The organism is Pseudomonas sp. H1h, from assembly GCF_000633255.1.
Taxonomy (GTDB): Bacteria; Pseudomonadota; Gammaproteobacteria; order Pseudomonadales; family Pseudomonadaceae; genus Aquipseudomonas.
The window spans coordinates 1-56,114 of record NZ_AYMJ01000018.1 but is presented as its reverse complement, the minus strand read 5'-3'; the positions used below and the strand labels follow the sequence as shown (position 1 = coordinate 56,114).

At 61.1% G+C, this 56,114-nt stretch carries 54 protein-coding genes and 1 pseudogene (1 of these 55 running past the window's edge); 33 read left to right on the top strand and 22 right to left on the bottom strand.

Going from position 1 to position 56,114, the window contains the following annotated elements:
• Window positions 1–835, top strand: the 3' portion of a protein-coding gene (locus U862_RS0115890; protein WP_025111293.1) for a CAP domain-containing protein. The gene continues 32 nt to the left of window position 1, outside the view; the window shows 835 of its 867 coding nt (coding positions 33–867); its start codon lies off the left edge, out of view; the stop codon is at window positions 833–835.
• A 130-nt stretch (window positions 836–965) separates the two neighbouring features.
• Here U862_RS0115890 and U862_RS0115885 read toward each other — a convergent pair whose 3' ends face one another.
• Window positions 966–1,598, bottom strand: coding sequence for a PQQ-binding-like beta-propeller repeat protein (locus U862_RS0115885; protein WP_025111292.1), 633 nt, complete (start codon window positions 1,596–1,598; stop codon window positions 966–968).
• A gap of 41 nt (window positions 1,599–1,639) precedes the next feature.
• The gene (locus U862_RS0115880; protein WP_025111291.1) at window positions 1,640–2,851 is read right to left on the bottom strand and encodes a helix-turn-helix domain-containing protein; all 1,212 of its coding nucleotides are present in this window, start codon (window positions 2,849–2,851) and stop codon (window positions 1,640–1,642) included.
• Window positions 2,852–3,066: 215 nt separating this feature from the next.
• Here U862_RS0115880 and U862_RS0115875 point away from each other — a divergent pair, with 215 nt between their 5' ends.
• Window positions 3,067–3,675 (top strand): hypothetical protein, encoded by a 609-nt coding sequence (locus U862_RS0115875; protein WP_025111290.1) that lies wholly within the window; start codon window positions 3,067–3,069, stop codon window positions 3,673–3,675.
• Window positions 3,676–4,027: 352 nt separating this feature from the next.
• The gene (locus U862_RS0115865) at window positions 4,028–4,459 is read left to right on the top strand and encodes a nuclear transport factor 2 family protein (protein ID WP_025111289.1); all 432 of its coding nucleotides are present in this window, start codon (window positions 4,028–4,030) and stop codon (window positions 4,457–4,459) included.
• Window positions 4,460–4,527: 68 nt separating this feature from the next.
• Here U862_RS0115865 and mqo read toward each other — a convergent pair whose 3' ends face one another.
• The 3 genes and pseudogenes from mqo to U862_RS31500 form a co-directional block, all read right to left on the bottom strand.
• Window positions 4,528–6,174, bottom strand: a complete 1,647-nt coding sequence (mqo, locus tag U862_RS0115860) for a malate dehydrogenase (quinone) (RefSeq protein ID WP_025111288.1) — start codon at window positions 6,172–6,174, stop codon at window positions 4,528–4,530.
• A 482-nt stretch (window positions 6,175–6,656) separates the two neighbouring features.
• Complete coding sequence (locus U862_RS31505; RefSeq protein WP_371262579.1) at window positions 6,657–7,382, bottom strand: methyl-accepting chemotaxis protein; 726 nt, start codon at window positions 7,380–7,382, stop codon at window positions 6,657–6,659.
• 129 nt (window positions 7,383–7,511) lie between these two features.
• Window positions 7,512–7,799 (bottom strand): annotated as a pseudogene (locus U862_RS31500) (HAMP domain-containing protein); the annotation flags it as partial.
• Window positions 7,800–8,459: 660 nt separating this feature from the next.
• On the opposite strand from U862_RS31500, the gene U862_RS0115850 reads away from it, so the two are divergent.
• On the top strand, window positions 8,460–8,774 hold the full coding sequence (locus U862_RS0115850) for a DUF2388 domain-containing protein (protein ID WP_025111286.1): 315 nt from the start codon (window positions 8,460–8,462) through the stop codon (window positions 8,772–8,774).
• Window positions 8,775–8,842: 68 nt separating this feature from the next.
• Window positions 8,843–9,265 (top strand): hypothetical protein, encoded by a 423-nt coding sequence (locus tag U862_RS0115845; protein ID WP_049828016.1) that lies wholly within the window; start codon window positions 8,843–8,845, stop codon window positions 9,263–9,265.
• On the opposite strand, the gene ligD is transcribed toward U862_RS0115845, so the two are convergent.
• Window positions 9,266–11,866 carry a DNA ligase D gene (ligD, locus tag U862_RS0115840; RefSeq protein WP_025111284.1) on the bottom strand — a complete coding sequence of 867 codons (2,601 nt, stop codon included), beginning with the start codon at window positions 11,864–11,866 and terminating at the stop codon, window positions 9,266–9,268.
• Window positions 11,867–11,993: 127 nt separating this feature from the next.
• Window positions 11,994–12,761, bottom strand: a complete 768-nt coding sequence (locus U862_RS0115835) for a tellurite resistance TerB family protein (protein WP_025111283.1) — start codon at window positions 12,759–12,761, stop codon at window positions 11,994–11,996.
• Between the two features lie 260 nt (window positions 12,762–13,021).
• On the opposite strand from U862_RS0115835, the gene pcsA reads away from it, so the two are divergent.
• A complete protein-coding gene (gene pcsA, locus U862_RS0115830) occupies window positions 13,022–13,744 on the top strand; it encodes a phosphatidylcholine synthase (RefSeq protein ID WP_025111282.1) in 723 nt (240 codons plus the stop codon).
• Between the two features lie 139 nt (window positions 13,745–13,883).
• On the opposite strand, the gene U862_RS0115825 is transcribed toward pcsA, so the two are convergent.
• Both U862_RS0115825 and U862_RS0115820 read right to left on the bottom strand, forming a co-directional pair.
• Window positions 13,884–14,696, bottom strand: coding sequence for a class I SAM-dependent methyltransferase (locus tag U862_RS0115825; protein WP_025111281.1), 813 nt, complete (start codon window positions 14,694–14,696; stop codon window positions 13,884–13,886).
• A gap of 30 nt (window positions 14,697–14,726) precedes the next feature.
• A complete protein-coding gene (locus U862_RS0115820; RefSeq protein ID WP_025111280.1) occupies window positions 14,727–14,999 on the bottom strand; it encodes a DUF4242 domain-containing protein in 273 nt (90 codons plus the stop codon).
• Window positions 15,000–15,229: 230 nt separating this feature from the next.
• On the opposite strand from U862_RS0115820, the gene U862_RS0115815 reads away from it, so the two are divergent.
• Together U862_RS0115815 and U862_RS0115810 are read left to right on the top strand one after the other, a co-directional pair.
• Window positions 15,230–15,691 (top strand): GNAT family N-acetyltransferase, encoded by a 462-nt coding sequence (locus U862_RS0115815; RefSeq protein ID WP_025111279.1) that lies wholly within the window; start codon window positions 15,230–15,232, stop codon window positions 15,689–15,691.
• Between the two features lie 339 nt (window positions 15,692–16,030).
• Entirely contained in the window at window positions 16,031–17,077 is a 1,047-nt protein-coding gene (locus U862_RS0115810) for a class I SAM-dependent methyltransferase (protein WP_025111278.1), read from the top strand.
• A 51-nt stretch (window positions 17,078–17,128) separates the two neighbouring features.
• On the opposite strand, the gene U862_RS0115805 is transcribed toward U862_RS0115810, so the two are convergent.
• The gene (locus U862_RS0115805) at window positions 17,129–18,685 is read right to left on the bottom strand and encodes a phospholipase effector Tle1 domain-containing protein (RefSeq protein ID WP_157836072.1); all 1,557 of its coding nucleotides are present in this window, start codon (window positions 18,683–18,685) and stop codon (window positions 17,129–17,131) included.
• A gap of 86 nt (window positions 18,686–18,771) precedes the next feature.
• Here U862_RS0115805 and U862_RS0115800 point away from each other — a divergent pair, with 86 nt between their 5' ends.
• On the top strand, window positions 18,772–19,605 hold the full coding sequence (locus U862_RS0115800) for an NAD-dependent protein deacetylase (protein ID WP_025111276.1): 834 nt from the start codon (window positions 18,772–18,774) through the stop codon (window positions 19,603–19,605).
• Window positions 19,606–19,654: 49 nt separating this feature from the next.
• On the opposite strand, the gene U862_RS0115795 is transcribed toward U862_RS0115800, so the two are convergent.
• On the bottom strand, window positions 19,655–20,530 hold the full coding sequence (locus U862_RS0115795; protein ID WP_025111275.1) for a LysR family transcriptional regulator: 876 nt from the start codon (window positions 20,528–20,530) through the stop codon (window positions 19,655–19,657).
• A gap of 150 nt (window positions 20,531–20,680) precedes the next feature.
• Here U862_RS0115795 and U862_RS0115790 point away from each other — a divergent pair, with 150 nt between their 5' ends.
• The 3 genes from U862_RS0115790 to U862_RS0115780 are packed head-to-tail and all read left to right on the top strand — an operon-like array spanning window position 20,681 to window position 23,262.
• Window positions 20,681–21,379: a CoA transferase subunit A gene (locus U862_RS0115790; RefSeq protein WP_025111274.1), complete on the top strand. Its 699-nt coding sequence runs from the start codon at window positions 20,681–20,683 to the stop codon at window positions 21,377–21,379.
• 24 nt (window positions 21,380–21,403) lie between these two features.
• Window positions 21,404–22,069: a CoA transferase subunit B gene (locus U862_RS0115785; RefSeq protein ID WP_025111273.1), complete on the top strand. Its 666-nt coding sequence runs from the start codon at window positions 21,404–21,406 to the stop codon at window positions 22,067–22,069.
• Window positions 22,070–22,080: 11 nt separating this feature from the next.
• Window positions 22,081–23,262, top strand: a complete 1,182-nt coding sequence (locus U862_RS0115780) for an acetyl-CoA C-acetyltransferase (protein ID WP_025111272.1) — start codon at window positions 22,081–22,083, stop codon at window positions 23,260–23,262.
• Window positions 23,263–23,487: 225 nt separating this feature from the next.
• On the opposite strand, the gene U862_RS0115775 is transcribed toward U862_RS0115780, so the two are convergent.
• Window positions 23,488–24,807, bottom strand: a complete 1,320-nt coding sequence (locus U862_RS0115775; RefSeq protein ID WP_025111271.1) for an Nramp family divalent metal transporter — start codon at window positions 24,805–24,807, stop codon at window positions 23,488–23,490.
• 79 nt (window positions 24,808–24,886) lie between these two features.
• Window positions 24,887–25,420, bottom strand: coding sequence for a chalcone isomerase family protein (locus U862_RS0115770; protein ID WP_025111270.1), 534 nt, complete (start codon window positions 25,418–25,420; stop codon window positions 24,887–24,889).
• Window positions 25,421–25,567: 147 nt separating this feature from the next.
• On the opposite strand from U862_RS0115770, the gene U862_RS0115765 reads away from it, so the two are divergent.
• Window positions 25,568–26,362: a hypothetical protein gene (locus tag U862_RS0115765; RefSeq protein ID WP_025111269.1), complete on the top strand. Its 795-nt coding sequence runs from the start codon at window positions 25,568–25,570 to the stop codon at window positions 26,360–26,362.
• A 75-nt stretch (window positions 26,363–26,437) separates the two neighbouring features.
• Complete coding sequence (locus U862_RS0115760; RefSeq protein ID WP_025111268.1) at window positions 26,438–27,004, top strand: hypothetical protein; 567 nt, start codon at window positions 26,438–26,440, stop codon at window positions 27,002–27,004.
• A 3-nt stretch (window positions 27,005–27,007) separates the two neighbouring features.
• On the opposite strand, the gene U862_RS0115755 is transcribed toward U862_RS0115760, so the two are convergent.
• The 4 genes from U862_RS0115755 to U862_RS0115740 all read right to left on the bottom strand — a co-directional run bounded on the left by U862_RS0115755 (window position 27,008) and on the right by U862_RS0115740 (window position 30,667).
• Window positions 27,008–27,724, bottom strand: a complete 717-nt coding sequence (locus U862_RS0115755) for an alpha/beta hydrolase (protein ID WP_025111267.1) — start codon at window positions 27,722–27,724, stop codon at window positions 27,008–27,010.
• 160 nt (window positions 27,725–27,884) lie between these two features.
• Window positions 27,885–28,997 (bottom strand): succinylglutamate desuccinylase/aspartoacylase family protein, encoded by a 1,113-nt coding sequence (locus U862_RS0115750; RefSeq protein WP_025111266.1) that lies wholly within the window; start codon window positions 28,995–28,997, stop codon window positions 27,885–27,887.
• A gap of 216 nt (window positions 28,998–29,213) precedes the next feature.
• Complete coding sequence (locus U862_RS0115745) at window positions 29,214–29,993, bottom strand: ABC transporter substrate-binding protein (protein ID WP_025111265.1); 780 nt, start codon at window positions 29,991–29,993, stop codon at window positions 29,214–29,216.
• Window positions 29,994–30,238: 245 nt separating this feature from the next.
• Entirely contained in the window at window positions 30,239–30,667 is a 429-nt protein-coding gene (locus tag U862_RS0115740; RefSeq protein ID WP_025111264.1) for a rhodanese-like domain-containing protein, read from the bottom strand.
• A 101-nt stretch (window positions 30,668–30,768) separates the two neighbouring features.
• Here U862_RS0115740 and ftrA point away from each other — a divergent pair, with 101 nt between their 5' ends.
• Complete coding sequence (ftrA, locus tag U862_RS0115735; protein ID WP_025111263.1) at window positions 30,769–31,743, top strand: transcriptional regulator FtrA; 975 nt, start codon at window positions 30,769–30,771, stop codon at window positions 31,741–31,743.
• A gap of 106 nt (window positions 31,744–31,849) precedes the next feature.
• Here the strand turns inward: ftrA and cobF are convergent, their stop codons facing one another.
• Window positions 31,850–32,605 (bottom strand): precorrin-6A synthase (deacetylating), encoded by a 756-nt coding sequence (cobF, locus tag U862_RS0115730; protein WP_025111262.1) that lies wholly within the window; start codon window positions 32,603–32,605, stop codon window positions 31,850–31,852.
• Entirely contained in the window at window positions 32,605–33,195 is a 591-nt protein-coding gene (locus U862_RS0115725) for a histidine phosphatase family protein (protein ID WP_177327346.1), read from the bottom strand. Before U862_RS0115725 ends, cobF begins: the two co-directional genes overlap by 1 nt.
• A 309-nt stretch (window positions 33,196–33,504) precedes the next feature.
• On the opposite strand from U862_RS0115725, the gene U862_RS0115720 reads away from it, so the two are divergent.
• The 12 genes from U862_RS0115720 (at window position 33,505) to U862_RS30895 (ending at window position 43,966) form a co-directional block, all read left to right on the top strand.
• On the top strand, window positions 33,505–34,359 hold the full coding sequence (locus U862_RS0115720) for a MurR/RpiR family transcriptional regulator (protein ID WP_025111260.1): 855 nt from the start codon (window positions 33,505–33,507) through the stop codon (window positions 34,357–34,359).
• A gap of 2 nt (window positions 34,360–34,361) precedes the next feature.
• Entirely contained in the window at window positions 34,362–35,006 is a 645-nt protein-coding gene (locus U862_RS0115715) for an isochorismatase family cysteine hydrolase (RefSeq protein WP_025111259.1), read from the top strand.
• Window positions 35,003–36,334: a glutamine synthetase gene (locus U862_RS0115710; RefSeq protein ID WP_025111258.1), complete on the top strand. Its 1,332-nt coding sequence runs from the start codon at window positions 35,003–35,005 to the stop codon at window positions 36,332–36,334. The genes U862_RS0115715 and U862_RS0115710 overlap by 4 nt, the downstream gene beginning before the upstream one ends.
• Window positions 36,318–37,070 carry an N-formylglutamate amidohydrolase gene (locus tag U862_RS0115705; protein WP_025111257.1) on the top strand — a complete coding sequence of 251 codons (753 nt, stop codon included), beginning with the start codon at window positions 36,318–36,320 and terminating at the stop codon, window positions 37,068–37,070. The genes U862_RS0115710 and U862_RS0115705 overlap by 17 nt, the downstream gene beginning before the upstream one ends.
• A gap of 88 nt (window positions 37,071–37,158) precedes the next feature.
• Complete coding sequence (locus U862_RS0115700) at window positions 37,159–38,508, top strand: APC family permease (RefSeq protein WP_025111256.1); 1,350 nt, start codon at window positions 37,159–37,161, stop codon at window positions 38,506–38,508.
• Window positions 38,509–38,627: 119 nt separating this feature from the next.
• Window positions 38,628–39,644: an arginine N-succinyltransferase gene (locus U862_RS0115695; RefSeq protein ID WP_025111255.1), complete on the top strand. Its 1,017-nt coding sequence runs from the start codon at window positions 38,628–38,630 to the stop codon at window positions 39,642–39,644.
• Window positions 39,645–39,705: 61 nt separating this feature from the next.
• The gene (gene astA / locus U862_RS0115690; protein ID WP_025111254.1) at window positions 39,706–40,740 is read left to right on the top strand and encodes an arginine N-succinyltransferase; all 1,035 of its coding nucleotides are present in this window, start codon (window positions 39,706–39,708) and stop codon (window positions 40,738–40,740) included.
• Window positions 40,741–40,861: 121 nt separating this feature from the next.
• Entirely contained in the window at window positions 40,862–41,731 is an 870-nt protein-coding gene (locus U862_RS0115685; RefSeq protein ID WP_025111253.1) for an oxaloacetate decarboxylase, read from the top strand.
• A gap of 282 nt (window positions 41,732–42,013) precedes the next feature.
• Window positions 42,014–42,193, top strand: a complete 180-nt coding sequence (locus tag U862_RS0115680; protein WP_025111252.1) for a hypothetical protein — start codon at window positions 42,014–42,016, stop codon at window positions 42,191–42,193.
• A gap of 149 nt (window positions 42,194–42,342) precedes the next feature.
• Complete coding sequence (locus tag U862_RS0115675) at window positions 42,343–43,116, top strand: hypothetical protein (RefSeq protein WP_025111251.1); 774 nt, start codon at window positions 42,343–42,345, stop codon at window positions 43,114–43,116.
• Entirely contained in the window at window positions 43,113–43,793 is a 681-nt protein-coding gene (locus U862_RS0115670; RefSeq protein WP_025111250.1) for a hypothetical protein, read from the top strand. Before U862_RS0115675 ends, U862_RS0115670 begins: the two co-directional genes overlap by 4 nt.
• Window positions 43,790–43,966, top strand: a complete 177-nt coding sequence (locus tag U862_RS30895) for a hypothetical protein (RefSeq protein ID WP_177327345.1) — start codon at window positions 43,790–43,792, stop codon at window positions 43,964–43,966. The genes U862_RS0115670 and U862_RS30895 overlap by 4 nt, the downstream gene beginning before the upstream one ends.
• Window positions 43,967–44,165: 199 nt before the next feature.
• On the opposite strand, the gene U862_RS0115660 is transcribed toward U862_RS30895, so the two are convergent.
• Together U862_RS0115660 and U862_RS0115655 are read right to left on the bottom strand one after the other, a co-directional pair.
• Entirely contained in the window at window positions 44,166–45,401 is a 1,236-nt protein-coding gene (locus tag U862_RS0115660) for a M20/M25/M40 family metallo-hydrolase (RefSeq protein WP_025111249.1), read from the bottom strand.
• A gap of 209 nt (window positions 45,402–45,610) precedes the next feature.
• Complete coding sequence (locus U862_RS0115655; protein ID WP_025111248.1) at window positions 45,611–46,684, bottom strand: diguanylate cyclase; 1,074 nt, start codon at window positions 46,682–46,684, stop codon at window positions 45,611–45,613.
• Between the two features lie 854 nt (window positions 46,685–47,538).
• Between U862_RS0115655 and U862_RS0115650 the strand changes: the two genes are divergently transcribed.
• The 6 genes from U862_RS0115650 (at window position 47,539) to U862_RS0115625 (ending at window position 55,186) form a co-directional block, all read left to right on the top strand.
• Window positions 47,539–48,993: an NAD(P)/FAD-dependent oxidoreductase gene (locus U862_RS0115650; protein WP_025111247.1), complete on the top strand. Its 1,455-nt coding sequence runs from the start codon at window positions 47,539–47,541 to the stop codon at window positions 48,991–48,993.
• Window positions 48,994–49,014: 21 nt separating this feature from the next.
• On the top strand, window positions 49,015–49,941 hold the full coding sequence (locus U862_RS0115645; protein WP_025111246.1) for an alpha/beta fold hydrolase: 927 nt from the start codon (window positions 49,015–49,017) through the stop codon (window positions 49,939–49,941).
• Window positions 49,938–51,437, top strand: coding sequence for a glycolate oxidase subunit GlcD (gene glcD, locus U862_RS0115640; RefSeq protein WP_025111245.1), 1,500 nt, complete (start codon window positions 49,938–49,940; stop codon window positions 51,435–51,437). Before U862_RS0115645 ends, glcD begins: the two co-directional genes overlap by 4 nt.
• Window positions 51,437–52,486, top strand: a complete 1,050-nt coding sequence (glcE, locus tag U862_RS0115635; protein WP_025111244.1) for a glycolate oxidase subunit GlcE — start codon at window positions 51,437–51,439, stop codon at window positions 52,484–52,486. Before glcD ends, glcE begins: the two co-directional genes overlap by 1 nt.
• 2 nt (window positions 52,487–52,488) lie before the next feature.
• Window positions 52,489–53,709, top strand: coding sequence for a glycolate oxidase subunit GlcF (glcF, locus tag U862_RS0115630; protein ID WP_025111243.1), 1,221 nt, complete (start codon window positions 52,489–52,491; stop codon window positions 53,707–53,709).
• Between the two features lie 88 nt (window positions 53,710–53,797).
• Window positions 53,798–55,186 (top strand): VOC family protein, encoded by a 1,389-nt coding sequence (locus U862_RS0115625; protein WP_025111242.1) that lies wholly within the window; start codon window positions 53,798–53,800, stop codon window positions 55,184–55,186.
• A gap of 47 nt (window positions 55,187–55,233) precedes the next feature.
• Here U862_RS0115625 and U862_RS0115620 read toward each other — a convergent pair whose 3' ends face one another.
• Window positions 55,234–55,911, bottom strand: a complete 678-nt coding sequence (locus U862_RS0115620) for a type 1 glutamine amidotransferase domain-containing protein (RefSeq protein ID WP_025111241.1) — start codon at window positions 55,909–55,911, stop codon at window positions 55,234–55,236.
• Between the last annotated feature and the right edge of the window lie 203 nt (window positions 55,912–56,114).

The following is a 56,114-nucleotide window of genomic DNA, read 5'->3' as shown; positions in this document are numbered from 1 at the left end:
TTCGCTGTGCCTGCTGATCCTTGCCCCGCTGTTCACCGAGACCGCCCACGCCAGCGAAGAGCGGCAACTGGTGGCGGCCATCAACGACTACCGTGCTCACCCACAACGCTGCGACCGCCGTCCGGCCCAACGCCTGGCGCCACTGGCGATGAAATCAAATCTGGCGCTGCCGATCGGCTATGGCTACGGTGGTGGCTTGCGCGAGACGTTGAAGTCTGCGGGTTATTCGGCGGTGGCGGTGCGCAGCATCCGCGTTGTCGGTGCCGGGGATGCCGAGCAAGCCTTTGAACAACTGCAAGACAGCCACTGCACGGCACTGCTCGACGCCCAGTACGCCGACATCGGCGTCAGCCGCTCCCGTGGTGAATGGCAAGTGGTGCTGGCGCAACCGGTGCTCGACAACCGTGTCGGCGACAACCGCAGTGTCGGTAAAGCCTTGCTCGCCGAGGTCAACGCCGCCCGGGCACGCCCACGGATGTGCGGGCGCCAGCGTTTCGCCGCCGCCCGGCCCTTGAGCTGGAACCCGGCGCTGGGGGCCGCGGCTCAAGGGCACAGCAAGGCCATGGCCTACGGCAACTACTTCGCCCACCGTGATCCGGACGGCGACATGCCGGCGGATCGCGCCCGGGCAGCGGGTTATCGCGGGCGACAGATCGGCGAAAACATCGCCGCCGGCCAGAGTTCGCCGGGCAAGGCGATGACCGGATGGCTGGCCAGTCCCGGACATTGTGCCAACCTGATGAACCCGATTTTCACCCAGGTCGGTGCCGGGTTTGCGAGTGAGGCGCGCAGTGATGAGGGGGTTTACTGGACGATGGTGTTTGGCGCGCCTTGATTCGCTGGGGAGATTTTCAGGGAAGCTACTGGCCGCTTCGCGAGCAGGCTCGCTCCCACATTTGTCCGGTTAACGCTGAACCAATGTGGGAGCGAGCCTGCTCGCGAAGCGGCCAGCACAGACACATCAATCACTTGGGCCGCCGCACCGCCCGCACCCGCCCACTGCCCCCACCACCGCAATAAAACCGCTCACCACCGTCCGCTTCCAGCCCGGAAACGCCGATCCCTGCGGGCATCTTCAGACTTTCCAGTACCTCGCCATCCTCTGGATCAACCCGACGCAATTCACTTTCATCGCCCTCCCAGGTGCCGTGCCACAACGCGCCGTCAACCCAGGTCACCCCGGTGACAAAACGGTTCGATTCCAGCGTGCGCAGGATCTCGCCAGTGTCCGGATCAACCTGATAAATCTTGCGATCACGGTATTGGCCAATCCACAGCGAGCCCTCGGCCCAGGCCATTCCCGAATCGTTGCCAGCACCCGGTGCGGGAATCGTATTGAGGATGTGCCCGGTCGTGGGGTCGATTTTCTGGATGCGGCTGTCGGCGATCTGGAACAGATGCTTGCCGTCGAACGCGGTGCCGGCGTCGGCGCCGACCTTGATCGTGCGCACCGTTTCTCCGCTGGCCGGGTCCAGCGCATTGAGCTGGCCGTCGCTGGCGAACCACACTTGCCGGCCGTCGAAAGTGACGCCGTGGACACGTTCGACGCCTTCGAACGGGCCGTACTCACGAAGGATTTCTGCGTTTGCCTGTTTCATGATGCCTTCCTCGCTGATGGATGAGTCTGGGTGAGTCCAGCCTAGCCATTGCCCAGCGACATCGGGAGTAACAAGATCGTCGCGAAACCCGGCACCGGCGGCGTGGTCCAGCGACGCGCCCGGCCAACGCCGAAAGATTGCACCCGGTCCGTCGTTGCCAGGCTTTCCAACGCCCGTTGCACCTGGCGCTGGCTGCTGCCCAACGCCAGGGCCAGCGCCGAACTCGACCAGGCTTCGCCATCGGCGAGCAACGCCAGCAACGCAGCGTGTTTGTCCTCGACCGGCAGGGTGAGCAACGCGACGTCGGCGGCCACCAATGCAAAACCACGCGCAGTCGCGACGATCCGCGCCAGCGGCTGCAACGCCGAACGCAATCGCCCGATCTCCACCCGCAGGCGTGCGCGATGGGATTCGTCGCTCAGCTTCAAGCGAAACGCCTTGGCGATCAGCGCCTCTCGCGAGACATCTTCGGGCCACGCCTGGGCCAGCATTTGCAGCAGACTGAACAGCACCGGACGTGTCGCCAACGCCAGCGTCATCCCGGCGCCGCGCACGCTGTAGCGACAGGCATCGACCACCAGGGTGCTGGAAGCGAACAACGCCTGTACCTGCTCAAGCTTCACTGGTTGTGCTTGATCACCCCTGCTCAGTCGCGCGGCAGGGGCTTCAAGGATCTGCCCGGCGTGTTCAATCTCGGCACTCAGCGCCGCAATCCCGGCCTGCTGCGCCGCCAGCGCGGCCCGAACCAGCGCAGCCCGCGCCTTGTGCGCCTGCACCTGACGCAAGGCGATACCTGCCGTCAGCAATTCGTGGACAGCCCGCAGCGCCGGCGCCAACGGCGCGGGGTCCAGTTCAGCGAGCAACGCCTGCGCCTCATCGAGTTGACCGATCAACAACAAGCGGCGGATCTGCAAATACCGGGCGTGCGATGCATTCAGGTGATCGGCGTGATCGTGCAACACCCGTCGCGCCGCCTCCAGCGCCTGCACCGGCCAGCCCAAATCCCGCGTCGCCAGCGCCACCTCAGCCTCGGCGACCACACAGCGCGCCCGGGACAACGGCTCATTGGCGCCGAACGCCTTGACCGCCCGCTGCAGCAACGCCTTGGCCCGGGGCAAATCACCGAGCTGGGCCATGGCAATGCCGCGCAGCGCCAACGCGGGCGGGTCTTCGCGCAGGGCGACGAGCTTAAGTGCGGACAGCGGATCCCCCGCCGCAAGCGCGCGGCCGGCGGCGTTGATCAATGAGTCCATGGTGAGTTCGACATCGCAGCGCTTTCCGCTATCAGATCCTGTGGGGGAGTCTAATACCGAATGCGCTTTTAATTAGATGGCGGTGTTCTTTCGGGCCCGTGATCGAGGATCGCACCGCATTTGAGGCCCCGTGGTGGCTGAGCGGTACACCGTTGGCAATTCAGGTAATCTGCGGCAGCTGGAAAAGGAAAACAGTCAATCACGGAGTCGATTAATTGAAACGTCTTGCCTTCTATCTGCTGGTTCCTCTGGTTGCAGCCTGTAGCACAGGTCCTTACCTGAATCCGCAATCGGCTGTCGGTCAGAACGCATTGCTGATCAGAACATGCCCCGGCCCACACCAGGCCATGAGCTACAAGACCACGTCGGAGGAACTCGATTGGGTGCACCTGCTGGTTTACGCAGCGCTGCCGGGGACCCCGACGAGGCCGGACTTGCATCACAACACCGATACCGAATTACGGATGTACGCGTACCTGTATACACCACCCTATATGCGTAACCTGGACACCAAGGAAAAATGGGATGCCGCCTACAGCACTCCCCCACCGGCACTCTGGGTCAGCGCGGCCTCGCCCATGGCTACCGTGCAACTGGCCAATGGCAAATCCTATCAGGTCAGCATCGAACGCTTGAAAACCGGCTTCGACCCGCGTGAGCAATGGCTGGACCTGTATTCGCCCGGGACACCCTTGGGCAGCGGTGAGATGGACGATTTCATCCTGACGCTGCCGGAGCTCTTTTTGAATGGTGAGAAAATCCCGACAGCACCGATCCATTTCAAAAAACGTGAGGATCGTTACATGCCGGTACTCAACTGCTGATCGTCAAACCGGAGAAATTGTCGCGAGCATTCCGATCAGAATGGTCAACGCCAGAAACCCACCCAGGAAAATCGCCATCTTGTTCATGCTGCTCTCCTTATTGCTGAGCGTGCGGTGCACCGGGCGCTTCAGGATGAAGGACTGCCGCAAGTGACCGAACTGCAGGGGTATTTTGAGCGCCTGACTGAACCGGTAACAGAGGCAGATCCAACAGAAAAATACGGATCAGATGCCAAACTGATCCGCTCCCGCCATAGCACGGTATTCAGATCGCCACACACAGGTTCGTCCACGACCGCTTTGATCTAGAGTCATTGGCGTCGCGCAAACAACAACAAAAAGGAGTGAAACCATGTCCGACCTGAACCTGCACCCCAACGCCGCCGAGTCATTGAAGCGCTGGCACGAGATGATCCGCACCGGCAATCTCAAGGCCCTGTCCGAGCTGCTCGACCCCGACGCGGTGTTCCGCTCGCCCATGGCCCACACGCCTTACCCCGGCGCTCAGGTAGTGACGATGATCCTCAACACCGTGTTCGACGTGTTTGAGGACTTCAAATACCACCGCGAACTGGCAACTGCCGACGGCTTGAGTGTGGTTTTGGAGTTCAGCGCCAAAGTGGGGGCGAAAGAGCTGAAGGGGATCGACATGATTCGCTTTGACGAGCGCGGGAAGATTGTCGAATTCGAAGTGATGGTGCGGCCGCTGAGCGGGTTGCAGGCGTTGGGGGACGAGATGGGGCGCAAGCTTGGGGCGTATCTTGCGAGCGCAAAACCCAGGTAGACCCGAGGCACAAAAAAAGCCCACTGACCGTTACCGGTTCAGTGGGCTTTTGTGCGAATGGCGTCTAGTTACAGAGCCATGTCACGTGCAGCATTTTCCTTTGGTGCTTCAGCTTTTTCAGCTGCAGGTGCCGCCGGAGCAGCCGCCTGACCAATTACCGGAGGCGTTGGCAGTTCGAGGATCTTGGCGGTGTACGCCCACTCTTGTGCCACTTTGGCCGGATCGTTGTTCAGCTGGGTGCCGTAGCTTGGAACGATCTGGTGCAGCTTGGCTTGCCACTCAGGGGTTGCGACTTTGTCTTTGAAGACTTTCTGCAACACGCTCAGCATGATCGGTGCAGCGGTCGACGCGCCTGGCGATGCGCCCAGCAGGCCGGCGATGGAGCCGTCTTGTGCAGCAACGATTTCGGTGCCCAGTTTCAGCACGCCGCCAGCGGCTTCATCACGCTTGATGATTTGCACGCGTTGGCCGGCTTGCCACAGGCGCCAGTCTTCGGCTTTGGCGTTCGGGAAGTATTCCTTCAGCGCGTTCAGACGGTCTTCATCCGACAGCATCAGTTGACCGGCCAGGTACTCGACCAGCGGGTATTCCTTGATGCCGACCTTGGTCATAGGCCAGATGTTGTGGGTGGTGGTGCTGGTCAGCAGGTCCAGGTACGAGCCTTCTTTGAGGAACTTGGTGCTGAAGGTCGCGAATGGGCCAAACAGGATAACGCGCTTGCCGTCCAGGACACGGGTGTCCAGGTGCGGAACCGACATCGGCGGTGCGCCAACCGAAGCTTTACCGTAAGCCTTGGCCAGGTGCTGCTCGGCGATGGCCGGGTTATCGGTCACCAGGAACGAGCCGCCGACCGGGAAGCCTGCGTATTCCTTGGCTTCAGGAATGCCCGACTTCTGCAGCAGGTGCAGAGCGCCGCCACCGGCGCCGATGAACACGAACTTGGCGTCGGTTTCGGTCTTGGTGCCGTCTTTCAGGTTTTTGTAGCTGACGCGCCAGGTGCCGTCGGCGTTCTTGGTGATGTCTTCGACTTCGCTCGACAGCTTCAGGTCGAAGTTAGGCTTGGTCTGCAGGTAACCGGCGAACTGGCGGGTGATTTCGCCGAAGTTCATGTCGGTACCCAGCGGGCTCCAGGTGGCCGCGATTTTCTGGTTCGGGTCACGCCCTTCCATCATCAGCGGGACCCACTTCTTGATCACAGCCGGGTCTTCGGAGTACTGCATGCCGGCGAACAGCGGGCTCGCCTGCAGGGCTTCGTAGCGTTTTTTCAGGAACTTGATGTTGTCATCACCCCACACGAAGCTCATGTGCGGCGTGGTGTTGATGAACGAGCGAGGGTTCTTCAGAACACCTTGCTGAACCTGCCAGGCCCAGAACTGACGGGACACCTGGAACGCTTCGTTGATCTCGACAGCTTTCGGGATCGTCACGTTGCCTTTGTCGTCTTCCGGGGTGTAGTTCAGCTCGGCCAGCGCCGAGTGACCGGTACCGGCGTTGTTCCAGCCGTTGGAGCTTTCCAGGGCGACGCCATCGAGGCGCTCGACCATTTCCATCGACCAGCTAGGCTCCAGCTCATTGATCCACACACCCAGGGTGGTGCTCATGATGCCGCCGCCGATCAGCAGAACGTCGACTTTCTTCGCTTCTTCAGCATTGGCAGACGACATCCCCATCGCCAAAGCCAGCCCTAGCAAGGCTGTGTTCACTTTCTTAAACATCCGTTACACCTATGATAAAACGCCTTCCGCCCGCCGCTGTTGTGGGTATGAGGGCCTTTTTTCGCGACACTCAGGCCAGGGTCGCGGGCACCTTCACACTGCAATTTTGACGGGTGGGCACACAAGGCCGACGTACCGCATCGACCTCAGTTAATGTCCCTTCTGAACTGACTTTTTATCATTATTGGCTTCAGCTACTTGAGCGACAGGGATTCCGTCAGCCTGCCAAACGGCAAGCAAACTGAATAAGGTCAAACCAAGTTGGCGCGAAGAATATCACGTCAGGGCAAACCCGCGCGTCTGTTCCCGACTTGAGAGTCTTTTTCCGCTCTGGGCATTATCGGCCAATCCGGGCTGAACATGACCCCGAAAGCTGTGGTGCCCGGGCTGGTCCCATCGCGAGCAGGTTCACGCCTACATAACACTGCCAACCCCTGCAGGCCTTCGCCTGCGCGCGATGGCGATAGTTCAAACACTCCCCACTACAACCGAAACCGATCCACCGACAACGCCAATGCCCCCGCCAGACTCGACAACTCATCCGTCGTATTGGCCGTCTGCCCGATTACCTTGCTGTTGCCCTCCGACATGCCGGCGATCATTTCCACCTGATGGGCTATTTCGTTGCTGGCCTGGCTCTGCTCGCCGATGGTGCGGGTGATGTCGTTGACCAGTTGCGTGGTGCTGAGGGTAGCGTCGAGGATTTCGCGAATCGCCCGTTCGACTTCGGCCGTGACCGCCATGCCCTTGTCGACCTGCGCCACACCCGCCTCCATGCTGCTGACCGCCTCGCGGGTGCTGTGCTGGATGCGCGCGACCATGGCGGCGATTTCCTGGGTTGAAGCGCTGGTGCGCGCAGCCAGGCTGCGTACCTCATCGGCCACCACCGCAAAGCCCCTGCCCTGCTCACCGGCCCGCGCCGCTTCGATGGCCGCGTTGAGCGCCAGCAGGTTGGTCTGATCGGCAATGCTCTTGATCACTTGAATGATGTTGAAAATGCCTTCGGATTCCTGATCCAGCGTGCGGATGACCTGCGCCGACTGCTGCGCCGAGCGGGCGATGTCGTCCATGTCGCTGACCACCTGATGGATCACCTGTCCGCCACTCTTGGCCAGCGACTCGGCCTGATTGGCCATGCCCAGCGCACGTTCGGCGTGGCGGGTGATGTCCTCGATGCTGGCAGTCATCTGGCTGGCGGCAGCGGCCATGGTGCCGGCGGCAGCGCTTTGCTGCTGACTGCTGTCGGCCACCTGATGGCAGCCGTGGCTCAACTGCTCGCTCATGCCGCTGACGCCATGGGCGTTGCGTCGCACCACGTCGATCATGTCGCGCAGATCGCGCTGCATGGTCGCCAGGCTGCGGATCAGCGTGCTGGCCTCGTCCTTGCCGGCGGGTTCGCTGATCGCTTCGCTGAGGTTGCCGTGGGCAATGCTTTGAGCGATGTGGTTGGCGGACTTCAGCGGCCCCATGATGCTGCGGGTCACCCAGCGCCCTTGCGCCAACAACAGCGACAGGCTGGCGAGCAACACCGCACCGAGGGCGATGTTGGCGTTGCGAATGGCGCTTTCAGTGGCGTGACGGGTGTCGTGGGTATTGCTTTCGATCAGTTCGCTGAGCCCGGCCATCTGCGCTTCGAGTTGACTGAACGCGGCATTGAACGTGCCCAGTTCCCGCTGGGCACTGTCCGGGTTGTCCAGTGCGAGGCCGACGATGCGCCCGGCCGCCTCGATGTAGGTGTCCAGGCTGGGCTTGATGTGTTCCAGCGCAGCCTTGATCGTCGGGTTGACCGGCAGTTTGAGGTTTGCCTCCAGCACCTCGCGAAAGTGCGTCGCGTGCTCGTTGATCGAATCCCGCACCTCGGCCGCCGTGCCAGTGCTTTTGCCCAGGCCCACCAGCATCGCCGAATACACGTCGGCGCGCAGCGCGTCGTGCATCATGTCGGCTTCCATGTGATTGCGCAGCGCGGTCATGCTCACCGCATTGTCGTCCACCGCGCCGGACATGCGCATATTCCCCACATAGCTGACCAGACTCACGATCAGCGCCGTCAGCAGGCTGGTTGCAATCAGCAACCGCAAACGCAATTTGATCGACACCGTGGGTTCCTCCCTGAGGCTCGCTGGAATGCGCCTGTCAGGATTTCAGTTAAGCCTATTTGCGCGAATGCGCCGCCCCAGAGCGTTTCAGCAAGTATCCGTGCGTGCGAATGGAACTCCGGCAAGCGGTTCACCTCTGAGATTATGTAGTCCTTCCTTTTTGCTTCGCGCTTGTGGAGGAACACCGTCATGCGCAAGTTAGTGCTCGTTTCTTCTCTCCTGCTGTGCCTCCCTGTCGGCTCGGCTCTGGCTCGTGTCGATGCCGGAGACGTCGCCACCTCGGCGGGTGTTTCCGCCTCGCTGTACTCGACCTTCAAGGATCACAAAATGGTGATTCCGGCACGCGACGACCTGTCAGCGTTTGTCGCTAGCGGCGGGGCCATCCGTGGGGTTTATCTTGAGTCGGTGTTGCAACAGGTACGCCACGACAACCCTGGTCTGAACGCCAGCGATGAAGACCTTGCCAATGCGATTCTGGTGCATTACGAAGGTCTGAATCAGTAGCTGCCAGGGATAACGCGGCCGATGGATGGCAGCTGAAGGCACATAGGCAAAACTGTCCGACGGCCTCTATGATGGAGGCCATGACGACTCTTGCGCCCGTTGTGCCTTTGCGCTCACCTTGCCCGCCCGGCGCCTGCGATTGCGGGCGCGAATCATTGCTGGAGACGCCCGGCACGGATCTGCGCATCCTGCGGCTGACTCGCGAGCAGGAAAAAATCCTCCTCGCTCGCCTGGAACAACTCAAGGATCTTGCCGACCTGCGGCATCTGCAAAACCGCATGTACGAGCAATTGGGCGTACGGGTGGAAGTCTCACCGGGCTTTCATGAAGTGCGCACGATGCTCGGTATCGACATACAGATCGAGGCGCTGCCGGGACTGTGCCGCAAGACACGCAAGTCGATTCCGGCAGCAATTCGCCGGGGCCTGAACAACCACCCCGAAATCGCCTTCGAGCTGCTCAACGCCCACGACTTGCTGCGCGACACCTGATTACTTTTTCATACCTACCCGCTTGCGCATCTCGGCGGTGATGCTCTGGCGGGTTTTCTTCAGGTCAGCCCACGGCGCGTCGCCGACCTCGTTCAGGCGCTCATGGACGTTGCTGATGTTCCACTGATTGCCGCCCTTGATCTCGGCCACCTCTTCGCGAAACAACGGCACCGATACCGGCAACCCTTCGCGGGTGCGCGCCGCGTAGGCACAAATGGTAGTAGCACCCAAGCCGTTGCGCAGGTAATCGATGAAGATCCGCCCTACGCGATTTTTCGGCCCGGACACTGCGCAAAACCGCTCTGGCAAAAGCTTCGCCATGTGACTGACGATCGCATGGCTGAAGTCTTTGACCTCATCCCAGCCATGCTTGCGGGTCAACGGCACCACCAGGTGAATGCCCTTGCCGCCGCTGGTCTTGAGAAACGCCTTGAGCCCCAGTTCATCGAGCACGGTCAGGGTCAGCGTGGTGGCTTCGACCATGCTTTTCCACGGCAGTGCAGGGTCCGGGTCAAGATCGAGGACAAAGCGATCTGGCTTGTCCAGATCGACTGTCGTGGCATTCCAGGTGTGCAACTCGACCGTGCTCATCTGCACCGCGCCGATCAACGCTTCGGCGTTGTTGATCAGCATTACCGGCTGGCCGGTGACGTCCTTGTCCAGCGTAGTGATGCCGGGAATCGCCAGGCGCTCGGCGTTTTTCTGGAAGAACAGTTCGCCGGCGATGCCGTCCGGCGCCCGCACCAATGCCACCGGACGGTCTTTGAGTTGCGGCAGGATCCACTCGGCGACGCTGGCGTAATACTCGGCCAGTTGCATCTTGGTGGTGCCGCTGACCGCATCGATCACCCGGTCGGGGTGGGTGATGCGCACCTTGCCGCTGGCGAGGCCAAGCTGCGACGGCGCAGCGTCGGATGTCTTCGACGCTGCGGCTTTCGTTGATGCAGCGGCTTTTTTTGATGAGCTGGCTTTGGCTGGCGTCTTCACGGTTTTCGCGCGCTCCTCGGTTATCGCTTTGGCCGGTTTGTCATTGCGCAGACCATGGAACACGGCGTGACGCACCGAGCCTTCCTTGGTCATTTCGGCGAACGCCACTTCCGCCAGCAGGTTCGGCTTGAGCCAGTGCACGCCTTTGGCCTCGAAGCCACTTGGCGGATTGACCACTGGCGCCTTCTTCACCTGCAACGGCTTGAGTTGGGCGAGGATGCTTTTCAGCGTGGCGTCGTTAAACCCGGTGCCGACCTTGCCGGCGTAGCGCAACTCACCGCTGTCGCGATCATGCAAACCCAACAACAGCGCCCCGAAGGCACTGCGCGCGCCTTTCGGATCGGTGTAGCCGACGATCACGAATTCCTGCCGATGTTTGCACTTGAGCTTGATCCAGTCGCTGCTGCGCCGCGACACATAAGGCGAGCCGAGGCGTTTGCCGATCAACCCTTCCATCTGCATCTGGCAGGCGCTGTTGAGCAGCGCGTCCGGGGCTTCGTCGAAGGCTTCGGAAAAGCGCAGCAGGGGCTGCTCGTGCGCACCCAACACCGTGGACAGCGCCGCGCGACGCTCCTCGACCGGCACTTCGCGCAAGTCGACGCCGTTGAGATACGGCAAGTCGAACAGGTAATAGACAATGTGGCCGCTGCGCCCGGCTTCGAAGGCGTTTTGCAGCGCCTGAAAGTCCGGCACGCCTTGCTCGTCGGCCACCACCATTTCGCCGTCCAGCCACGCCGACTCCAGCCCCAGCGCGGCCAGCGCCTGCGCCTGTTGCGGCAGTTTGTGGGTCCAGTCGTGGCCGTTGCGGGTGAATAGCTGCACTTGATCGTGATCGATGCGGGCCATGATCCGGTAACCGTCGAACTTGATCTCGTAACTCCACTGCCCTTCGGGTGCGCTGTCGACCAGGGTCGCCAGTTGCGGCTTGAGTTGCGCCGCAAGCTTGGCCTTGCGCGCACCGGTGAGCGTTCCGGACGCTGCCTTGCGCGGTTTGGCCGGGGCTTTTTTCAGCGGTTTGGCTTGCTCGGCGGCGAGCCTCGGTTTGCTGATCAGGGTCCGCTCGCTGAGCACGCTGTCCGGCTCTGCGCTGAGCACGTCGTAGTCGTCTTGCGGGCGGGCGGCGCTGTCCTGATGCTTGATCAGGAACCAGTTTTCCTTCTTGCCCGGCATATGCGTGCGCACCAGATTCCAGATACCGGACAACTTCTCGCCCTGCAGCTCGAACTTGAGTTTGCCCTTGGCGTAGGCCTTGGCCGGATCTTCCAGCGGAATCCACACGCCGCGATCCCAGACGATCACATCGCCAGCGCCGTAATGCCCCTCGGGAATACTGCCCTCGAACGTCGCGTAATCCAGCGGATGGTCCTCGACATGCACTGCCAGGCGCTTGACCTTGGGGTCGAGCGACGGCCCCTTGGGCACCGCCCAGCTCTTGAGCGCGCCATCGAGCTCCAGGCGGAAGTCGTAATGCAGGTGCGAAGCGTCGTGCTTCTGGATGCAGAACTGCAGGGCATGCTCAGTGGTCTTGTTGCGGCCACGGCGCTTGACGGCGGCGGGCTCTGACGTCGCCGAGAAATCGCGCATGCGGTTGTAGTCGTCGAGGTTCCTGTTCATGGCGCACCGGTCGCAGTGGGGCTCTGTTATGCAGAAGAGCGACGCGCCGCCGGAAAAATTCAATCGACGTAAAAAAGCCCCGGACGGATGGAACGCCCGAGGCTCGTACTTTCAAAGGTTTTCGAGGTCAGGCCGGACCTTTGGCCTGTTGTTCAAGATGCACCTGCAAATCCGGATCGATCCCCAAGGCAGCCGCCAGTTCATCCAGATAGCTGCGCTCGGCTTCCTGCTGGTCATCCACCAGAATCACACTGACCAGATACATCTCGGCGGCCATGGCCGGGTCACCTTTGGCAGCCTGCGCGACTTCGCTCGCATCCAGTGGTTTCGACACTTCGGCATCAAACCATTGCTGCAATTGCGGATCGTCAGTGTGTTTGCTGATTTCACCACTGATCATCTGCTGTTCGCGGTCATCGATCTGCCCGTCAGCCTTGGCCGCCGCAATCAGTGCCCGCAGTACCGCATGGCTGTGTTCCTCGACCTCTGGCCCGGCCAGCAGATCCGCCGTTTGCGGGATCTGTTGTGGCGCGGCCGAGGCCTGACTGCGTTGCCAGGCCTGATACGCCTGGAACGCCATCATTCCCAGCGACGCCAGCGCCGCATAATTGGTGCCGCCGGAACGGCTTTGCGTACTCCCGCCGCCCAACGCGCCGCCGAGCGCACCGCCCAATCCACCGCCGCTACCGCCGCCGAGCAGGCCACCGAGCAAACCGCCCAGGCCGCCCAGCCCACCGGATGGCGCTGCGTTGGCGCCGCTGCCCGCACCGCCGCCCAACAGACCGCCGAGCAAACCGCCCAGTCCATTGAGACCACCGCCAGCGGAGGCTCCACTGGATTGTCCTGCCGAGGCCTGGCCCCGCAGCAGTTGTTCGAGCAAATCGCTGGTGTTCATGATCTCGTCCTCAGGCATTGGCGTTAACTGCGTCAGGCAACGATAGACCGCTACAGCCATCGCGCCAACACCATTTGACTGACGCCAGTCGCAGACGGCGGATTTCGCCGAGGTATTTTTTGTGCGGCCAGCTAAGATTCAAAGGAGGTGAACCTTATCCCGGCCAAACCGGTCGATAGCTGCAACCCCGACCCGGTTTGCCGGCACCCTTTGCCCGAGGGTGATAACCGGCTTGCTTCATTTATCTGGAGAACGCCCCCGTGATATCGACCGTACACATCGCCAGGCTCAAAGCATGGGGCGCCCATGGTTTTACCGCGACCGGCGTGGTCACTGCTTTTCTGGCAACCCTCGCGCTGCTGGAAAACCAGCCGACCCACTGCCTGATGTGGCTGGGCGTGGCGTTGATCGTCGACGGTCTCGACGGGGCGCTGGCACGCAAGGTCAATGTGCAATCGGTGCTGCCGAGTTTCGACGGATCGATTCTCGATCTGGTGATCGACTACCTGACCTACGTGTTCATCCCGGCGCTGTTCATCTACCGTTATATTCCCCTGCCCGACTACACCTTGCTGCTGACCGTGTCGCTGATTCTGGTGTCGTCGCTGTTCTGTTTCTGCAACGTCAACATGAAGAGCAAGGACAACTACTTCGTCGGCTTCCCCGCCGCGTGGAACGTGGTTGCCCTGTGCCTTTACATCATCGGCCCGGGGCCTTGGATCACCTTGTTGACGGTGATCGGTCTGGCGCTGCTGACCGTCACCCGAATGAAATTCCTCCACCCGTTCCGGGTACGCCGGTTCATGCCGATCAACATCGCGGTGACGGCGATCTGGCTGCTGTGCAGCCTGTCACTGGTGCTCAACCACCCGGTGATCAATCCGCTGGTAATGGGCTTGTGGCTGCTGATGTCGGCGTACTTTCTGGGCATCTGTATCTGGCGCACGGCGCTGGAATGGTTTGATCGGCCGCAGGTGAAATAGGCCAGTCCAGCCAGACACCATCCCCTGCAAGAGCGGGCTTGCTCGCGAATGCGCCGGGTCATTAGAAAGAACTAGTGACTGAACAGACGCTTTCGCGAGCAAGCCCGCTCCCACAGGGGTTTGTCATTGTTCTGAACATTCAGCGCCTGGTGATGACCACCTCCAGATACTCGCTCGGCACCACCAGCGAGCCTTCCCCCGCCCGGTTCGAGCGGTTGAGCAGATCCGCCAGATCGCTCTCCAGCGCTTGCCCGCTTTCCGGTGGCAACGCCGCGAACGCCTTGTGCACCGGCCCGTACCAGTGGCGGAAAATGTCGATGAAGTGCGCCGCCGAGCGATAGCGAAAGTTGAAGGTACGGCGCGTGATCTGCAGCAGGAACTCACGGTCGCCAAAGTGGCTGTGCAACCAGGCTTCAGTGCCCCAGTTAGACGGCGGCAAAGCCACGGCGGGCGGCGGCACGTGGCGACCGAGCACCTTGAACATCTGCCCGACGAAACCCTCCGGCGTCCAGTTCGCCAGGCCAATCCGCCCGCCCCGCCGACAGACCCGCGCCAGTTCCGCCGCTGCGGCGGCCTGATCCGGGGCAAACATCACGCCGAAAGTCGAGAGCACCGCGTCGTAACTCTCATCGGCAAACGGCAACGCTTCGGCATCGGCAACCTGAAAGGTCACGTCCAGGTGCTCGGCCCGTGCCCGGTCCTGGCCACGTTCCAGCAGCGCCGCCACATAGTCGGTGGACGTCACCAGACAACCACGCCGCGCCGCCGCCAAGGTGGCGTTGCCGTTGCCGGCCGCGACATCCAGCACCTCTTCGTCGCAGCGCAGGTCGCAAGCTTCGGCAAGGTGTTCGCCGACGATTTGCAGGGTGGTGCCGATCACCGCGTAGTCGCCGCTGGCCCAGGCAACTTTCTGGCGCTCCTTGAGGCCCGTCAGATCAATGGGGGTGCTCATCAATCACGCTCCGCTACAGTCGGGTTGACCTCATTCAGCCGTGGTCGGGTCGATGACCGTCATCACCCGCGCCACACTGTTGGCCGGGAAACCGCCGAGCCTGGCGTGCTCGCGCACTTGCTCCTCATCAGGCGCGATGTACACGCAATAGATCTTGTCGGCGGTGACATAGCTGTGCAACCACTGCACTTGCGGCCCGAGTTCGCGCAACACCTGGCAGGAGGTTTGCGACACGGCTTTGAGTTCTTGCTCCGACAGCGTCCCGGCCCCAGGAATCTCGCGTTCAATCACGAATTTCGGCATGGCAACCTCGCGTTCTTTTTATCGGTGACAGGGCCGGCAGTGGCCCTGCTCACCCACTATCGCGCCGAGGGTCGTCGGCGTCCTCTCCAATCGTCCGAAGAGCCGGTAAAACAAGGGCCGGGCCGATGAATGGCGGGATTTTGTAAAGCCCTCGAAACACTCTCGGGATTGCCATTGCACGGGGCAATCGGCTCTTATGCCTTCCCGTCTTCCGAGAATGGATTCCCGACATGTCCCTGCGCCTCGAATGGCTCGTCGATCACCTGCAGCACAGCGACACCTACGCCGAGTGGATCCACCGCCAGTTCGCCTACGAATATGCTCAGCAACCCTTGACCGAATGGCAACGCGAGTTCGCCGCAGGCCAGAGCAACGGCGACTGGCCGTGCCTGATTGCGCTGGATGGCGACCGACTGCTCGGCGGCGCGGCACTGGCCCGGGCGGATCTGGCCCTGCGCCCGGATCTTGGCCCGTGGCTGGCGTGCGTGTTTGTCAGCCCGCAGGCGCGGGGCCACGGCCTGGCGGAACGTTTGATCGAAGGTATCAGTCAGGCCGCGAAGCAGCGTGGCTTCGCGCGGTTCTATCTGCACACGCAGAACAAACAGGATTACTACGCCAAGCGTGGGTGGACGTTGCTGGAGCGCTTCCGCGCTTGGGACAACGACCAATGGCTCATGGTGCGCGACCTGTGAGCCGTTGATGTGTGCGGCCAGCGACGGCCGATGCACAGCGGGACGGAGCACCACATATCCCCTGTGGGAGAGGGCTTGCTCGCGAAGGCGGTGGATCAGTCAATCCATCGGGGGCTGACACACCGCTTTCGCGAGCAAGCCCGCTCCCACATTGGGTTTGCGGTGTTCACAAAGCCTGCATCTCGCCCCAGCCCGACTAGACTGACTTATTACCCAGTCGAGGGGGAATGCAGGACGACGTCAGCTGTGCCCTGCCCACTTCTGTGACCACTGCCCTGCGGCCCATGCCTCGACAACGTTTTGCCACCGGACGGTGATCCTGTATCAGGAGCACTCATGATGGACGAATCAAGGCTCAACGCATTCATGGGCAAACTGGTCAACGACATGGGCGGTGCCGCGATGCTGGCGAACGTCATCGTTGGCGAAGAACTCGGGCTGTACCGGGCGATGGCCGACAGTCAGCCAATCACCCCGCAAGCCCTTGCCGAAAAAACCACCTGCAACCCACGACTGGTACACGAATGGCTCAGCGCGCATGCCGCGTCCGGCTACATGGAACATCACGATGGCCAGTTTCGCCTGCCGGAGGAACAGGCGTTGGCGCTGGCCGTCGAGGACTCGCCGGTGTACGTGGCCGGCGGACTCGGCGTGGTGGCGTCGTTTTTCCACGACAAGGACAAACTGGTCAAGGCCATGCGCGGCAACGGCGCCCTGCCCTGGGGCGATCACCACCCCTGCATGTTCACCGGTACCGAACGCTTCTTTCGTCCCGGTTACAAAGGTCACTTGATCGCTGAATGGCTGCCGGCGCTGGACGGCGTGGTAGCCAAACTCGAAGACGGCGCCAAAGTCGCCGACATCGGCTGCGGACACGGCGCCTCGACGGTGATCATGGCCCAGGCGTTTCCCAACTCGCGCTTCGTCGGCTTCGATTACCACGCGCCGTCGATCACCGTCGCCACTCAGCGCGCCGAAGAAGGCGGGGTCAGCAGCCGGGCGAAATTCTTCCAGAACACCGCCAAAAGCTACCCCGGCGGCGACTATGACCTGATCTGCTATTTCGACTGCCTTCACGACATGGGCGACCCGGTCGGCGCCGCCCGGCATGCCTACGAGTCGTTGAAGGACGACGGCACGGTGCTGTTGGTCGAGCCGTTTGCCAACGATACGCTGGATGACAACATCAACCCGGTCGGCCGGTTGTTCTACGCGGCATCGACCTTTATCTGCACGCCGAACTCGCTGTCGCAGGAAGTCGGCCTCGGTCTCGGTGCACAGGCGGGTGAAATGCGCTTGCGCAAAGTGTTCAACGAGGCCGGATTCAAACAGTTCCGCCGGGCGACGCAAACGCCGTTCAATCTGATCTTGGAGGCGCGCAAGTAAGAGCTGAGTCAATCCCGGGCAAGTTGTTTGCCCGGGAACAACGAACCCGGGCTATTGGTCGCCGGGGATGTAGCCGTTGATGAACCAATGGAACCTGCATTTGAACAATGCGGCTTCGAGGATGACGTCTCCCTTCTCAGTTTTCAGCGTTTCAAGAACGGCCTCTGGAAGCGGCAATTTACCAGCTTTAAAAAGCAACGCTGGAACGCCAAGCGAATAACCCAACCGCCCTTTGCTCTGCCCATCACTCTCGATCTGCTTCCAGTCCGTCGAGCCTGAACTACGTGTAAATACAAAATTATTTCGCTGGGTAAACTCGGTAATCGTCGCCACATCAGAAGACCTTGCGTTGACTTGGTCATTAATGTGCCAAAAAAGACGGTCCGCCAATTCGTCTGTCATTGGCGCAGCTTGCACAGCATCATCTTCGCGATGAAATCCTTTGGAATAAGGCGATGGTGCGCCCATCAACAAATCCAGCTTGCCGCGGGAATCATGCAACCCGTCACTGACCATCCGCTTGTTAAGTTGTCCACCGGCTCCTGAACAACCGTCAAATGGCTTCAAAACACTGATATCAACGAGGTCATCGGGACAGAAGCCTGAACACGGTGTCTTGAGCCCCATCTTCTCGATAATGTTGATTGCGACCTTTGACACATGCGGCCCGGCACCGGAATCGTAGGAGTCTCCAAGATCAGAATGTGCACCTGGCAGGCGAACTGTGAAAATTCGCTTTTTGATCCCATAGACCTTAAGGCCGTTGGTATACCTTTCGTAGTCAGGGTCAGCATCAATGACGGGAGGAAAAAGGGCACGGGTTTCATTTTTTGCCACTAGGTTCAAGGCAAACTCCACATTCGGAGGCAACGTCAGCTCCAGAATGCCATGTTGCCCGGTGGCTACCGTTTCGATAAGGATCGCCGACGACCATACAGGGGCAGAGGTACCCAATGTGCTCTGAGTGGACGCCTGGTAAACCTTGTTCAAAAAGTGTCGGGCTGTAGCGGCTCCTCGACTGAAACCGATCACCAGCACCTTGACCTCTGTTGCCTGTGGGTTTTCTGCGATAAATCGTTTCAATTGCGCGAAAGCGTCATCGGCTGTGGCACTAGAACTACGTCCAAACGCCTGATCGAGCAGGCACCAATAGCTGTCGGCACAGCCTGGCCCACGAAGGTACGCCTTTCGAACCATCGATCCAGGATATCTGGGCGGCTTGTCAACCTGGTTGCCTTCTATCCTGTCGAACAACTGAGCGACAACAGTCTTCGTCTCACCAGGAGGAACCTGCTCCCGATCATTATTGGTACCGTCGAAATTCATCACAAATACGATGGTTCCGGGCTTTCGATCATTCAGAAATGGAATCGAAAAGCCGAAGTCACTCGTGACAAAAAAGTGAGTTAACTCATTCATTGATAGCTGACTGATGGGAACTTCACGGTTTCCGGAAAAAAATCCGCTACAACCGCTCAAGCAGAACAACATGCACCAGACACTAAAAAAGCGTGCTATCGATGAAATATATTTATAAGGCACTGAACCGTCCATGATCGATAAATGAAATGGTGCACGCGCGCGATCAACAGGCCAATCACGCTGCATTCTTGCGCTTTGCATATCGGCGTTAGACTGACAAAGTTTAGAAGCTGGCGGGCGCTCTACACACAGGACACAGGATCGGAGATGGCATGAACGACTACTCGTATCTCGACACCCTGTACCAGGCCATGGCTGATGGCGGCTTTGTGGTGCTGACCGGCGCCGGCATCAGCACGCCCTCGGGCATCCCGGATTACCGCGACAGCGAAGGTGTACGGCGTGGCCGGCAGCCGATGATGTACCAGGAGTTTCTCGCTGCGCCCGAGTCCCGTCGCCGTTACTGGGCGCGGGCCATGCTTGGCTGGCCACGGGTGCGTCAGGCGCAACCCAACGCGGCGCATACGGCGCTGGCCGAGTTGCAGCGTCAGGGGCGGATCAGCGCCTTGATCACGCAGAACGTCGACACCCTGCACGATCAGGCCGGCAGTCAGGATGTGATCGAACTGCACGGCAGTCTGCACCGGGTGCTGTGCCTGGACTGTGGTCAGCGCAGCGCGCGTGATGACATTCAGCAACGCATGGTCGAGCAGAATCCGTATCTGGCCGGCGTCGATGCGGTACAGGCGCCGGATGGCGATACGCTGCTCGACCCGGCGTTCGAGGCACGCTTTCAGACCCCGCAGTGCCCCTATTGCGAAGGCGAACGGATTAAGCCGGACGTGGTGTTCTTCGGCGAGAACGTGGCGCAGCCAACGGCGGCACGGGCCATGGCCGCAGCGGAAAATGCCGCGGGCTTGCTGGTGGTGGGCTCGTCGCTGATGGCGTATTCGGCGTTCCGTCTGTGCCGGGTAATCGCCGATCGCGGCAAGCCGTTGATGGCGATCAATCTGGGCAAGACCCGCGCGGATGATTTGCTCGATTTGAAGATCGAGGCGTCATGCGAGCAACTGCTGCCGTTGCTGGCGCAACACTTGACCACCTGAACGCACCAATCCTCTGCGGGCAGCGCCTACAGGGGTAGAGGTTTCAAGTTCAGTGTTCAGCCTTGAGAATGTCGAACAGTGCCTGCGCCGCTGCCGACAGGTCATTGCCCGGTTCGGTCAACACACCAATCGCCCGCTCCACCGAGTCATTCAAGGTCAGGCAACAGGCGCCCAACTCCAGCATCTGCTCGGCACACAAGGCCGGCACCGCGCTGACCCCCAGCCCGCTGGCGACCATACGCCCGACCGTTGCCAGTTGATGGCTTTCAAACTCCACCGGCAGTTTCATGCCCCGGGCCTGCAAGTGTTCTTCAAGCATCACCCGCACCGTCGACGGCCGTTGCAGGGTAATGAACGGTTCCTGCAGCAAGGTCTGCCAGTCGATATCGCTAAGCCCGGCCAGCGCTGAATCCTGCGGCACCACAGCGACAAAACGGTCCATGTACAGCGGGGTGAACGTCAGCGAAGTGTTCTGCATCGGCTCGAACGCCACGCCCAGTTCCACTTGTCGGTCGCGGACCATTTCCAGCACTTGCTCGTTGATCACGTCGTTGACCGTGACGTTGACGTTCGGATACCGCGCGCGAAACGTCTTGAGGATCGGCGGCAGCAGGTTGCCGGCAAACGACGGCATGGCCGCCAGCGTCACCCGCCCGCGTTGCAGGCTGAAGCGCTGGCGCATTTCATCTTCGGCGTTGTCCCAGTCGGCGATCAGACGTCGGGCCAGCGGCAGCAGCGATTCGCCTTCGGCGGTCAGCGCCACGTTCCGCGTATTGCGACTGAACAGGCGCCCGCCCAGGCCCTCCTCCAGCGCCTTGATGGTCAGGCTCAAGGCCGATTGCGACAGGTGCAGGCGCTCGCAGGCCACGGCGAAACTCAGGCTCTGGGCTACGGCGAGAAAGGCGCGGATCTGTTTGACGGTCATGAACGCTATGCTTCCGTATCAGGATTCAATCAATTATTGAGCTTTATCAATCAATCGACCTTAAAAATCAACTTAACAAATATATTCTCCAGCGAGACACTCCAGTCATTCGGCTAGCCAGCCGCCCGACAAACAATAAAAGAGGTGCATATGGCAGGTTTCGACAAGCGCGTGAGTTCCTATGAGGAAGCCATGGCGGGCCTTGAAGACGGCATGACCGTGATCGCCGGCGGCTTTGGCCTGTGCGGCATCCCGGAAAACCTGATCGCCGAAATCAAGCGCAAAGGCACCCGCGACCTCACCATCGTCTCCAACAACTGCGGCGTCGACGGTTTCGGCCTCGGCGTGCTGCTGACCGACCGCCAGATCAGCAAGGTCATCGCCTCCTACGTCGGCGAAAACAAACTGTTCGAAGAACAACTGCTCAAGGGCGACATCGAAGTCATCCTGACCCCGCAAGGCACCCTCGCCGAAAAAATGCGCGCAGGCGGCGCCGGCATTCCGGCTTTCTTCACCGCCACCGGCGTCGGCACCCCGGTTGCCGAAGGCAAGGAAGTGCGTGAGTTCAAAGGGCGCAAATACCTGATGGAAGAATCCATCACCGGCGATTTCGCCATCGTCAAAGGCTGGAAAGCCGACCATTTCGGTAACGTCATCTACCGCCACACCGCGCAGAACTTCAACCCGCTGGCTGCCACCGCCGGCAAGATCACTGTGGTCGAAGTCGAAGAAATCGTCGAACCCGGCGAGCTGGATCCGTCGCAGATCCACACCCCGGGCATCTACGTCGACCGGGTCATTTGCGGCACGTTCGAAAAACGCATCGAACAGCGCACCATCCGCAAATAATTCAGGCTGACGGAGAATAAAAACATGGCACTTTCCCGCGAACAAATGGCTCAGCGCGTCGCCCGCGAAATGCAGGACGGCTACTACGTGAACCTCGGCATCGGCATTCCGACCCTGGTCGCCAACTACATCCCCGAAGGCATGGAAGTCATGCTGCAATCGGAAAACGGTCTGCTCGGCATGGGCCCGTTTCCGACTGAAGAAACCATTGATGCCGACATGATCAACGCCGGCAAACAGACCGTGACCGCGCGGATCGGTGCGTCGATCTTCAACTCCGCCGAATCCTTCGCGATGATCCGTGGTGGCCATGTCGACCTGACCGTACTGGGTGCATTCGAAGTGGACGTCGAAGGCAACATCGCCTCGTGGATGATTCCCGGCAAACTGGTCAAGGGCATGGGCGGCGCCATGGATCTGGTGGCCGGTGCCGACAACATCATCGTGATCATGACTCACGCCTCCAAGGACGGTGAGTCCAAACTGCTGTCCAAGTGCAGCCTGCCGCTGACCGGCGCCGGGTGCATCAAGCGCGTGCTGACCGACCTCGCCTATCTGGAAATCGAAAATGGCGCTTTTGTCCTCAAGGAACGCGCTCCTGGCGTCAGCGTCGAGGAAATCGTCGCCAAAACCGCTGGTAAACTGATCGTCCCGGATCACGTACCGGAAATGCAGTTCGCTGCCCAGTGAGGAATTCGAAAATGCAAGACGTCGTAATTGTTGCCGCCACGCGTACCGCGATAGGCAGTTTCCAGGGTTCGCTGGCCAGCGTTTCCGCCGTTGACCTGGGCGCCGCGGTGATCCGCCAACTGCTTGAGCAGACCGGTCTGGACGGTGCGCAGGTCGATGAAGTGATCATGGGCCAGGTGCTGACTGCCGGCGCCGGCCAGAACCCGGCACGTCAAGCCGCGATCAAGGCTGGCCTGCCCCACGCCGTCCCGGCCATGACCCTGAACAAGGTCTGCGGTTCGGGCCTCAAGGCCCTGCATCTGGGCGCGCAAGCGATCCGCTGCGGCGACGCCGAGGTGATCATCGCCGGTGGTCAGGAGAACATGAGCCTGTCCAACTATGTCATGCCGGGCGCTCGCACCGGTCTGCGCATGGGCCATGCGCAAATGGTCGACACCATGATCAGCGATGGCCTGTGGGATGCGTTCAACGACTACCACATGGGTATCACCGCGGAAAATCTGGTCGACAAGTACGACATCAGCCGCGAGCAGCAGGACGCCTTCGCTGCCGCGTCGCAGCAAAAAGCTGCCGCCGCGATCGAAGCCGGGCGCTTCGTTGATGAGATCACTCCGATCCTGATCCCGCAGCGCAAAGGCGATCCAGTGGCCTTCAAGGTCGACGAACAGCCGCGTGGCGACACCACCGCCCAATCGCTGGCGAAACTGCGTCCAGCGTTCAAAAAGGACGGCAGCGTCACCGCCGGCAACGCTTCGTCGCTGAACGACGGCGCCGCTGCGGTGATCCTGATGAGCGCAGAAAAAGCCAAAGCATTGGGCTTGCCGGTGCTGGCGAAAATCGCTGCCTACGCGAACGCGGGCGTGGACCCGGCGATCATGGGCATCGGCCCGGTGTCGGCCACTCGCCGTTGCCTGGACAAGGCTGGCTGGAGCATCGGCCAACTGGACCTGATCGAAGCCAACGAAGCCTTCGCCGCGCAATCGCTGGCGGTGGCCAAGGATCTGCAATGGGATCTGGACAAGGTCAACGTCAATGGCGGCGCCATCGCCCTCGGTCACCCGATCGGTGCGTCGGGTTGCCGGGTGCTGGTGACCCTGCTGCACGAGATGATCAAACGTGATGCAAAAAAAGGTCTGGCGACCTTGTGCATCGGCGGCGGTCAGGGTGTAGCGCTGGCGCTGGAACGCGCTTAAACATCGAGTTCAACGGCGGGCGGTGGATCCACGACATCCGCTGCTCGCTGGCAACAAAAAACCCGGTGCGACTTGCGTTGCACCGGGTCTTTTTTTGTCCATTGCAATCTGCAGTGAATGTTCTGATGCCATCGCGAGCAGGCTCTCTCCTACAGGGGAATACATTCCAAAGTGGGAGCGGGCTTGCTCGCGAAGGGGCCAGTTCATACGCCACAAAACCCTCAGTCACACCGCCATCTGCAGAATCAACCAGGCATTCGCCCCACTGATCACCGCAAACAAGCCCCACGCCAGCACCCGGGTCGGCAGCCGATTCACAAACGGCCCCATCAGCTGTTTGTCACTGGTCATGCGGATCAGCGGGTACAGCGCAAACGGCAATTGCAGGCTCAACACCACCTGGCTCAACACCAGCAGCTTGCCCACCGCGTTGTCACCCATCAGCCACACGCCGATGAACGCCGGAATCAGCGCCAGCCCGCGAGTGATCAAGCGCCGCTGCCAGCAGGGAATCCGCAGGTTCAGATAGCCTTCCATGATCACCTGCCCGGCGATGGTCCCGGTGAAGGTCGAGCTCTGCCCCGAGGCCAGTAACGCCACCCCGAACAGCACACTCGCCAGCGCACCGCCCACCAGCGGGTCGAGCAGGTGATAGGCGTCCTGAATGTCGACCACGTCGGTATGCCCGGACTGATGGAACGCCGCAGCCGCCAGAATCAGAATCGCCGCGTTGACCAGCAGCGCCAGTGCCAGCGAACCGATGGTGTCGATGCGCGCCAGGTTCACCGCGTCCTGCTTGCTCGCCAGGTCCGTGCCGATCATCCGGGTCTGCACGATCGAGGTATGCAGGTAGAGGTTATGCGGCATCACCGTCGCCCCGAGAATGCCAATCGCCAGGTACAACGGTGCGGCATCGCTGAGCGACGAGAGCGACGGTTTGAACCCGGCGAATACGTCCGGCCAGTAGGGTTTGATCAGTACCAGTTCGACGAAGAAACACACGCCGATGGTCGCCACCAGCACCAGCATGATCGCTTCCAGTCGGCGGAAGCCACGGTTTTGCAAGGCCAGTACCAGCAACGTGTCGAAGGCGGTCAGGGCAATGCCGAAGGTCAGTGAGCAGCCGAGCAACAAGTGAAACGCCAGTGCGCAACCGAGCACTTCGGCCAGGTCGGTGGCGATGATCGAGATTTCCGCCAGCACCCATTGCAGGCGCGCGGTTGGCGTGCTGTAGCGCTCGCGGGACAGCTGCGCCAGATCGCGTCCGGTGGCGATACCCAGACGCGAGCACAGGCACTGCACGACCATGCCCGCCAGGCTCGCCAGCAACACCACAAACAGCAGGCTGTAACCAAAGCGCGAACCGGCTTCGATGGCGGTCGCCCAGTTGCCCGGGTCCATGTAGCCGATCGACACCAGCAGTCCGGGACCGGCAAAGCGCAATGCGCGTTTGAAAAACGAAGCGCGGGGATCGACTTCCACACTGCCGGCGACTTCGGGCGGGCAGAACGGCGCGGTGGCGATTTTGGGCAAGCTGAATTTCACGCACACATCCAGAAACAAGTTCGAAAGGTGCAGCTTAGACGTTTCAGCCGACGCCTTGAAGGCGGCAATCCGCTGAACGTTATCGATTCATGCCCAACAGTTGCTCGCGCAACTCGGGATTGCGCGTGCGCGGATCAAGCCAGATGTTGAAAAACGCCCGGGCAAACTGCGGATCATCGATTTCATGCTGCAACTGCTGCCCGACAAAAAACCGTGCGCCCTGCCCCGGCAGGTAGACGCCAGTAATCCGGGTACCGGCCTGCACGTCGACAAAAGACTGTTGCATCTGTGCTTGCCACACGGCCAGTTGCGCCGGGCTGACATTTGCACCGCCCAGGCGTTTGATTTCATCGACGCTGGCTTGCACCAGATCATCGCGCGAGACATGCCGCCGATAGATCAGCTCAAGGGCAAACGGCTGCTCGGTCGACAATGGCCGTGCAGCGCTCCACATCCGGGCGTTGTACACGTCGAAACCGAACACACTGAAATTTCCGCTGCCAATGACCTGTGCGCCTGGCACGGCGTCCTGCCAATTGGCCCAGGTCGGGGTCAGCAACAAGGCCCACAAACCGATGCCACAGCAACCACGCAACACCTTCGTTCTGTTCATTGCGGCATCGACTCCGGTAAATCCCGATACTCAGAGCATAGCCGGCGATCGACCCCGGCATGTTGTATACAATTTCTGTAGAGCAATGCAGCAATCAGCGAGTGGCAATGCTAACGTGGCCCTCTCTCACCCGACGGAGCCTCCCGCGTGCTGATTCTCAAACTGCTGCTGATCCCCGGTTTTCTGCTGCTGATTTCCCTCGCCGGCAAGCGTTGGGGGCCGAGCGTGGCCGGGTGGTTGTCGGGGTTGCCGGTGGTGGTCGGGCCGATTCTGTTTTTCCTCGCCATTGAACAGGGGCCGCAGTTTGCCGCGCAATCGGCGGTCGCAGCGCTGTCGGCGATGTTTGCCATGATCGCGTTCTGCATCACCTATGCGCAGGTCGCGCAGCGAGCGAACTGGCCGTGGGCGCTGACGGTTTCCCTGTCGGTGTGGACGCTGCTGGCGCTGGTGTTGTCGCTGATTCCACCGTCGCTGACGTTTTCGGTTGCGGCAGCGGCGACGGCCCTGCTGGCGGCGCCGTACCTGTTCCCCCACGTGCAACCGGTGCTGAACGGCCCGGCACCGAAGTCGGACAAACTGATCTGGCGGATGCTTGCCGGGGCGGCGCTGACGCTGCTGGTAACGATGCTCGCCAGCACCGTGGGCGAACGCTGGAGCGGCTTGCTCGCGGTGTTCCCGGTGCTCGGCAGCGTGATGGCGGTATTCTCGCAACAGACCCGTGGCCCGGCGTTTACCGCTGCATTGCTGCGGGCGACGGCGATCGGCATGTACTCGTTTTCGGCGTTTTGCCTGGTGTCAGCGCTGACCCTGCCAACCCTCGGCCTCGGCGGCTTCATCGCCGGTGTCGCGGTGTCGGTGGCGATGCTCGGCGTCACCCGCAAACTGCTGGCCCGACCGGCCCCGGCGAAGAAGCGCAACCCCGAGGCTGACGCAAACGCCTGACAAACCGCGCTGGAATGCCATGCATGCTCCGTGGGATCATCGCCGACCTGGCGCGACCATCCCTCGGAGATTCACATGTCATTGCTCAGCAAGAAAGCCGTCGTCCTGTTGCTGGCGGCGGTCGCCGGCCTCGGCGCCATCAATGCCCAAGCGGCCAAGGCCAAGGAAAAAGCCCCGACCAACAGCGTGTCGATGCTCGACGGCAAGTTCACTTTCGTCCTGCCCAAAGGCTTCACCGCCGACCCGCTGCCCGCCGGCCCGACCGGTGCCAGTGGCACGATGTACACCAATCAGGCGACCAAGACCGTGGTCATCGCGGCGCAAAACCAGATCGCCGGTGGCGCCAGCGTCAAGGACAACGACAATGAATTTCTCGACGGCAGCCTGGCGAGTTTCATCGATGACCAGCGCAAGGCTTTGCCGGACTTCAACAAGCTCAGCGAAAAGAGTCTGACCCAGAAAAGCAGCGGTCTCGGTGTGCGGCAGGTCGACAGCACCGCCACTCAGGGTGGCGGTCAGACTCTCAACACCACCCTGCTCGCCGCATCCGGCAAGCGCATGGCGCTGGTCCAGGTGATTTCCCGCGCCAGCGACAAGAGCGGTCACGATGCGTTGGTGAAGGCCATCCTCAAGGACAAGTGATCCTCAAGGATTGAGCCGCTGCAGCCAGGCGTTCAAGTCCCGCAGTTCGGCCGCACTGATGCTGTGGCCGACGCCGGGATAGGCGTGAAACTCGGGGGTGTAGGCGAGTTTTTGCAGCAGCGCATTGGCCTCGGTGCCGTCACGGTACGGCACCCGATCATCGGCGGTGCCGTGGCCGATGAAGATGTGCAGCGGCAACGGTGGCTGCTCGGCCGCAAGCTCGGTTTTCAATACCGGCAACAACCGTCCGCTCAACGCCGCGATGCCGCCGACCGCCACGGGCGGACGCAAGCCCACCTCGTACGTCATCATCGCGCCCTGGCTGAAGCCGATCAGGTACACCTTGTCCGGGCTGGCGTGATACTTCTTCGCCGCCTGCGCGACAAATTCCCGCAGCTTCTGGCCGCTGGCCTGCAAATCATCGGTCTCACCGTTGTAGGCGCCTTCGCCTTTCTTGCGAAACCACTGGAAACGCCCTTCGCCCAATGCCAGCGGCGCCTGCACCGACAGGTAGTTGTACTGCGCCGGGAGCTGAAACTTCATACCGATCAGATCGGCTTCGTTACTGCCGTAACCGTGCAGGAAAATCACCAGCGGCCGGGTGTCCGCGTCGGGGTGAACCTGTTCGATGTACTTCAGTGGCAGGTCGCTTTGTAGCGTGGTTTGCGCATGGACGGCGCTGGACGCCAGCAGGGTTAACAGGGCAAACGCCTTCAACATAAAGCCTTCCTTCACGAGGTGTCGGGTTCGGGGGCAGCCTAACATTCTGCAGTCAGGATCCAAATGTTGAAGGTGTTGCCGATGGCCCCTTCGCGAGCAGGCTCGCTCCCACAGGAGAACGCATTTCAAAGTGCGAGCGACGGGGCTCGCTGCAGATCTATCAGTCGTTGATCAGCTTGCCCGCCCGAATCGGTTCGCGCCCCGCCACCTTGGCCTGCCAGATCCCCGGCTGGGTATACCGTCCGCGATCAATCGCAAACAACACCCCGCTGGTGCCGGCGCACACGGTGCTGAGGCGGTCATTCAGTGGGTCCACCACTTCGAACAGCGCATCACCCTTCTCGACCCATTCACCGGCATTGCGCAGGAAGCTGACCACGCCATGGTGTGGGGCGAACAGGTATTGGGTGCCTTCGAATGGCATGCCTTCGCAACATTCTTGCGGCGCCGCCGGCCATTCGCCGCTGATGAATCCCTGTTCGGCGAGAAAGCCGAGAATCGCTGCGCAGTTGGCTTGGGCCTGATCGACCCGGGTGTCGCCCATGCTGCCCAGTTCGAGAGTGGTGGCGAGGTTGGCCGGGGGGATCGCCGCGTGCGGGAACGCTTGCGCCAGTCGCAACCACGGCGACGAGCACGACTCGTCGAACGAACTGCCGCCAGAGTCTTCGCACAGCAGCGCCACCCCGGCCTTCAGTCGAGCCGCCAGCGATTGCCAACGCGGCCAGTGTTGCGGCAGCGCGTAGAGGTGGATCGCCGCATCGAAATCGCAATGCAGATCGAGGGTGATATCGGCATTACAGGCGTGGCGCAGCAGCAATCGGTGCAGCGCTTCAAGTTGCGAAGCTGGCGCTGGCAGCTCATCGAGCACCTGGCCCATGGTCTGGCGGACCAGCGCAATGTTGGCCTCGGCATCGCTGCCCAGCCGCGTGCCGATCCGCGCTGCGACCGGTGCGCTGAGTTCGACGAATGCGCGGTTGAAATTCTTGCCGCTGCCCAGTTCGAAGCGGCCCATGTGGCTGCCTTGCAGGTGCTGATCGAGGCCGATCGGGTTGGCCACCGGCACCAGCTCGATCACCCCTAGCAGGCGGCCTTGCTGTTCCAGCTCGTTAAGGCGTTGTTTGAGTTCCCACGCAGTGCGCATGCCCGGCAGCTCGTCGGCGTGCAGGCTGGCCTGGATGTACACCTTGCGGCTGCCCGCGCCGTAACGAAATACGCTGAGGGAGCGTTCGCTGCCCAGGTGGCTCCAGGGCAGAACATGGTCGATGCGTTGCATGCGTAACTCCTGAAAATTGAATCGGCGAAGATCCCCTGTAGTAGCGGGCTTACTCCGGGCGGCGTTCCGCCGAATGCGGTGTATCAATCAATGATTATGTTGAATGTTATACCGCGTTCGCGAGCAAGCCCGCCCCCACAGGGGACTTGCTCGCTAGACGGAGGGCACAAAAAAAGTGGCCACCGTCTGCACGGGGCCACTTTTTTCTACGGCGTATTAATGGCCGTACACGTCAAAGTCGAAGTACTTGTCCTGGACTTTCTTGTACTCGCCATTGGCGCGGATTTCGGTGATGGCCTTGTTGAATTTCTCGGCCAGCGCGGTATCGCCCTTGCGCACTGCAATGCCGGCACCGCCGCCGAAATACTTGGCGTCTTCGTAGGTCGGGCCGACGAATTCGAAGCCTTTGCCTGCGTCGGTTTTCAGGAAGCCGTCGCTCAGGTTGACCGAGTCGGCCAGCATCGCGTCCAGACGACCGGATTTCATGTCCAGGTTGGCTTCCTGTTGCGAGCCATAACGCACCACTTCAAACCCGGCGTCCTTGGCCATGTCGGTGGCGTAGCGGTCGTGGGTGCTGGCGCGCAGCACGCCGACTTTCTTGCCCTTGAGCTCGGTCAACGGGTCTTTGACACCGGAGCCTTCCTTCATTACGAAGCGCGCCGGGGTGTGATAGTACTTGATGGTGAAATCAACGTTCTTCTTGCGGTCGTCAGTGATGGTCATTGAGGACAGGATCGCGTCGATTTTCTTCACTTTCAGTGCCGGGATCAGGCCATCGAATTCCTGCTCGACCCACACGCATTTGACGTCCATCTGCTTGCACAGCGCATCACCGATGTCGACGTCGAACCCGCCAAGTTTGCCGTCAGCGGTTTTCATCGAGAATGGCGGGTAAGCGGCTTCAATCCCGAGGCGGATCGGCTTGGCGTCTTCGGCCACAGCAGTCAGGGACAACATCGACAGTGCCAGGGCACCGAACATCACTAGCTTCTTCATTTATTACTCCTGTGTGCGGAGGCTTTTATTGGCAGCTTTCGATTGGCGTTCGGTCATGGCCATTTAGCGGCAAAAACCGAAGTGGCCGGCAGTCTATGGCGGCGCGCACAGGGTAAATTGTTTTTAAGCGACAAATACTTACAGAAAATCGGCGCAGGCGTTGACCGGGATCAACGGTGCGCCGACATGGTGCAAAGGCTGTAGGACAAACTCTGATTTCGCTCAGGAAATGACTGAAAATTGCGTCAGCATTCGCACCCAATCGGCGCTCTGGCGATCTGTTCGACACTCAGGCTGAAGCCCTCGTCCAGCCATCCGGTCACACCGCCGATCATCTCCTTGACCGGGTAACCCAACGCCGCCAGTTTCACCGCGGCCTTGTTGGCGCCGTTGCAATGCGGGCCGGCGCAATAGACCACGAACAGTGTGCTTGTCGCGTAGTCCGCCAGGCCTTCGGCTGTCAGCAAGCGGGTCGGAATATTGATGGCGCCCGGCACATGACCGCGCTCGTACGCCTGCGGACCGCGCACATCGACCAGCACAAAATCGACCTCCCCCGCCTCCTGGCTGCTGAAGACGTCGGAACAATCGGTTTCAAAGGTCAGACGGTTACTGAAGTGCATCAAGGCGATCGCCGACGGCGCGGCAGGAATTTCGCGAACCAGGCTGCTCATGCTGTGTGGCTCCTATATCTGTTGGGGGTGAACAGACTTTATCCGGCCGGCACTTGACGCTACAGTGGCGCGCAAGACACTCACCGGGAATTTTCCGCCAAATGCCTGAATCACCTGGATTGGTCGCAATTCTGGCCTACGACGGCCTCTGTACCTTCGAGTTCGGGATTGCCGTGGAGATCTTCGGCCTGACTCGGCCGGAGTTCGACTTCCCGTGGTACGAGCACCGCATCGTTGCCGTCGACCAAGGGCCGATGCGCGCCATGGGCGGGATCCACGTACTGGCCGATGGTGGCCTGGACCTGCTGGCGCAGGCGCGCACCATCATCATTCCCGGTTGGCGTGACCGCGAGGCCCCGGTGCCATCGGCTCTGCTCGAAGCCTTGCGCCAGGCCCACGCCCAGGGTGCGCGGCTGCTATCGATCTGCTCCGGGGTGTTTGTGCTGGCTGCCAGCGGCTTGCTCGACGGCCACGGCGCAACCACCCACTGGCGCTACAGCGATGAGCTGGCGCGGCGCTTTCCGGCGATTGCGGTCGATCCGGAGGTGCTCTACGTCGACGCCGGCCAGTTGATCACCTCGGCGGGCAGCGCCGCCGGGATCGATGCGTGCCTGCATCTGGTGGCGCGGGACTTCGGCACTCAGGTCGCCAATTCGGTCGCGCGGCGGCTGGTGATGTCGCCGCAACGCACCGGCGGCCAGGCGCAGTTCATCCCCACGCCCGTCAGCCCCACACCGCGCAATGACCTGTCGCGGGTGATGCAGTGGGCCCGCGAGCGCCTGCACCAACCACTGGAAGTGCGCGATCTGGCCAGCGAAGCGGCGATGAGCGAGCGCACGTTTCTGCGGCGGTTCAGCGAAGCCAGCGGGCAATCCCCCAAGGCCTGGTTGCAGCACGAACGCCTGGCGCGGGCGCGGGAGCTGCTGGAGAGCACCGCGCACAACACCGAGCAGATCGCCCAGCGCTGTGGTTACCGCTCGGTGGAAAGTTTTCGCGTGGCATTTCGCAGTGTGGTCGGGGTGCCGCCGTCGGTGTATCGGGAGCGGTTTGGGCGTGGGGTCAAAGCGATTTCCTGAGGTGACTCATAGACCGCTTTCGCGAGCAGGCTCGCTCCCACATTTGAAATGCGCCCCCTGTGGGAGCGAGCCTGCTCGCGAAGGGGCCGGCCCATACAACAACAATCTAAGGCTTGCGCAACAGATAGGTATCCATGATCCACCCATGCTTAGCCCGCGCCGCCTGGCGCATACGCTCGATCAGATCCGCCACATCCTTGAGCTTACCGCTGATCAGAATCTCATCCGGCGTGCCGAGGTAAGCGCCCCAGTAAATCTCGGTCTGCTGATCCGCCACGCTGTGGTAAGCGTCCTCGGCATCGAGCATCACCACCAGACTGTCGGTGTCACTCACTTGCCCCGCCGCCAAGCGCCGGCCGGTGGTGATTTCGATCGGCCGGCCAATGGTGTTCAGCGGCACCTTGTGTTGCGCGGCCAGAGCCTGAACGCTGCTAATGCCTGGGATCACTTCAAACTCGAAAACACAGCGGCCTGACGCCAGAATCGCCCGCAGAATGCGAATCGTGCTGTCGTACAGCGCCGGGTCACCCCACACGAGGAAACCGCCGCACTGCTCGTCAGCCAATTCTTCATTGATCAACCGCTCGAAGGTTTGCTGTTTAGCGCGGTTCAGATCATCGACCGCGCGGGTGTAGTCCACGTCGCCGCGTTCACGTTCCGGGCTTTGCGCTTCCACGAATCGATAAGCCGGATCGGTGATGTAGCGTTCACAAATGTCCCGGCGCAGCTCGATCAGTTTGTTTTTGCTCTGGCCTTTATCCATCAAAAAGAACACGTCCACCCGGTTGAGCGCCTTCACCGCCTGCAGGGTGATGTAGTCGGGGTTGCCGGCGCCGATGCCGATGACCAGCAGTCGTTTCATCACTGTGCTCCCGCAAGTTCGATACCGGGTAAGCGTAGCCGCCAGATCCCGTTGAATCGCAGTTGGACCACTGACAGCGGTTCAACATCAATCGCGTTGAACGCTGCGCCTTGCACCACCTGCATTAATGCGGCGCGCACCACGAACGGATGAGTGATGGCGACGACGTGCCCCGGTGCACCTTGCAGGCTGGTCAGCCACGCCGCCACGCGTTCGCCCAATTGCATCACCGACTCACCACCGTGGGGTGCCGCCTGCGGATCGCTGATCCACGCTTGCAAGGCTTCGGCCTCACTCAGTTGCAGATCCTTGATCGCTTGCCCGTGCCAGCGCCCCCAGTCGCAATCACGCAGCGCATCGTCCACTTGCGGCGTTGCACCGAACCCCTCGGCGGTCTGCCGCGTGCGCAATTCCGGCCCGCACAGCAAACGCGTGGCGCTACCGAACTGTTTTGCCAGCGCACCGAGCGCCAATGGCTGATTTTCAACAGGCTCGTTCGTAGGAAAACGCGACAATTTCTGTGCGACGGTTCGAGCGTGACAAATCAAAGTCAAACGGGTGGATTGCACGGGGTTGCACTCGCTGAACATCAATTAATGGGCGGCAAACCGCCCGGTTTGCGGCAATTGTGCCGCAAACCGGGCGGTTCGGGGGATCTCGCAAACTGGTCGTCCGGCCTGATGAGCGCGTAAAAACGGCAATGTCTTACAAATCAATGGGCAATGGACTACAAGTGTCGACGACATCGGTGTAGCCCTTGTGACACAGGCCTCTCACGTTATTTAAACGCTGAATCGCTACCGCTAAAAATTCACTAGACATGTAACCTGAGTTACATAAATACTGTTTTAACGGATTGTGAAACGAATTCAACACCCCTTCATCCAGCAGGAGCCCGGATGCCCCCTCTTAGAGACTTGATCACCGATCCCGGCCTGGAGCTGACGCCGTCGGAGCGCAAAGTGATTCGCGCCCTGCTCGACCAGTATCCACGCAACGGCCTCGGTCCGATGGCGCGTCTGGCTGAACACGCCGGCGTCAGCGATCCGACCATTGTGCGACTGGTGAAGAAGCTCGGATTCGGCGGTTATGCCGAATTTCAGGACGCCTTGCTCAGCGACATGGACCACCGCCTGCGTTCGCCAAGCACCCTGTTGCAACCGCGCTCGCACCTGAACAAGGACGATGCCTGGGGCCATTATCTGGCCGACAGCCAGCGGTTGCTGGTGGAAACCCAGGCCCTGACCCAGCCTGAAGACGTGCGCATTCTGCTCGACTGGCTGCTCGATACGCGGCACCAGATCTACTGCTTCGGCGGGCGTTTCAGCAGCCTGATGGCCAACTACCTGCTCAATCACTTGCGCCTGCTGCGCCCCGGCTGCTTTGCCCTGGAAGACAACGCGCAACTGCCTGACCGCTTGTTCGACCTGCAACGTCAGGACGTGGTGCTGTTGTTCGACTATCGCCGCTACCAGACCCAGGCTCTGCGCGTGGCCAGCGCCGCAAAAAGCCGCAATGCCCGGGTGGTGTTGTTCACCGACATCTATGCATCACCGCTGCGCGAACTCGCCGACCTGATCATCAGCGCCCCGGTCGAATCGGCCTCGCCGTTCGACACCATGGTGCCGGCGCTGGCCCAGGTCGAGGCGCTGATTGCCAGCCTGACCCTGCGCAGCCCCGATCTGGCCGATCGCCTGGAAGGCATCGACGCGATGCGCAACGAGTTCAACACCCACCTGCTGGAGGATAAATAAGGATGTTCAGCCTTCCCCACCGCTCGCCGCGGGACTTGCCGTTTGTCACCGATCACACCGCATTGTTGCTGGTGGACATGCAGCGTGCCTGGCTCGAACCGCAATACGACCCGCACCTGAACGGGCCGGACGCCGAATATTTCCTGACCCGCACCCACATGCAGGTGGTGCCCAACCAGCGCCGGTTGCTCAGCGCCTTTCGCGAAGCGCGGCAGAACGTGCTGCACACCATTATCGAAAGCCTGACCGCCGACGGCCGCGACCGCTCGCTGGACCACAAGCTGTCGGACATGCACCTGCCCAAGGGCAGTGAGCAGGCGCGAATCATCGACGACCTGACCCCGGTGGAAAACGAGATCGTGTTGCCGAAAACCTCGTCCGGGGTGTTCAACTCGACCAACATCGATTACGTGCTGCGCAACCTCGAGACCCGTCACCTGATCATCGCCGGCATCGTTACCGACCAGTGCGTCGACATGGCGGTGCGCGACGCCGCCGACCGTGGTTATCTGGTGACGCTGGTCGAAGACGCCTGCGCCACCTACACCCCGGCGCGGCATGACGCCTGCCTGAATGCGATCAAGGGTTACTGCTGGATCACCGACACGCAAACCGTGCTCGGCCGGTTGCAGGAGCTGCGACCATGAGCGAGCGCCTGACGCCGTTGCCGATGACCACCATCGTCACCACCGACCTGATCGGCATTACCCGTGGCCGTTCGTTCCCCACTGACGAGCTGGAGCACTATCAAGCCGCCGGTTGCGGCTGGGTGCCGGCCAACAGCGCACTGACGCCGCAGGACATCATCGCCCAGGCCAACCCGTGGGGCGCTTATGGCGACTTGCGGCTGATTCCGGACCTGGCCAGTCGCGTCACCGTCGGCAACGGGCCAGATGCCGCGGCGCCGGCGCTGGACTTCATCCATGGCGACATCCGCGAGACCGATGGACGCCCATGGAGCGCCTGCCCACGCACATTGTTGCGCGATGAAATCGAGCGCTATCGCGACGAACTCGGCTTGCAGGTCAACGCGGCGTTCGAACACGAATTCAACCTGCATGCCGGTTTCGCTGAACACCAGGCGTTCTCCCTCGAAGCCCAGCGTCAGGGCGCCGAATTCGGCGGCTGGCTGCTGAGTGCCCTGCGCGCCGGCGGCGTTGAACCGGAAATGTTCCTGCCCGAATACGGCAAACATCAATACGAAATCACCTGCCGCCCGACTCGCGGTGTGGCAGCGGCGGACCGCGCGGTGAATGTGCGCGAGATCACCCGCGAAATCGCCCGGCAAATGGGCGTCGACGTCAGTTTCGCACCGAAAACCAAGGCCGACGCGGTGTGCAACGGCGTGCACCTGCACGTCAGCCTGCTCGATCTGCAAGGTCTGCCGATGCTGTACGACGCCGGCACCAGCAACGGTTTGTCGACCCTCGGCCAGCATTGGGCTGCCGGGATCCTGCATTACCTGCCAGCGCTGTGTGCGTTCACCGCGCCGACGCCGGTGTCGTACGAGCGTTTGCAACCGCATCACTGGAGCGCGTCCTACGCGTGCCTGGGGCAGCAGAACCGTGAAGCGGCGCTGCGCATCTGCCCGACCGTGAGCCTGGGCGGCAAATCCGTGGCGGCGCAGTACAACCTGGAATTTCGCGCCATGGACGCCACCGCCTCGCCGCACCTGGCGATGGCCGCGCTGCTGATTGCCGGACGGCTGGGCATCGAACAGCGTCTGGCACTGAACGCGATCACTGATGAGATTCCCGATTCACTCAACGACGAGCAACGCAAGGCCCGGGGCATCGTTGCCCTGCCCGCCTCACTGGCCCAGGCGCTGGATTGCCTGCGTGACAGTGCAGCCTTCAACCAATGGCTGCCCAAGCCGTTGCTCGACACCTACCACGCCCTTAAAACCGAGGAACTGGCGCTGACGGAACAGCTCTCGCCCGCTGACCTGTGTGAGCACTATGCACGCCTGTACTGAATCCGCCGAACTGGGGTTGTACACCCGCCCGGTCTACAACCTGAGCCGCGAAGATTCTTCGCATCCGTTGATCCTGGTGTGTGAGCACGCCAGCCGCTACATCCCCGAAGCCCTGAGCAATCTGGGCCTGGACGATGCAGCCGCCCGCGAGCACATCGCCTGGGACATCGGTGCACTGCAACTGGCAGAAGCGCTGTCGGAAAAACTCGGCGCGACGTTGTTGAGCGCCAACTATTCACGGCTGTTGATCGACCTCAATCGGCCCCGGCATGCCCCTGACAGCATTCCGGCGCAGAGCGAGATCTATCAGGTGCCCGGCAACCGCGATCTGGATGAAGCCACTCGCGAATACCGGCGCCAGCAGCTGTTCAAACCGTTTCACGCCCGGCTGCAGACCCTGATCGACGAGCGCGTCGCGCAGGGCCAGCCGGTGCGGGTGGTAGGAATTCACAGTTTCACCCCGGTGTATTACGGCCAGCCGCGCCCGCTGGAAGTCGGTGTGCTGTTCGGTCAGGCCAGCGCCTATGCGCAACGGCTGATCGACGGCCTCGGCCAGCACCCGCTGAAAGTTGCGGGCAACCAGCCGTACCGGATTGATCCGTTGGGCGACATGACGGTACCGGTGCACGGCGATGCACGAGGGCTGGAGTCGGTGCTGATCGAGGTGCGCAACGACCTGCTGCGCAGCCCCGAAGCCGTGTCACTGTGGGCCGAGCGCCTGGCACCGTGGCTGTAACGAATGCTGTAAAAACCGCTGATGCTGTAAACGATGGACCGATATAACAACTAAAAACGCTGGATAGGCTGACAAGGAGTTGCGCTTCATGGAAATAGAAGAGTTCGGCTACAAACAGGAGTTGAAACGTAGCCTGACACTGACCGACCTGGTGGTGTACGGGATGATCTTCATGATCCCCATCGCCCCCTTCGGCGTGTATGGCTACGTCAATGCCGAGGCGCCCGGGATGGTGCCGCTGGCCTACATCATCGGCATGGTGGCAATGCTGTTCACCGCGCTGAGCTACGGCAGCATGGCGCGGGCGTTTCCGATTGCAGGTTCGGTATATTCCTACGCGCAACGCGGCCTCAATCAACACGTCGGCTTCATCGCCGGCTGGCTGATGCTGCTCGACTATCTGCTGATTCCACCGCTGCTGTACGTCTATGCGGCGATGGCCCTGAACCATCTGTACCCGGACATTCCGAAAGTCGGCTTCATCCTGGCGTTCCTGGTCAGCGCCACCTTCGTCAACCTGCGCGGCATCACTTTCACCGCACGGATGAACATCATCTTCCTGCTGGCACAGCTGGTGGTGCTGGGGATTTTCCTGTTCTACGCCTGGAACGCCCTGCACAACGGTGGTGGCAACGGCGAGCTGACCCTGGCGCCGTTGTATCACGCGGAAACCTTCAACTTCGCCCTGCTGATGCAAGCGGTGTCGATTGCAGTGCTGTCTTTCCTCGGCTTCGATGCGATCTCGACCCTCGCCGAAGAAATCAAAGGCGACCCGGGCAAAAGCGTCGGCAAAGCGGCGCTGATCACCTTGGTGGTGATGGGCGCGATTTTCGTCGTACAGACCTGGATCGCCACCGATCTGGCTGCCGGCATGGGTTTCAAGTCCGCCGACACCGCGTTCTATGAAATTGCCGAAATCGCTGCCGGCAGCTGGCTGGCGACGCTGACCGGCGTGGCGACCGCACTGGCCTGGGGCGTCGCGGTGGCGATCACCTCGCAAGCCGCCGTGTCGCGCCTGCTGTTCGGCATGGCCCGCGACGGCAAGTTGCCGAAAGTGCTGGCCAAGGTGCACCCGAAACACAACACCCCGTACCTGAGCATCTATCTGGTGGCGGTGCTGTCGCTGGTGATCTGCTACCTGTTCATCAATTCGGTCGACACCCTGACCTCGCTGGTCAACTTCGGTGCCCTCAGCGGTTTCATGCTGCTGCACCTGACGGTAATCAACTACTACTGGCGTCGGCAGAAGTCGGGTCAGGTCGTACGCCATCTGATCTGCCCGGTGATCGGTTTCATCATCGTCGCCGCCATCATGTACAACATGGGCGTCGATGCGCAGAAACTCGGGCTGATCTGGATCGCTTTGGGCCTGGTGTACCTGTTCTTCCTGAACAAGCTCGGCGCCAGCACCGCGCTGCCTGACCCGAGCAATGGCTGACAAGAAAAAGGGCAGCGTCTGACAACAAATCAGGCGACCGCCGCTTTAAAGCGTGGCAACCGACAGTGATAGTCAGGTTCGGTGGGGATCACCGAACCCTTTGATACAGGAGTGCATCCATGCTGGTCTTACGCCCAGTCGAGCCAACCGACCTGCCGCAATTGCAGCAACTGGCCCGCGACAGTCTGGTCGGCGTCACGTCGCTGCCGGACGACAGCGAGCGCCTGCGCGAAAAAATCGCCGGTTCCTGCGCCTCGTTCGACAGCGACGTTCAGGCGCAAGGCCCGGAGAACTACTTCTTCGTGCTGGAAGACCTCGACACTCGGCGGCTGGTCGGCTGCTCGGAGATCCTCGCCACTGCCGGTTTCAACGAGCCGTTCTACAGCCTGCGCAACCGGCACTTCACCAGTGCCTCGCGGGAATTGAACATCGAGCACGGCGTGCCGGCGCTGTCGCTGTGTCACGACCTCAACGACCACACTCTGCTGCGCGGCTTTCACATCGATAACGCGCTGGTGCGCAGCGCCTTTTCCGAATTGCTGTCGCGGGCGCGCCTGCTGTTCATCGCCGCCCACGCCCAACGTTTCTCCGATGCGGTGATCACCGAAATTGTCGGCTACAGCGACGAAAACGGCCACTCGCCGTTCTGGGACGCCCTAGGCAAGCATTTCTTTGATCTGCCCTATGTCGAGGCCGAGCGCCTGTGTGGCCTGCAAAGCCGCTCGTTTCTCGCCGAACTGATGCCGCAATACCCGATTTACGTGCCGATGCTGCCCCCGGCTGCCCAGGCGTGCATCGGCCGGATTCACCCGGACGGCCAGGAAGCCTTCGACATCCTTGAGCGTGAAGGCTTTGAAACCAACAGCTACATCGATCTGTTCGACGCCGGCCCGACCCTGTATGCGCGCACCGCGAACATCCGTTCGATTGCCCACAGTCAGACCGCCAGCGTGCGCCAGCAGCCGCAAATCGACGCCCGCGGCCGCTACCTCTTGAGTAACGACGCACTGCACGGCTTCCGGGCCATCGTCGCCGAACTGGATTACCAGCCCGATCAACCGCTGTCCCTGACGCCGGATCTGTGTGCGGCGCTGAATGTCACCGATGGCCGCACGATCAGGCTGATCGCCCTGTGAACCACGCCCGGCTGCACACCCAACGACAGTGCCCGAACAGGCGCGTACAAGGAGTTACCGCATGATCGTCCGTCCGGTCAAAGTCAGCGACCTGCCAGCGCTGATGACCCTGGTTCGACAGGCCGGCCCCGGGTTCACCACCCTGCCGGCCAATGAAGACCGCCTCGCCCACCGGGTGCGCTGGGCCCAGCGGGCGTTCGCCGCGCAGGTGGAGCGGGCCGACGCCGATTATCTGTTCGTGCTCGAAGACGACGACTTGCGCGTGGTTGGCGTCAGCGCCCTGACCGGGGCGGTGGGCCTGCGTGAGCCGTGGTACAACTACCGCGTCGGGTTGACCGTGAGTTCGGCGCCGGATCTCGGCATTTCGCGGCAGATTCCCACACTGTTCCTCAATAACGAACTGACTGGCCAATCGGAGCTGTGTTCGCTGTTCCTGCATCCGGAGCACCGTCATGGCAGTAATGGCCGGTTGCTGTCGCTCGGACGCCTGTTGTTCGTGGCTGAGTTCCCGCAGCTGTTTGGCGAGAAAATGATCGCCGAATTGCGCGGCAATGCCGATGAACTCGGCTGTTCACCGTTCTGGGACAGCCTGGGCCGGCACTTTTTCAAGATGGACTTCAGCCACGCCGACCACTTGTCGGGCCTGGGCAACAAATCGTTCATCGCCGAACTGATGCCGCGCCAGCCGCTGTACACCTGCCTGCTCACCGAACAGGCGCAAGCGGTCATCGGCCAACCGCACCCCAACACCGAACCGGCGCTGAAGATCCTGCGCGAAGAAGGTTTTGTGCATAAGGGCTACATCGACATCTTCGACGGCGGCCCGGTGATCGAAGCCGAGATTCCGAACATCCGTACTGTGCGCGACAGCCTCGCACTGACGTTGACCCTCGGCACACCCGACGATCAGGCGCCGCTGTGGCTGATCCACAACCGACGCCTGGAAAACTGCCGCATCACCGTGGCTCCGGGCCGTCAGGTCGGCAATACCCTGGTGGTCGACCGCCTCACCGCCAAGCGTCTGCAGCTGCAACCGGGCAATTCGGTGCGCGCGGTGCTGCTGCCCCGGCAACAGCAACAGGCGGTCGCGGCCTGAATCCGCTCCTCCCTCGCAAATTCGTCATGAACCTTGACCCATCCGCGTGATAGCCTTTTCATTCTTCGGCGTTGACACCTTTGCTCAAGCCGTTCCATTCCTTTGTATTGGTGGAACTCGTATGACCAGGCTTTCCCATCAAGATTTGCGCCGTAACTTCCGTCAATTGCTGGCCTCCGACACCTGCTATCACACCGCCTCGGTGTTCGACCCGATGTCCGCGCGCATTGCCGCAGACCTCGGTTTTGAAGTGGGTATCCTCGGCGGCTCCGTGGCCTCGCTGCAGGTGCTGGGCGCCCCCGACTTCGCCCTGATCACCCTCAGCGAGTTCGCCGAACAGGCCACCCGTATCGGCCGCGTCGCCCAATTGCCGGTGATCGCCGACGCCGACCACGGCTACGGCAACGCCCTCAACGTGATGCGCACCATTGTTGAACTGGAACGCGCCGGCGTCGCCGCCCTGACCATCGAAGACACCCTGCTGCCGGCACAATTCGGGCGCAAGTCCACCGACCTGATCTCGGTTGCCGAAGGCGTCGGCAAGATCCGTGCAGCGCTGGAAGCTCGTGTCGATTCGGAAATGGCGATCATTGCCCGCACCAACGCCGGCATCCTGCCGAACCAGGAAATCATCAGCCGTACCCGGCAGTACCAGGCCGCTGGCGCCGACGGCATCTGCATGGTCGGGGTGCAGGACTTCGATCAGTTGGAACAGATTGCCGAGCACCTGACCGTCCCGCTGATGCTGGTCACCTACGGCAACCCGGCCCTGCGTGACGACAAGCGTCTGGCAGAACTCGGCGTACGCGTGACCATCGACGGCCATGGCGCATATTTCGCCGCGATCAAGGCCACCTACGACAGCCTGCGCGAACAGCGGCAGATCTTCACCCAGGCCTCGGACCTGAGCGCCACCGAACTGACGCACACCTATACCCAGCCTGAGGAGTACATTCTCTGGGCGAAGGAATATATGAGTGTGAAAGAATAACTCCTGTACGGAGTTCTCTCTCCCTCTGGTAACTTCCAAAAGGGCCGGTAGACGCAATGTCACCGGCCAGGCGACCAGAATACTTCGGTCAATCGCCGTCGGCGCCCGCCAGGCAATACACAAATCAGAATAACTACCAATATTTAATAACAACTCCTGCATTGATATTAAATATCGCCTCCCTATAATCGCAAATCGTTAAACAGGCAAAATGTTTAATACCCCAAAAGCAAAATTAAAAAACCGACCCATATCAAGCACAACCAACAAATAAGGATATTTATGAACGCCGTTACTCAAAACTGGGAAAATGCACCCCTGTTACGCGCAGAGGCAAAAGTTATCAATACTCCGACCAAATCCACCCACGCAGCCAACTGCCCGGGCTGGGACGGACTGCGTTTCAATGTGGGCAACATTCACGAAATCAAGAAAATCCGCGAGCTGCCTGTCCAAGGCTAACCCGCTTGGCGTATAGCGTCGCCGTAGACGTCAATGAGCAGAATACTCAGCCATTGACGTCTATTTACCCATAACCAAAAAGCCAGATGTTTGCGCCTGCTCAAGTAACTCTCTGCAGTTTATTTGACAGCCTATAAAAGTGATCCCCCATGATAAAAAACCTGCTCAACCCAGACTTGGCGCCTGCACAATTGATCGCCCGTATCAAGACAACAAACATGGGGGCCGAAATACATAATCTGGCAAAACAGTTAATCAACCCAACAGCCGACATTCAAGACTCGCTTCATCGCGCTGCGATCCTGAAAGCGACAAACATTCACACCGGAACACTGACTTTATACTGCAACAACGATGGAAACATCAGCCTGAAAACTCCAGATAAGGCGACGGCCCCGGAACAACTTTATTCCGTCCCCGGCAAAAGCATTTTGTTTGCAATCAACGGGGAGTCATTTCCCATTCAACTTTACCAGCTCGAAGGTGAGTGCCTGACGCTTGCAGAGCGGGTCATCGTGGATGGCAATAATCCGCTGTTCGTGGACGGCGCGAAGGTCCTGTTCGACAGCAACCCCAATGGCGACGGGCACCCGGCTTTCATTGGCAGCATCAATCTGCCTGAAAAAACTGCCGACATCGGTGTGTTTGACCCCGCGTCATTGCGCAAAGTCGCCTGGTTCCCGCATGACGACAGCGCCGCACGCTTCCTGGTGAGTCTTGAGCTGCTTGAAGCCGCCCAGGACCCCGGCGCCTGCAAAGTGGCTGAAGAATTGATTTATCACTACCACCCCGCTGTCGCCTGGAAGGCTTTTCAGGTGATCAGCAGAACCGATCCGCAGGCTGCGTTGAATTGCGCACCGCTGTTGAGAAATCTGCAAAACAGCCGCCTGAACCATTTACTCGACCAGTGTGAAGCCGCATGAAACTGAATACTTTTGTCGAGCGTATGGCGACCTACGATCTGCAGCTGGATAGCGCGAAGATCATTGCCGACCTGCGTCAACTGGCCAGCAACCGTACGTTGTTGAGTGAATACCTTTATACGACGATCCAGCAGGACGGTTTCAGTACCAAAAACAGACTCTACGGCGCTTATGCATTTGTTCTGCACTCCAACGACCTGTTCACCGTGCGCCTGGGTTTCTGGGCGCCTGCCACGTCACGGGATGAGCGGGAAACCTTCATCTACGACCTCAACCACAGTCATGACTTCGAGCTCTACTGCGTGGGATACAGCGGTGACGGTTACACCACCGTTTCGCGAGAGATTCTCCAACAAACGCCACTTCAGGCAGGCGTAAAACCGAAGTTTGGCGAAGAACGAGTCCTTAAACTTATTCCGGGTGAGGTGCTGCACATGCTTCCACTAAGCGAAGTACACAAGCAGCTTCCACCTGAAACGATGTCCGCCTCGCTGAGCTTGCTTATTCATCCTCGGCAGGAGAACAAAACCGAAGAAGCCTGGTGCTTCGACGACAACCTGACACCGACTTATCCCGGTATCGCCCGGCAGGAGACAGCGCTGTTTGAAAGCCTGCTGTCCCGGCTACAACGTGAGCAGACTTCTCTGCCCACTCAATCAGAAAGGAAATCTGTATGAACAAGCCACTCGATAACTGGAACCAAACCCAACTGCTGCATGCAGGCACCAACGTCATCACCACTCCCGTGAAGACCACGGCTGCGTCACCGTGCGCCAGCTTCATGCCGCGTTACAACGTGGGCAACATTCACGAAATCAAACAATTCTGGAACAACGCGCAACCCGCCTGAATCTTGCTGTCCCGACACATTATGAGTGTCAAACAGTGAGGCCTCGGCCGGACTGACGCCATCGCGAACAGGCTCACTCCTACATTGGATCTGTGTCGAACACGTGTGTTGTGTTCACTGAAGATCCACTGTGGGAGCGGGCTTGCTCGCAAAGGCGTCAGTCGCAACACCGCCAGACCGGACGGGTTTCCACTGCCTGTCAGCGCTTGGCCAGCTCCATGATCATCCTCGACAACAGATAAATCCGCGGCGTCACGCTCGCCACTTCGGCGTATTCCTCCGGCGTGTGAATATTGCCGCCGACAATTCCGAACCCATCCAGCGTCGGTGTGCCGACTCCGGCTGACAGGCTGGCATCCGCCGCGCCACCGCTACCCTCCTCGGTCAACTTACGGCCGATCTCGCCATAAATCCCCTGCGCCATTGCCATCAAGCGATCCGACTCTGCCGTCTGCGGCATCGGCGGCAAACCGCGTTTGAGGCTGGTGGTCACTTCGGTTTCCGCGATCAGCTTGTCCTGCGAGACGCGGGCGAGGTCTTTCTCGATCCGGTCGAACTCTTCCGGCACTGCCGCACGCACGTCAGCCTTGGCCGTGGCGTGGTCGGGAATCACGTTGGTGCGATCACCGGCCTGGAGCACGGTGAAATTGATCGTGGTTTTCTTCGCCTCATCGCCGAGTTTGCCCAGTTGCAGAATCTGGTGTGCAGCTTCCATCGCCGCGTTACGCCCCAGTTCCGGCGCGACTCCGGCATGTGCCGCTTTACCTTTGACCTCGACCAGCGCCGTCGCGCTGCCCTTGCGCCACACCACCAGGCCATCGGCCGGACGACCCGGTTCAAGGTTGAGGGTCACGTCGTGATCCTTGGCGGTTTTCTTGATCAGGTCGGTGGCGACGTCCGAGCCGGTTTCTTCGCTGGCGTCGAGCAGGAAAGTGATTTGCGCGTAGTCCTTGAAGTCGAGGTTTTTCAGAATCTTCAGCGCATAGATCCCGGCGACGATGCCGCCCTTGTCGTCCATCACCCCTGGCCCGTAGGCGCGGCCGTCCTTGATGCGGAACGGGCGCTCGGCGGCGGAGCCTTCCTTGAACACCGTGTCCATGTGCGCCATCAGGAGGATTTTCGCCTTGCCGGTGCCCTTGAAGGTGGCCAATACGTGGTTGGATTTTTCCGGGGTATTGGGCACCAACTCGATGGTCGCGCCGAGTTTTTTCAACTCGTCGATGGCGATCTCACTGACTTGTTTCAGGCCGGGTTCGTAACCGGAACCGGAGTCGATATTGACCAAGCGTTCCAGCAGCTTCAGGGCTTCGGGCTGATACTGTTCGGCGTCGGCCAGTACTTGCTTGTGCGGTTCGGCGAGGGCGCTGGCAGCGCTGAAGGCGAGGGACAGGCCGAGGCTGGCGGCCACCAGGGAGCGGGAAAATGAGAACGTCATGAATCGATCCTTGTTTCGCGTCGGGGGGATTAAACCGTACCTGACATCGACGCAAGGCTCTATACCGGATGCGACATCTCTGCGGCGGACACCGAACACCTGTAGGAGTGAGCCTGCTCGCGATAGCGTTATATCGGTCAAAACCCGGGTTACTGATAGATTGCAATCGCGAGCAGACTCACGCCTACAAAGGGAATTGTGGTGGGCAGTCAGACCGAATCGAGCAATTCACGCTTCGGCCGATTATCACTGTTGCAGATCACCCGATTGCGTCCGGTGGCCTTGGCCTCGTACAACGCCTGATCAGCATCGTTGAGCCACCGGGTCGCATCGCCATGGAGCGGATCATAGGCCGCCAGACCAATGCTCAGGCTGACCTTGAGTGCCGGATTCTGCTCGTAACCCAGCGTGGCGAAACGCTCGCGCAACGCCTCCATGGCCTGCGCGGCATTGAACAGCGGCAAGTCCGGCAGGATCACGCAGAATTCGTCACCGCCGTAACGTCCGGCCACGTCGGCGGCGCGCAGGTTCTGCTTGAGGATCTTGCTCAGCTGTCGCAGCACAATGTCGCCTGCCACGTGACCGTAGGTGTCGTTGATCGACTTGAAATGATCGATGTCGATCAACGCAATCGCCGCGCCCTGATTCTGCCGGCGGCAGCGTTGAAATTCGATTTCCAGTTGATCTTTCCAGGCGCCATGATTGAGCAACCCGGTGAGGCTGTCGGTGCGGCTCAGGGCCAGCAATTCACGCTTGTGCAGCCCCAGCGTGTAGGCCTGGCGAAAGCAGATCCAGCCCAGCGCCAACGGGTACAGCATCAGCAATGGCAGGCACGCATACAGTTGCAAGGGTGAGGTTTGCGGGATGAACGCCGGGGCGAAAACCACCAGGCCGACGCCAATGCCGAGGATCTGCGCCGCCAGGCCTGCGGCGAGAAAACGCAGTCCGCCGATGGCGACGTTGTTCATCGCCATCATCGAAATGGTGGTAGCACTGGGCAGCGGATTGAAATGCATGGCGGCGACCCAGAAGCCGCCCATAAACGCGTCGACCAACAGATTGCGGTGTTCGGCGTGGTAGGGAACGCTGGAGCGACGCGCCCATTGGAACGCCAGGTGCGGCCAGATCAGGCCATTGAACAGCATCAGTGCCCAAACCCACTGCGGCGGGTCGAGCGGGTACATCGCCGCGCTCACGCACAAAAGCCCCAGCACCAGCCCGAGGGTTCGCGATGTATAAAGCCTCCTGGCCAATGAAAGTCCCTTTCCCCCCTTGTTTCGCATAAGGGCCTCGACCACTCAACGGAACCTGCGCATACCGTCAGACGCGTGTGCTGGAAGTCTAACAGGCAGCCGTTAAATAGCCATCACCGGCCAGCCACCGCAACCCCGATAAATCGCACTGTGGGAGGGGGCTTGCTCCCGAAGGCGGTGGGGCAGCCAACATCATCGGTGAATGGCCCGCCGCTTTCGTGAGCAAGCCCACTCCCACATGGGGATTGTGGTGTGTCAGGGGGCGACTGTGTTTCGCTGCCTCGGAGCAAAGTGCAGCAACTGCCTGGAATACAGTTCCCTGTGGGAGGGGGCGACTGTGTTTCGTTGCCTCGGAGCAAAGTGCAGCAACTGCCTGCAATACAGATTCCTGTGGGAGGGGGCTTGCTCCCGAAGGCGGTGGGGCAGACAACATCATCGGTGAATGGCCCGGCGCTTTCGTGAGCAAGCCCACTCCCACAGGGGATTTGTGGTGTGTCAGGGGGCGACTGTGTTTCGTTGCCTCAGAGCAAAGTGCAGCAACTGCCTGGAATACAGATTCCTGTGGGAGGGGGCTTGCTCCCGAAGGCGGTGGGGCAGACAACATCATCGGTGAATGGCCCGCCGCTTTCGTGAGCAAGCCCACTCCCACATGGGGATTGTGGTGTGTCAGGGGGCGACTGTGTTTCGTTGCCTCAGAGCAAAGTGCAGCAACTGCCTGGAATACAGATTCCTGTGGGAGGGGGCTTGCTCCCGAAGGCGGTGGGTCAGCCAACATCATCGGTGAATGGCCCGCCGCTTTCGTGAGCAAGCCCACTCCCACAATGCAAATATTTAGCTATACCTGAAAGGATGAAAACGGAAAAACGACTATAAGAAGGAAGCCCATGCAGACCTACCGAGTGTTGATCATCGGCAGCGGATTTGGTGGCCAGTGTGCGGCGGTCAATTTGCTCAAGGCCGGGATCGACGATTTTCGCCTGCTGGAAAGACGCGACTTCTTCGGCGGCACCTGGTGCCAGAACACCTACCCCGGTGCTGCGGTGGATGTGCCCTCGCCGCTGTACTCGCTGTCCTTCGCGCCATACCGCTGGACGCAGATGTTCGCCGCGCAGGCCGAACTGCACCGCTACACCGAACACGTCATCGACCGCTTCGGCCTGCGCGAACATGTCGAACTGCAGGTCAATGTCGAACGTATCGAATGGGACGAGGTGCAACAGCGCTGGGCCGTGTACACCAGCGCCAAAGGCACCTTTCACGCGCAATTCGTGATCAACGCCAGCGGGCCGTTGAGCCAACCGGTAATACCGCCCTTCCCTGGCCTGAATCGCTTTCAGGGCAAGACTTTTCATACCAACAACTGGGATCACAGCTACGACTACCGCGGTAAACGCGTGGCCATCGTCGGCAGTGGCGCCAGTGCTGCGCAGGTGATTCCGGCGATTGCCCCCGAGGTCGAACATCTGCATGTGTTCCAGCGTACGCCGCATTGGGTGTTGCCTCGGCCCGATCGTACGTTCGGACGCTTTCAGCGCTGGCTGCTGGGCTTGAAGCCGGCCTACAAACTGCTGCGCTGGTTGCTCTACTGGCAATTCGAAACCCGGGTGATCGCCTTCAAATATTCAAAACCGGCGATTCACATGGTCCAGCGCCAGGCGCTACGCTTTCTCAAGCAACAGGTACCGGATCCGCTGTTGCGCGAAAAACTCACCCCGGACTTCACCATCGGCTGCAAGCGCATCCTGCTTTCCAGCACCTATTACCCGGCGCTGACCCGGCCCAATGTCACACTGCACAGCCGCGAGCAAGGCATCGCCGACATCGATGAAAGCGGAATCACCACGACGGACGGCCAACACATCGAGGTTGACCTGATTGTCTGGTCGACCGGCTACGACGCCACCGACGGCGTGGTCTCCTACCCGGTGACCGGCAAGCACGGCGTGCAGCTCAAGAACGTGTGGGCGCAGTACCCGCGCGCCTACCTGGGCACCAGCCTGCCGGACTTTCCCAACCTGTTCATCGTTACCGGACCGAACACCGGCATCGGGCATACCTCGGCGCTGTTCATCATCGAGGCGCAGATGAACTACATCCTCGACTGCATTCACACACTGCAGGCCAAAAACCTGCGCAGCATCGAAGTACGCCCCGAAGCGGAACGTACCTACACTGCAATGATCCACCGTGAGATGGAGCGCACGGTATGGAAGTCCGGCGGCTGTCACAGTTGGTATCAGAGCAAAAGCGGTCATGTGATCGCGATTTTTCCCGGCTTCAGTTTCAGCTACTACCGGTTGACCCGGGCGTTGAAACCGGCTGACCACATTCTGTCCTGAACACGTAAAAGGAAGACGTCGATGCTTTTGCTGTTTGTCGCTCTCGCGGTTTTCGTGGCCTGGAGCTGGTTGAGTTACCCGGCGGTGGGTCATTGGCTGTACGACCTGAGCATGGCCCTCGAGGCCAAGCTCTATAAGTTGCACAAAATCGAGGTGCCGATCGCCGAAATGACGGTATCGACGTGGCAAGGTGGCCCCTATGAAGCGGCCAGCGCGATCCTGATGCTGCATGGCTACAGCGCCGACAAGAACCTGTGGCTGCGCTTCGCCCGGCATTTTGTCCGCCAGTACCGGGTGATCATCCCGGACCTGGCCGGCCACGGTGAAACCGGCTTCAAGGCCGGTGGCGGCTACGACATCCCGCTGCAGGCCAAGCGCATGATCCAGCTGCTCGACGTCTGCGGCGTGGAGAAAGTCCACGTGATCGGCAATTCGATGGGCGGCTACATCGCAGCGTGGCTGGCGGCGACCTATCCGGAGCGGATTGCCTCGGTGGCATTGATCGATCCGGCCGGCGTGACCGCACCGCAGGCCAGCGACATGGAGCGCCACCTGGCCCGCGGGCATAACCCGTTCCTGATCAATTCGCGCGAAGAGTTCCGCCAGTTTTATGCCATGACCATGGCCTCGCCGCCGTGGGTGCCCGGGCTGGTTCTGGACGCCATCGCCCAGCGTTATGAGCGTCAGCGCGACGAACTGGAAGAGATCTTCCGCGATTTTCGCGCCAGCCCGCCGATGGAGCCGAAACTCGCCGAGATCAAATGCCCGGCGCTGCTGCTGTGGGGACGCAAGGATCGCTTGATCGACGTCAGCAGCGTACCGATCTGGAGCAAGGGCATCGCCAATCTGCGGGTCGACGTGTGGGATGGCGTCGGGCACATGCCGATGGTCGAGCAGCCGACCAACACCGCGCGGTTGTATCGGGAGTTTCTGGGCAACCAGCGATGAACATTCTTTATGACGAGCGCCTCGACGGGCCGCTCCCCGAGGTCGACAAAGCGCAATTGCTCAAGGCCTTGCAGCACGCCGTACCCGACCTCGACATTCTCTGGCGCGAAGACGAACTCAAGCCTTACGAGTGCGACGGTCTGTCGGCCTATCGCACCACGCCAATGCTGGTCGCCCTGCCCCGGCGACTCGACCAGGTGCAGACCCTGCTCAAGCTCTGCCATCAACGCAATGTGCCGGTGGTCGCCCGTGGTGCCGGCACCGGGTTGTCGGGCGGTGCGCTGCCACTGGAAAAAGGTCTGTTGCTGGTGATGGCGCGGTTCAACAACATCCTCCACATCGACCCGGCAGCCCGCACCGCGCGGGTTCAACCCGGAGTGCGCAACTTGGCGATTTCCCAGGCCGCGGCACCGTTCGGCCTGTATTACGCGCCGGACCCGTCATCGCAAATCGCTTGCTCGATCGGCGGCAACGTCGCGGAAAACGCCGGTGGCGTGCATTGCCTCAAGTACGGCCTGACCGTGCACAACCTGCTGAAGATCGAAGTGCTGACCATCGAAGGCGAACGCCTGACCCTGGGCAGCGACGCCCTCGATGCGCCGGGTTTCGATTTGCTCGCGCTGTTCACCGGCTCCGAAGGTCTGTTGGGGATCATCACCGAAGTCACGGTCAAACTGCTGCCCAAACCGCAAGTCGCCAAGGTCTTGCTGGCCAGTTTCGACTCGGTGGAAAAGGCTGGCCGCGCCGTGGCCGACATCATCGCGGCGGGCATCATCCCCGGCGGCCTCGAGATGATGGACAATCTGGCGATCCGCGCCGCCGAAGATTTCATTCACGCCGGTTATCCGGTCGATGCCGAGGCGATCCTGCTGTGCGAACTCGATGGCGTCGAAGCGGACGTCCACGACGACTGCCTGCGGGTTCGCGAGGTCATGACCCAGGCCGGCGCCAGCGAGGTGCGTCAGGCTCGCGACGAGGCCGAGCGTGTGCGCTTCTGGGCCGGGCGCAAAAACGCCTTTCCAGCCATCGGCCGCTTGTCACCGGACTACTACTGCATGGATGGCACCATTCCGCGCCGCGAGTTGCCCGGTGTACTGCAAGGCATTGCCCGCCTCGGCGCCGAATACGGATTGCGCGTCGCCAATGTGTTTCATGCCGGCGACGGCAACATGCACCCGCTGATTCTGTTCGACGCCAACCAGCCCGGCGAACTGCATCGCGCGGAAGCGTTGGGTGGCAAGATTCTGGAACTGTGCGTGCAGGTTGGCGGCAGCATCACCGGCGAACACGGGGTCGGCCGCGAGAAAATCAATCAGATGTGCGCGCAATTCAACAGCGCTGAATTGACCCTGTTCCACGCGGTAAAAGCCGCGTTCGACCCGCAAGGCCTGCTCAATCCCGGCAAGAACATCCCGACCCTGCATCGCTGCGCGGAATTTGGCGGGATGCACATTCATGCCGGGCAACTGCCGTTCCCTGAGCTGGAGCGCTTCTGATGGCTGACGTCGACGCCAGCAGCGCCCTGCTCGATCAAGTCAACGAGGCCCGGGCCAACGCCACGCCGCTGAAAATCCAGGGCGGCAACAGCAAGGCGTTTCTTGGCCGCGAGGTGGCCGGTGAAGTTCTCGACACCCGTGTGCACCGCGGCATCGTGCGCTATGAACCGACAGAACTGGTGGTCAGCGTGCGCGCCGGTACGCCGTTGCGCGAGTTGCTGGAGGCGCTCGACGCGGCCGGGCAGATGCTGCCGTGCGAGCCGCCGGCCTTCGGCGACAGCGCCACGGTCGGCGGGATGATCGCCACCGGACTGTCCGGGTCGCGACGGCCATGGTCCGGCTCGGTGCGCGATTTTGTCCTCGGCACCCGGGTGATCACCGGCCTCGGCGAGCACCTGCGCTTCGGCGGCGAAGTGATGAAAAACGTCGCTGGCTATGACCTCTCGCGCCTGCTGACCGGCAGTTTCGGCTGCCTCGGCGTGCTCACCGAAGTCTCGCTGAAAGTCCTGCCAAAACCGCGTCAGTGCCTGAGCATCCGCCTCGACCTCGATTGCACCCGGGCGCTGGCCAAACTGGCCGAATGGGGCCAGCAACCCTTGCCGATCAGCGGCGCCTGTCATGACGGGCAAAGCCTGTATCTGCGCCTGGAGGGTGGCGAAGGTTCGGTGACCGCCGCCCATCAACGCCTTGGCGGCGAGCCGCTGGACTCGGTGTTCTGGCGTGATTTGAACGAACAACGCCTGGCATTTTTTGACGAGGGCCTGCCGCTGTGGCGCCTGTCGCTGCCGAACGATCTCGGGCCGCAGGACTTGCCCGGCCAGCAGTTGATCGACTGGGCCGGCGCGCAACGCTGGCTGAAATCCGAGCACGAACACATTCAGATCCTCGCCCAGGAACTCGGCGGCCACGCCACCTGCTTCACCCATGGCGCCAGCGATACACCGTTCCAGCCGCTGGCCCCGGCATTGCTGCGCTATCACCGCCAGCTCAAGGCGCAACTCGACCCGCAAGGGCTGTTCAACCCCGGCCGGATGTACGCGGAGTTCTAGCCATGCAGACCACCCTCAGCGAACAAGCCCGACAACTGCCGCGTGCTGCCGAGGCGGAAAAGATTCTGCGCACCTGCGTGCATTGCGGGTTTTGCAACGCGACCTGCCCGACGTATCAATTGCTCGGTGATGAACTCGACGGGCCGCGCGGGCGCATCTACCTGATCAAGCAAGTGCTCGAAGGCGCCCCGGCCACCGAGCAGACTCAACTGCATCTGGATCGCTGCCTGTCCTGCCGCAATTGCGAAACCACCTGCCCTTCCGGCGTCGACTATCACAACCTGCTCGACATTGGCCGGGCGGTGGTCGACCGGGCCGTGCCGCGCCCCGCTGCCCAGCGTTTGTTGCGCGAGGGCTTGCGCGCACTGGCGCCGAACCCCGGGGTGTTCAAGGGATTGCTGCGGGTCGGCACAACGTTTCGGCCGCTGCTACCGCGAAGCTTCGAAAGCAAATTGCCGCAACGCGCGCCAGTGTCCGGCACACGCCCTGCTCCGCGCCATACGCGCCGGGTGTTGCTGCTCGAAGGCTGCGTGCAACCGGGCCTGTCGCCGAATACCAACGACGCGACGGCGCGGGTGCTCGATCGGCTGGGGATCAGCGTCACTCCAGTGGCCGAGGCCGGTTGCTGTGGTGCGCTGGACTATCACCTCGACGCCCAGGCCAAGGGCCTCGACCGCGCCCGGCAGAACATCGACGCCTGGTGGCCACACCTGGAAAACGGCGCCGAAGCGATCGTGCAGACGGCCAGCGGTTGCGGCGCGTTCATCAAGGACTACGGGCATTTGCTGGCGCAGGATCCGCGCTACGCCGACAAGGCGCGGCAGATCAGTGAACGGACGCTGGATCTGGTGCAAATCCTCGCGCAAGAACCACTGGAGAAAGTGTGTGCCGCCAGCCAACGGCGGATCGCCGTGCACTGCCCCTGTACCCTGCAACATGCGCTGAAACTCGGCGGCGCGGTGGAAGCGCTGCTGACCCGCCTCGGATTTAATCTCACGCCGGTGCCAGACGGGCATCTGTGTTGCGGTTCTGCCGGCACCTATTCACTGACGCAACCAACCCTCGCCCGGCAACTGCGCGACAACCGCCTCAATGCCTTGGAGAGCGGGCGCCCGGACCTGATCGTCACCGCCAACGTCGGTTGCCAGCATCATCTGGCCGGCGCCGGCCGCACGCAGGTTTCGCACTGGATAGAACTGGTGGATCAGTCGTTGGCAGAATGAAGTCCGTAGGATTCTTCGTTTGCCGCCGTCGACAAAGGCTGCGATCTTTTCCTCCATTCTTTACGTGACCGTGGCAGGAATTTTTTTCATGACCGTGCAGCCTTTCGTCAGCCCCGACCTGATCCGCCAACGCTTCTCCAAAGCGATGTCCGACATGTACCGCGAAGAAGTGCCGTTGTACGGCGCACTGATGGAACTGGTGGAGCAGACCAACCGCGAGGTGCTGGCACGCGAGCCGCACATCGCCCGGCAGTTGCACGGCACCGGCGAGATCGAGCGCCTGGACATGGAGCGCCATGGCGCGATCCGCGTCGGCACCGGCAAAGAGCTGGCGACCCTCGCCCGCCTGTTCGCGGTGATGGGCATGCAACCGGTGGGTTATTACGACCTGACCCCGGCGGGCGTACCAGTGCACTCCACGGCGTTTCGCGCGGTGCATGAAGCGGCGCTGCAGGTCAGTCCGTTTCGGGTGTTCACTTCGCTGCTGCGCCTGGAGTTGATCGAAGATCCCGAGTTGCGCACGTTCGCCGAATCGGTTTTGAGCCAGCGCTCGATCTTTACCTCGCAGGCGCTAAGGCTGATCGATCAGGCGGAAGCGGCCGGTGGCCTGAATGAGCATGAGGCGGCGGAATTTGTCCTGCAGGCACTGGAGACCTTTCGCTGGCATCACAGCGCAACCGTCACCGCTGAGCAGTACCGCATGCTCAGCGCCCAGCACCGTTTGATCGCCGATGTGGTGGCATTCAAAGGCCCGCACATCAATCACCTGACTCCGCGCACGCTGGACATCGACATCGTTCAGGCGCAAATGCCGGTGCACGGCATCACCCCCAAAGCGGTGATCGAAGGTCCGCCGCGCCGGCACTGCCCGATCCTGCTGCGCCAAACCAGTTTCAAGGCGCTGGACGAGCCGATCGCCTTCACGGACCAGCACGGCACCCACGGCAGCCACAGCGCGCGTTTCGGCGAGATCGAGCAACGCGGTGCGGCGCTGACACCTAAAGGTCGGGCACTGTATGACCGCTTGCTGAATGCCGCGCGCGATGAACTCGGTGACTTCCCCAACGAAGGCAACGCCGCACGTTACAACGCGCTGATGACCCAACACTTTGGCGAATTTCCTGACAGCGTCGAAGGCATGCGCGCACAGGATCTGGCGTACTTTCGCTACTTCGCTACGGAAAAAGGCCTGGCAGCGGGTGCGCCCTCGCCGGCGTCGCTGGAAGATCTGCTGCGCGATGGGCATGTGAAAACCGAACCGCTGGTGTACGAAGATTTCCTGCCGGTCAGCGCGGCGGGGATTTTTCAGTCGAACCTTGGTGATGCGGCGCAGACGCACTATGGCGAACACTCGAACCGCCAGGCGTTCGAACAGGCCTTGGGGCGTTCGACCATTGATGAGCTCGGGTTGTATGCCGAGACGCAGCGGCGTTCGATTGAAGAGTGTGCCCGGGTTTTGGGGTTGAAACTGATCTGAATGTGGCGAGGGAGCAAGCTCCCTCGCCACAGAATCAAGTGCTGCTATCAGCGCAGTCGCGACAACAGCGCGAACGCCGTCTCTTCCGACGACGCCGGATTCTGCCCGGTCAGCAGCAGCCCGTCCTCACGGGTGTAGCTCGACCAGTCCGCGCCCTTGGAGAAGATCCCGCCCTTGGCCTTGAGCTCGTCTTCCACCAGAAACGGCACCACGTTGGTCAGCCCTACCGCCTCCTCTTCACTGTTGGTGAAGCCCGTCACTTGCTTACCGTTGACCAGCGGCTGACCGTCCGCACCTTTGGCATGGCGCAGCACGCCGGGCGCATGACACACCGCCGCCACTGGCTTGCCAGCGTTGTAAAACGCTTCGATCAAGGCAATGCAATGGCGGTCTTCAGCCAGGTCCCACAACGGGCCGTGTCCACCGGGATAGAACACGGCATCGAAGTCCGCAGCCTGCACCGCGTCCAGTCTGACCGTCGAGGCCAGAGCCGATTGCGTAGCGGAGTCCTTGCGAAAGCGCTCGGTCGCGGCGGTCTGTGCGTCCGGCTCGTCACTCTTCGGGTCCAGTGGTGGCTGACCGCCCTTGGGCGAGGCCAGCGTCAGTTGCGCGCCGGCGTCCTTGAACACGTAGTAAGGCGCGGCGAATTCTTCCAGCCAGAAACCGGTTTTCTTGCCGGTATCACCCAGTTGATCGTGGGACGTTAAAACCATCAGGATTTTCATGTCGCTCTCACTCGATGTGGGGAATGTTCGTACGCCTTCGGCGTGGTCGTGAGTGATTGACCGTCGATCAAGACGGATCGTTTCAAGCGCTCGATGGTGGCACTTGGCCTTGCTGCGCAACTTCTTGCGCACTTGTTTGGCGAAAAAGACCACCCATCGCGCTACAGGCCTTGATTGGCGTGGCTCGCAGCCAAGTGCGCAAC

Excerpts from the sequence above, each read along its gene's own strand:
- U862_RS31505 (WP_371262579.1), bottom strand. The coding sequence starts at position 7,382 with ATGGCCGCTGCCGCCAGCCAGATGACTGCCAGCATCGAGGACATCACC.
- U862_RS0115715 (WP_025111259.1), top strand. The coding sequence starts at position 34,362 with ATGTTCAGCCTTCCCCACCGCTCGCCGCGGGACTTGCCGTTTGTCACC.
- U862_RS0115740 (WP_025111264.1), bottom strand. The coding sequence starts at position 30,667 with ATGAGCAGCCTGGTTCGCGAAATTCCTGCCGCGCCGTCGGCGATCGCC.
- U862_RS0115680 (WP_025111252.1), top strand. The coding sequence starts at position 42,014 with ATGAACGCCGTTACTCAAAACTGGGAAAATGCACCCCTGTTACGCGCA.
- U862_RS0115780 (WP_025111272.1), top strand. The coding sequence starts at position 22,081 with ATGCAAGACGTCGTAATTGTTGCCGCCACGCGTACCGCGATAGGCAGT.
- U862_RS0115695 (WP_025111255.1), top strand. The coding sequence starts at position 38,628 with ATGCTGGTCTTACGCCCAGTCGAGCCAACCGACCTGCCGCAATTGCAG.
- U862_RS0115850 (WP_025111286.1), top strand. The coding sequence starts at position 8,460 with ATGCGCAAGTTAGTGCTCGTTTCTTCTCTCCTGCTGTGCCTCCCTGTC.
- U862_RS0115660 (WP_025111249.1), bottom strand. The coding sequence starts at position 45,401 with ATGACGTTCTCATTTTCCCGCTCCCTGGTGGCCGCCAGCCTCGGCCTG.
- U862_RS0115885 (WP_025111292.1), bottom strand. The coding sequence starts at position 1,598 with ATGAAACAGGCAAACGCAGAAATCCTTCGTGAGTACGGCCCGTTCGAA.
- glcD (WP_025111245.1), top strand. The coding sequence starts at position 49,938 with ATGAACATTCTTTATGACGAGCGCCTCGACGGGCCGCTCCCCGAGGTC.
- U862_RS0115755 (WP_025111267.1), bottom strand. The coding sequence starts at position 27,724 with ATGTTGAAGGCGTTTGCCCTGTTAACCCTGCTGGCGTCCAGCGCCGTC.
- mqo (WP_025111288.1), bottom strand. The coding sequence starts at position 6,174 with ATGTTTAAGAAAGTGAACACAGCCTTGCTAGGGCTGGCTTTGGCGATG.
- ftrA (WP_025111263.1), top strand. The coding sequence starts at position 30,769 with ATGCCTGAATCACCTGGATTGGTCGCAATTCTGGCCTACGACGGCCTC.
- U862_RS0115790 (WP_025111274.1), top strand. The coding sequence starts at position 20,681 with ATGGCAGGTTTCGACAAGCGCGTGAGTTCCTATGAGGAAGCCATGGCG.
- U862_RS0115705 (WP_025111257.1), top strand. The coding sequence starts at position 36,318 with ATGCACGCCTGTACTGAATCCGCCGAACTGGGGTTGTACACCCGCCCG.
- U862_RS0115865 (WP_025111289.1), top strand. The coding sequence starts at position 4,028 with ATGTCCGACCTGAACCTGCACCCCAACGCCGCCGAGTCATTGAAGCGC.
- U862_RS0115745 (WP_025111265.1), bottom strand. The coding sequence starts at position 29,993 with ATGAAGAAGCTAGTGATGTTCGGTGCCCTGGCACTGTCGATGTTGTCC.
- U862_RS0115675 (WP_025111251.1), top strand. The coding sequence starts at position 42,343 with ATGATAAAAAACCTGCTCAACCCAGACTTGGCGCCTGCACAATTGATC.
- U862_RS0115880 (WP_025111291.1), bottom strand. The coding sequence starts at position 2,851 with ATGGACTCATTGATCAACGCCGCCGGCCGCGCGCTTGCGGCGGGGGAT.
- U862_RS0115770 (WP_025111270.1), bottom strand. The coding sequence starts at position 25,420 with ATGAACAGAACGAAGGTGTTGCGTGGTTGCTGTGGCATCGGTTTGTGG.
- U862_RS0115845 (WP_049828016.1), top strand. The coding sequence starts at position 8,843 with ATGATGGAGGCCATGACGACTCTTGCGCCCGTTGTGCCTTTGCGCTCA.
- glcE (WP_025111244.1), top strand. The coding sequence starts at position 51,437 with ATGGCTGACGTCGACGCCAGCAGCGCCCTGCTCGATCAAGTCAACGAG.
- U862_RS0115815 (WP_025111279.1), top strand. The coding sequence starts at position 15,230 with ATGTCCCTGCGCCTCGAATGGCTCGTCGATCACCTGCAGCACAGCGAC.
- astA (WP_025111254.1), top strand. The coding sequence starts at position 39,706 with ATGATCGTCCGTCCGGTCAAAGTCAGCGACCTGCCAGCGCTGATGACC.
- ligD (WP_025111284.1), bottom strand. The coding sequence starts at position 11,866 with ATGAACAGGAACCTCGACGACTACAACCGCATGCGCGATTTCTCGGCG.
- U862_RS0115670 (WP_025111250.1), top strand. The coding sequence starts at position 43,113 with ATGAAACTGAATACTTTTGTCGAGCGTATGGCGACCTACGATCTGCAG.
- U862_RS0115725 (WP_177327346.1), bottom strand. The coding sequence starts at position 33,195 with ATGTTCAGCGAGTGCAACCCCGTGCAATCCACCCGTTTGACTTTGATT.
- U862_RS0115685 (WP_025111253.1), top strand. The coding sequence starts at position 40,862 with ATGACCAGGCTTTCCCATCAAGATTTGCGCCGTAACTTCCGTCAATTG.
- cobF (WP_025111262.1), bottom strand. The coding sequence starts at position 32,605 with ATGAAACGACTGCTGGTCATCGGCATCGGCGCCGGCAACCCCGACTAC.
- U862_RS0115710 (WP_025111258.1), top strand. The coding sequence starts at position 35,003 with ATGAGCGAGCGCCTGACGCCGTTGCCGATGACCACCATCGTCACCACC.
- U862_RS0115700 (WP_025111256.1), top strand. The coding sequence starts at position 37,159 with ATGGAAATAGAAGAGTTCGGCTACAAACAGGAGTTGAAACGTAGCCTG.
- U862_RS0115650 (WP_025111247.1), top strand. The coding sequence starts at position 47,539 with ATGCAGACCTACCGAGTGTTGATCATCGGCAGCGGATTTGGTGGCCAG.
- U862_RS30895 (WP_177327345.1), top strand. The coding sequence starts at position 43,790 with ATGAACAAGCCACTCGATAACTGGAACCAAACCCAACTGCTGCATGCA.
- U862_RS0115835 (WP_025111283.1), bottom strand. The coding sequence starts at position 12,761 with ATGAACACCAGCGATTTGCTCGAACAACTGCTGCGGGGCCAGGCCTCG.
- U862_RS0115620 (WP_025111241.1), bottom strand. The coding sequence starts at position 55,911 with ATGAAAATCCTGATGGTTTTAACGTCCCACGATCAACTGGGTGATACC.
- U862_RS0115800 (WP_025111276.1), top strand. The coding sequence starts at position 18,772 with ATGAACGACTACTCGTATCTCGACACCCTGTACCAGGCCATGGCTGAT.
- U862_RS0115810 (WP_025111278.1), top strand. The coding sequence starts at position 16,031 with ATGGACGAATCAAGGCTCAACGCATTCATGGGCAAACTGGTCAACGAC.
- U862_RS0115785 (WP_025111273.1), top strand. The coding sequence starts at position 21,404 with ATGGCACTTTCCCGCGAACAAATGGCTCAGCGCGTCGCCCGCGAAATG.
- U862_RS0115760 (WP_025111268.1), top strand. The coding sequence starts at position 26,438 with ATGTCATTGCTCAGCAAGAAAGCCGTCGTCCTGTTGCTGGCGGCGGTC.
- U862_RS0115820 (WP_025111280.1), bottom strand. The coding sequence starts at position 14,999 with ATGCCGAAATTCGTGATTGAACGCGAGATTCCTGGGGCCGGGACGCTG.
- U862_RS0115795 (WP_025111275.1), bottom strand. The coding sequence starts at position 20,530 with ATGACCGTCAAACAGATCCGCGCCTTTCTCGCCGTAGCCCAGAGCCTG.
- U862_RS0115625 (WP_025111242.1), top strand. The coding sequence starts at position 53,798 with ATGACCGTGCAGCCTTTCGTCAGCCCCGACCTGATCCGCCAACGCTTC.
- U862_RS0115750 (WP_025111266.1), bottom strand. The coding sequence starts at position 28,997 with ATGCAACGCATCGACCATGTTCTGCCCTGGAGCCACCTGGGCAGCGAA.
- U862_RS0115805 (WP_157836072.1), bottom strand. The coding sequence starts at position 18,685 with ATGCAGCGTGATTGGCCTGTTGATCGCGCGCGTGCACCATTTCATTTA.
- U862_RS0115655 (WP_025111248.1), bottom strand. The coding sequence starts at position 46,684 with ATGCGAAACAAGGGGGGAAAGGGACTTTCATTGGCCAGGAGGCTTTAT.
- U862_RS0115825 (WP_025111281.1), bottom strand. The coding sequence starts at position 14,696 with ATGAGCACCCCCATTGATCTGACGGGCCTCAAGGAGCGCCAGAAAGTT.
- U862_RS0115645 (WP_025111246.1), top strand. The coding sequence starts at position 49,015 with ATGCTTTTGCTGTTTGTCGCTCTCGCGGTTTTCGTGGCCTGGAGCTGG.
- glcF (WP_025111243.1), top strand. The coding sequence starts at position 52,489 with ATGCAGACCACCCTCAGCGAACAAGCCCGACAACTGCCGCGTGCTGCC.
- U862_RS0115720 (WP_025111260.1), top strand. The coding sequence starts at position 33,505 with ATGCCCCCTCTTAGAGACTTGATCACCGATCCCGGCCTGGAGCTGACG.